This window comes from Comamonas sp. HJ-2, assembly GCF_053615495.1.
Genome location: NZ_JBSIFD010000007.1, coordinates 1 through 57,671 on the forward strand (window position 1 = coordinate 1; position 57,671 = coordinate 57,671).

General features: G+C 61.6%; 49 protein-coding genes (1 of these 49 running past the window's edge). 39 read left to right on the plus strand and 10 right to left on the minus strand.

All coding sequences use genetic code 11. The features are described 5' to 3' along the window. Positions 1-111 precede the first annotated feature (111 nt). A complete protein-coding gene (rnr, locus tag ACWGXF_RS07645; protein ID WP_202789000.1) occupies positions 112-2,745 on the plus strand; it encodes a ribonuclease R in 2,634 nt (877 codons plus the stop codon). A gap of 65 nt (positions 2,746-2,810) precedes the next feature. Here rnr and ACWGXF_RS07650 read toward each other — a convergent pair whose 3' ends face one another. Together ACWGXF_RS07650 and ACWGXF_RS07655 are read right to left on the minus strand one after the other, a co-directional pair. Beyond that, positions 2,811-4,406 (minus strand): NAD(P)H-hydrate dehydratase, encoded by a 1,596-nt coding sequence (locus ACWGXF_RS07650; RefSeq protein WP_256630932.1) that lies wholly within the window; start codon positions 4,404-4,406, stop codon positions 2,811-2,813. Between the two features lie 97 nt (positions 4,407-4,503). After that, a complete protein-coding gene (locus ACWGXF_RS07655; RefSeq protein ID WP_256630931.1) occupies positions 4,504-5,892 on the minus strand; it encodes an amidase in 1,389 nt (462 codons plus the stop codon). A gap of 227 nt (positions 5,893-6,119) precedes the next feature. On the opposite strand from ACWGXF_RS07655, the gene rpsB reads away from it, so the two are divergent. The 21 genes from rpsB (at position 6,120) to ACWGXF_RS07760 (ending at position 28,308) form a co-directional block, all read left to right on the plus strand. Beyond that, on the plus strand, positions 6,120-6,872 hold the full coding sequence (gene rpsB / locus ACWGXF_RS07660; RefSeq protein ID WP_003067383.1) for a 30S ribosomal protein S2: 753 nt from the start codon (positions 6,120-6,122) through the stop codon (positions 6,870-6,872). 108 nt (positions 6,873-6,980) lie between these two features. Beyond that, a complete protein-coding gene (tsf, locus tag ACWGXF_RS07665) occupies positions 6,981-7,874 on the plus strand; it encodes a translation elongation factor Ts (RefSeq protein ID WP_012839129.1) in 894 nt (297 codons plus the stop codon). Between the two features lie 93 nt (positions 7,875-7,967). Beyond that, positions 7,968-8,690, plus strand: a complete 723-nt coding sequence (pyrH, locus tag ACWGXF_RS07670; RefSeq protein WP_003053409.1) for a UMP kinase — start codon at positions 7,968-7,970, stop codon at positions 8,688-8,690. Between the two features lie 37 nt (positions 8,691-8,727). Then, positions 8,728-9,288, plus strand: a complete 561-nt coding sequence (gene frr / locus ACWGXF_RS07675; protein ID WP_003067379.1) for a ribosome recycling factor — start codon at positions 8,728-8,730, stop codon at positions 9,286-9,288. A 23-nt stretch (positions 9,289-9,311) separates the two neighbouring features. After that, positions 9,312-10,049 (plus strand): polyprenyl diphosphate synthase, encoded by a 738-nt coding sequence (gene uppS / locus ACWGXF_RS07680; protein ID WP_256630930.1) that lies wholly within the window; start codon positions 9,312-9,314, stop codon positions 10,047-10,049. Between the two features lie 14 nt (positions 10,050-10,063). Further along, positions 10,064-10,921 (plus strand): phosphatidate cytidylyltransferase, encoded by an 858-nt coding sequence (locus ACWGXF_RS07685; protein WP_452101824.1) that lies wholly within the window; start codon positions 10,064-10,066, stop codon positions 10,919-10,921. After that, the gene (ispC, locus tag ACWGXF_RS07690) at positions 10,918-12,096 is read left to right on the plus strand and encodes a 1-deoxy-D-xylulose-5-phosphate reductoisomerase (RefSeq protein ID WP_256630928.1); all 1,179 of its coding nucleotides are present in this window, start codon (positions 10,918-10,920) and stop codon (positions 12,094-12,096) included. The genes ACWGXF_RS07685 and ispC overlap by 4 nt, the downstream gene beginning before the upstream one ends. A gap of 91 nt (positions 12,097-12,187) precedes the next feature. Further along, complete coding sequence (gene rseP, locus ACWGXF_RS07695; RefSeq protein WP_256630927.1) at positions 12,188-13,558, plus strand: RIP metalloprotease RseP; 1,371 nt, start codon at positions 12,188-12,190, stop codon at positions 13,556-13,558. 43 nt (positions 13,559-13,601) lie between these two features. Then, positions 13,602-15,917, plus strand: a complete 2,316-nt coding sequence (bamA, locus tag ACWGXF_RS07700; protein WP_054075295.1) for an outer membrane protein assembly factor BamA — start codon at positions 13,602-13,604, stop codon at positions 15,915-15,917. Beyond that, complete coding sequence (locus tag ACWGXF_RS07705) at positions 15,917-16,423, plus strand: OmpH family outer membrane protein (RefSeq protein WP_034358744.1); 507 nt, start codon at positions 15,917-15,919, stop codon at positions 16,421-16,423. The genes bamA and ACWGXF_RS07705 overlap by 1 nt, the downstream gene beginning before the upstream one ends. A 16-nt stretch (positions 16,424-16,439) precedes the next feature. Next, complete coding sequence (gene lpxD / locus ACWGXF_RS07710) at positions 16,440-17,441, plus strand: UDP-3-O-(3-hydroxymyristoyl)glucosamine N-acyltransferase (protein WP_012839123.1); 1,002 nt, start codon at positions 16,440-16,442, stop codon at positions 17,439-17,441. Beyond that, positions 17,441-17,881 carry a 3-hydroxyacyl-ACP dehydratase FabZ gene (gene fabZ / locus ACWGXF_RS07715; protein WP_003053425.1) on the plus strand — a complete coding sequence of 147 codons (441 nt, stop codon included), beginning with the start codon at positions 17,441-17,443 and terminating at the stop codon, positions 17,879-17,881. The genes lpxD and fabZ overlap by 1 nt, the downstream gene beginning before the upstream one ends. A 15-nt stretch (positions 17,882-17,896) precedes the next feature. After that, positions 17,897-18,685 (plus strand): acyl-ACP--UDP-N-acetylglucosamine O-acyltransferase, encoded by a 789-nt coding sequence (lpxA, locus tag ACWGXF_RS07720; RefSeq protein WP_171832531.1) that lies wholly within the window; start codon positions 17,897-17,899, stop codon positions 18,683-18,685. A gap of 50 nt (positions 18,686-18,735) precedes the next feature. Then, complete coding sequence (gene lpxB, locus ACWGXF_RS07725; RefSeq protein ID WP_256630926.1) at positions 18,736-19,932, plus strand: lipid-A-disaccharide synthase; 1,197 nt, start codon at positions 18,736-18,738, stop codon at positions 19,930-19,932. Continuing rightward, complete coding sequence (gene rnhB / locus ACWGXF_RS07730; RefSeq protein ID WP_034362608.1) at positions 19,895-20,626, plus strand: ribonuclease HII; 732 nt, start codon at positions 19,895-19,897, stop codon at positions 20,624-20,626. The genes lpxB and rnhB overlap by 38 nt, the downstream gene beginning before the upstream one ends. Positions 20,627-20,754: 128 nt before the next feature. After that, positions 20,755-21,546 carry a TrmH family RNA methyltransferase gene (locus tag ACWGXF_RS07735; RefSeq protein WP_046462538.1) on the plus strand — a complete coding sequence of 264 codons (792 nt, stop codon included), beginning with the start codon at positions 20,755-20,757 and terminating at the stop codon, positions 21,544-21,546. Positions 21,547-21,718: 172 nt separating this feature from the next. Then, positions 21,719-22,891: a glutamine-hydrolyzing carbamoyl-phosphate synthase small subunit gene (gene carA / locus ACWGXF_RS07740; RefSeq protein WP_012839119.1), complete on the plus strand. Its 1,173-nt coding sequence runs from the start codon at positions 21,719-21,721 to the stop codon at positions 22,889-22,891. Then, positions 22,884-26,135 carry a carbamoyl-phosphate synthase large subunit gene (carB, locus tag ACWGXF_RS07745; RefSeq protein ID WP_003067353.1) on the plus strand — a complete coding sequence of 1,084 codons (3,252 nt, stop codon included), beginning with the start codon at positions 22,884-22,886 and terminating at the stop codon, positions 26,133-26,135. The genes carA and carB overlap by 8 nt, the downstream gene beginning before the upstream one ends. A 220-nt stretch (positions 26,136-26,355) precedes the next feature. Then, entirely contained in the window at positions 26,356-26,832 is a 477-nt protein-coding gene (greA, locus tag ACWGXF_RS07750; RefSeq protein ID WP_003067350.1) for a transcription elongation factor GreA, read from the plus strand. A 125-nt stretch (positions 26,833-26,957) separates the two neighbouring features. Next, a complete protein-coding gene (locus tag ACWGXF_RS07755; RefSeq protein WP_054075310.1) occupies positions 26,958-27,377 on the plus strand; it encodes a DUF4149 domain-containing protein in 420 nt (139 codons plus the stop codon). Positions 27,378-27,423: 46 nt separating this feature from the next. Beyond that, entirely contained in the window at positions 27,424-28,308 is an 885-nt protein-coding gene (locus ACWGXF_RS07760; RefSeq protein WP_012839117.1) for a Kdo hydroxylase family protein, read from the plus strand. An 84-nt stretch (positions 28,309-28,392) separates the two neighbouring features. On the opposite strand, the gene ACWGXF_RS07765 is transcribed toward ACWGXF_RS07760, so the two are convergent. Further along, positions 28,393-29,151 carry a glycosyltransferase family protein gene (locus ACWGXF_RS07765; RefSeq protein ID WP_012839116.1) on the minus strand — a complete coding sequence of 253 codons (759 nt, stop codon included), beginning with the start codon at positions 29,149-29,151 and terminating at the stop codon, positions 28,393-28,395. Positions 29,152-29,213: 62 nt separating this feature from the next. Further along, complete coding sequence (locus tag ACWGXF_RS07770; protein WP_003067342.1) at positions 29,214-29,684, minus strand: YhbY family RNA-binding protein; 471 nt, start codon at positions 29,682-29,684, stop codon at positions 29,214-29,216. A gap of 32 nt (positions 29,685-29,716) precedes the next feature. On the opposite strand from ACWGXF_RS07770, the gene ACWGXF_RS07775 reads away from it, so the two are divergent. The 5 genes from ACWGXF_RS07775 (at position 29,717) to ppk1 (ending at position 37,368) form a co-directional block, all read left to right on the plus strand. Then, on the plus strand, positions 29,717-30,379 hold the full coding sequence (locus ACWGXF_RS07775) for an RlmE family RNA methyltransferase (protein ID WP_003053442.1): 663 nt from the start codon (positions 29,717-29,719) through the stop codon (positions 30,377-30,379). A 246-nt stretch (positions 30,380-30,625) separates the two neighbouring features. Further along, positions 30,626-32,548: an ATP-dependent zinc metalloprotease FtsH gene (gene ftsH / locus ACWGXF_RS07780; protein WP_003067340.1), complete on the plus strand. Its 1,923-nt coding sequence runs from the start codon at positions 30,626-30,628 to the stop codon at positions 32,546-32,548. Positions 32,549-32,619: 71 nt separating this feature from the next. Beyond that, positions 32,620-33,468, plus strand: a complete 849-nt coding sequence (folP, locus tag ACWGXF_RS07785) for a dihydropteroate synthase (RefSeq protein WP_003067337.1) — start codon at positions 32,620-32,622, stop codon at positions 33,466-33,468. Between the two features lie 36 nt (positions 33,469-33,504). After that, the gene (gene glmM, locus ACWGXF_RS07790; protein WP_003067335.1) at positions 33,505-34,839 is read left to right on the plus strand and encodes a phosphoglucosamine mutase; all 1,335 of its coding nucleotides are present in this window, start codon (positions 33,505-33,507) and stop codon (positions 34,837-34,839) included. Positions 34,840-35,301: 462 nt separating this feature from the next. Further along, on the plus strand, positions 35,302-37,368 hold the full coding sequence (gene ppk1 / locus ACWGXF_RS07795; RefSeq protein ID WP_012839114.1) for a polyphosphate kinase 1: 2,067 nt from the start codon (positions 35,302-35,304) through the stop codon (positions 37,366-37,368). A 180-nt stretch (positions 37,369-37,548) separates the two neighbouring features. Here the strand turns inward: ppk1 and ACWGXF_RS07800 are convergent, their stop codons facing one another. After that, positions 37,549-39,030, minus strand: a complete 1,482-nt coding sequence (locus ACWGXF_RS07800; protein WP_034379324.1) for a Ppx/GppA phosphatase family protein — start codon at positions 39,028-39,030, stop codon at positions 37,549-37,551. Between the two features lie 430 nt (positions 39,031-39,460). On the opposite strand from ACWGXF_RS07800, the gene pstS reads away from it, so the two are divergent. From pstS to phoR, 7 genes are all read left to right on the plus strand, one after another. After that, the gene (gene pstS, locus ACWGXF_RS07805; protein WP_012839112.1) at positions 39,461-40,492 is read left to right on the plus strand and encodes a phosphate ABC transporter substrate-binding protein PstS; all 1,032 of its coding nucleotides are present in this window, start codon (positions 39,461-39,463) and stop codon (positions 40,490-40,492) included. 173 nt (positions 40,493-40,665) lie between these two features. Further along, positions 40,666-41,604: a phosphate ABC transporter permease PstC gene (pstC, locus tag ACWGXF_RS07810; RefSeq protein WP_034358718.1), complete on the plus strand. Its 939-nt coding sequence runs from the start codon at positions 40,666-40,668 to the stop codon at positions 41,602-41,604. Continuing rightward, complete coding sequence (gene pstA, locus ACWGXF_RS07815) at positions 41,601-42,491, plus strand: phosphate ABC transporter permease PstA (RefSeq protein WP_003067325.1); 891 nt, start codon at positions 41,601-41,603, stop codon at positions 42,489-42,491. The genes pstC and pstA overlap by 4 nt, the downstream gene beginning before the upstream one ends. Before the next feature lie 17 nt (positions 42,492-42,508). Then, the gene (pstB, locus tag ACWGXF_RS07820; RefSeq protein WP_003067324.1) at positions 42,509-43,285 is read left to right on the plus strand and encodes a phosphate ABC transporter ATP-binding protein PstB; all 777 of its coding nucleotides are present in this window, start codon (positions 42,509-42,511) and stop codon (positions 43,283-43,285) included. 11 nt (positions 43,286-43,296) lie between these two features. After that, entirely contained in the window at positions 43,297-43,998 is a 702-nt protein-coding gene (phoU, locus tag ACWGXF_RS07825) for a phosphate signaling complex protein PhoU (RefSeq protein ID WP_003067322.1), read from the plus strand. An 18-nt stretch (positions 43,999-44,016) separates the two neighbouring features. Then, on the plus strand, positions 44,017-44,712 hold the full coding sequence (gene phoB / locus ACWGXF_RS07830) for a phosphate regulon transcriptional regulator PhoB (RefSeq protein WP_003053455.1): 696 nt from the start codon (positions 44,017-44,019) through the stop codon (positions 44,710-44,712). An 87-nt stretch (positions 44,713-44,799) separates the two neighbouring features. Continuing rightward, positions 44,800-46,176, plus strand: a complete 1,377-nt coding sequence (gene phoR, locus ACWGXF_RS07835) for a phosphate regulon sensor histidine kinase PhoR (protein WP_039048821.1) — start codon at positions 44,800-44,802, stop codon at positions 46,174-46,176. Here phoR and ACWGXF_RS07840 read toward each other — a convergent pair. The 3 genes from ACWGXF_RS07840 to ACWGXF_RS07850 form a co-directional block, all read right to left on the minus strand. After that, positions 46,173-47,546: an MATE family efflux transporter gene (locus tag ACWGXF_RS07840; RefSeq protein WP_256630924.1), complete on the minus strand. Its 1,374-nt coding sequence runs from the start codon at positions 47,544-47,546 to the stop codon at positions 46,173-46,175. The two genes, phoR and ACWGXF_RS07840, sit on opposite strands and share 4 nt — an antisense overlap. Beyond that, entirely contained in the window at positions 47,543-49,267 is a 1,725-nt protein-coding gene (locus tag ACWGXF_RS07845) for a hypothetical protein (protein WP_202789007.1), read from the minus strand. Before ACWGXF_RS07845 ends, ACWGXF_RS07840 begins: the two co-directional genes overlap by 4 nt. Positions 49,268-49,442: 175 nt before the next feature. Further along, positions 49,443-49,688: a type B 50S ribosomal protein L31 gene (locus tag ACWGXF_RS07850; protein WP_003053459.1), complete on the minus strand. Its 246-nt coding sequence runs from the start codon at positions 49,686-49,688 to the stop codon at positions 49,443-49,445. 356 nt (positions 49,689-50,044) lie between these two features. Here ACWGXF_RS07850 and ACWGXF_RS07855 point away from each other — a divergent pair, with 356 nt between their 5' ends. The 5 genes from ACWGXF_RS07855 to ACWGXF_RS07875 all read left to right on the plus strand — a co-directional run bounded on the left by ACWGXF_RS07855 (position 50,045) and on the right by ACWGXF_RS07875 (position 57,197). Beyond that, a complete protein-coding gene (locus tag ACWGXF_RS07855; RefSeq protein ID WP_452101825.1) occupies positions 50,045-51,748 on the plus strand; it encodes a PHA/PHB synthase family protein in 1,704 nt (567 codons plus the stop codon). Positions 51,749-51,835: 87 nt separating this feature from the next. Continuing rightward, entirely contained in the window at positions 51,836-52,309 is a 474-nt protein-coding gene (locus ACWGXF_RS07860; RefSeq protein ID WP_012839107.1) for a phasin family protein, read from the plus strand. A 183-nt stretch (positions 52,310-52,492) separates the two neighbouring features. Then, complete coding sequence (locus ACWGXF_RS07865) at positions 52,493-54,811, plus strand: DUF3141 domain-containing protein (RefSeq protein ID WP_452101826.1); 2,319 nt, start codon at positions 52,493-52,495, stop codon at positions 54,809-54,811. Beyond that, positions 54,808-55,929 (plus strand): bifunctional enoyl-CoA hydratase/phosphate acetyltransferase, encoded by a 1,122-nt coding sequence (locus ACWGXF_RS07870; RefSeq protein WP_256630922.1) that lies wholly within the window; start codon positions 54,808-54,810, stop codon positions 55,927-55,929. Before ACWGXF_RS07865 ends, ACWGXF_RS07870 begins: the two co-directional genes overlap by 4 nt. A gap of 71 nt (positions 55,930-56,000) precedes the next feature. Further along, positions 56,001-57,197 (plus strand): acetate/propionate family kinase, encoded by a 1,197-nt coding sequence (locus ACWGXF_RS07875; protein ID WP_039048846.1) that lies wholly within the window; start codon positions 56,001-56,003, stop codon positions 57,195-57,197. Between the two features lie 52 nt (positions 57,198-57,249). On the opposite strand, the gene ACWGXF_RS07880 is transcribed toward ACWGXF_RS07875, so the two are convergent. Next, on the minus strand, positions 57,250-57,540 hold the full coding sequence (locus tag ACWGXF_RS07880; RefSeq protein WP_052263545.1) for a Pathogenicity locus: 291 nt from the start codon (positions 57,538-57,540) through the stop codon (positions 57,250-57,252). A gap of 88 nt (positions 57,541-57,628) precedes the next feature. Beyond that, positions 57,629-57,671 carry the end of an ABC transporter permease gene (locus tag ACWGXF_RS07885; RefSeq protein ID WP_087865570.1) on the minus strand. 1,085 nt of this gene lie beyond the right edge of the window, so the window shows 43 of its 1,128 coding nt (coding positions 1,086-1,128); its start codon lies off the right edge, out of view; its stop codon occupies positions 57,629-57,631.

Here is a 57,671-nt window from a genome sequence, read left to right on the forward strand (position 1 = left end):
AGGAGAGGACTCGAACCTCCACGGAGTTACCCGCTAGTACCTGAAACTAGTGCGTCTACCAATTCCGCCACCTGGGCATCTCAGGAAAGACATAGATTGTATATCAAGAAAATGAACCCTCGCGCAAAAGTTGCCGATATGAACGAAGAAATTTTGGGCACTGTGCAGGGCCACCGCGACGGACACGGCTTTGTCGTCCGTGACGATGGTGAGCGTGACATCTACCTTCCCCCCAATGAAATGCGAGCGGTGCTGCACAAGGACAAGGTCCAGGTGCGTATCGCCCGTCATGACCATCGCGGTCGCCCCGAAGGCCGTGTGGTGGAAATCGTGGAGCGTCCAGACCAGCCCATCATTGGTCGCTTTCTGCAAGAAAGCGGTGTGTGGCTTGTGGCCCCTGAAGACAAGCGCTACGGCCAGGATGTTCTGATTCCTTCCAACGCCACAGGTGCGGCCAAGCCGGGGCAGGTGGTGGTGGTCGAATTGACCGAGGCGCCGGCGCTGTTCGGCCAGCCTGTGGGCCGCATCACCGAAGTGCTGGGTGAGGTGGATGACCCAGGCATGGAAATCGAGATTGCGGTGCGCAAGTATGGCGTGCCGCATATCTTCTCCGACGCCTGTCTCGAGCAAGCCAAGGCGCTGCCCGAAAAAGTCCGACCCGCAGACTACAAGCACCGTATTGATCTGACCGATATTCCTCTGGTCACCATTGACGGCGAAGATGCCCGCGACTTTGACGATGCCGTGTATTGCGAGCCCGCCAAGGTGGGGCGCAGCAAGGGTTGGCGCCTGCTTGTTGCGATTGCCGACGTGAGTCACTATGTGACCACAGGCAGTGCCATTGATGTGGATGCTTACGACCGCGCCACCAGCGTGTACTTCCCGCGCCGAGTGATTCCCATGCTGCCGGAAAAGCTCAGCAACGGGCTGTGCTCCTTGAACCCCGACGTCGATCGGCTGTGCATGGTCTGCGACATGCTGATCACGGCGCAAGGTGAGATTCACGCCTATCAGTTCTACCCGGCAGTAATGCATAGCCATGCGCGCTTCACCTATACCGAGGTGGCTGCAATCCTGGCCAATACGCGTGGCCCAGAAGCAGCCAAGCGCAAGGAGCGCGTGCAGGATTTGCTGAATCTGTATGGCGTCTTCCAGTCCCTGCTCAAGGCTCGTGAGGCGCGCGGTGCCGTGGACTTTGAGACGACCGAGACGCAAATCGTCTGCGACGACAACGGACGCATCGAAAAAATCGTGCCGCGCACTCGCAATGATGCGCACAAGTTGATTGAAGAAGCCATGCTGGCGGCGAATGTCTGCAGCGCAGATTTCATCGACCAAAGCGGGCAGCTTGGCCTGTTCCGCGTGCACGACAAGCCCTCGCTGGAAAAGCAGGAAATTCTGCGCAATTACCTCAAGGCCATGGGTGTGAGCATGAGCATCAGCGAAAACCCTTCGACCAAGGAGTTTCAGCAGATTGCCAATGCCACCAAGGACCGTCCAGACTCGCAGCAGATTCACACCATGCTGCTGCGCTCCATGATGCAGGCTTTCTATACGCCGGAAGGCTCGGGGCACTTCGGTCTGGCCTTTGAGGCCTATACCCACTTCACCAGCCCGATTCGTCGTTATCCAGACTTGCTGGTGCACCGCGTGATCAAGGCTGAGCTGAACGGCACACACTACAAGCTGCCCAGCCTGCCCACGCCGGGTGAAGCCGAAGCCAAGATGGCCAAGCGCCTCTCTTCGCGTGTGGTCGAGCCGGGGCAAAAGCCGCGCAAGCGCTCGGCGGCCAAGGAATTCCAGGCCTGGGAGGCTGCCGGCCTGCACTGCAGTGCCAACGAGCGCCGTGCCGACGAGGCCAGCCGCGATGTGGAGGCCTGGCTCAAATGCAAATACATGCGCGAGCATCTGGGCGAGGAGTTCGCGGGCACGGTTTCCTCGGTCACGACCTTCGGAGTCTTTGTGACGCTGGATGCCATGTATGTGGAAGGGCTGGTGCATATCACCGAGCTGGGCGGCGACTACTTCCGCTTCGACGAAGCCCGGCAGGAGCTGCGTGGCGAGCGCTCGGGCGTTCGCTATGGCATCGGCGCACGAGTGCGGGTGCAGGTCAGTCGCGTGGATCTGGACGGACGTCGCATCGACTTCCGCCTGGTTCGCGATGGCGAGGATGGCTTGGTACAAACACCACGCGGCGGTCGTGGCCAAGCCAAGGATGAGGGGCGTGGCCGTCGCGAGTCGCGTGACGAGCGCAGTGCGGGCGGCTATGCCGACAAGTGGAGTCGTCGCGATGCCAAGGCCAATCGTGCGCAGCGCAATGCTGCTGCGGGCCCTGCTTCTGCACCTGAGCCCGATCGCGCCAAGCAGGGGCGAAAGGCAGCCAAGAAAGCCATGCTGAAAAGCGTGAATCTGGCCGCACTGGAGGCGGAGTACGCACAAGAGCAAGCCGCGCCCAAGCCTGAGCCTGTGATGGAGTCCGTCATCGAGGTGCAGCAAGCCAAGCCTCGCAAGGCGGCAGGCAGGAAAAAGGTTGCAGCCCTGCTTGCGCCTGATGCTCCGGCCATCTCTGTTGTCAAGGCTGCGGTCAAGCCTGAATCAAGGTCGGTCGCAAAGCCCGCAACCAAGGTCTCAACGAAGTCTGTGGCGAAGTCGGCTCCCAAAGCCGTAAAGGCTGCTGCCAAGCCTGCGGCGGGTACCAAGGCTGCGCCGGCAAGCAAAACCAGCAAGCGCAAGACCGAGCGCTGATTGCTCTCCTATCAAGAGCTGAAAGGCCTTGCCCGATAACGGCAAGGCCTTTGTTTTTTTGCAGTTTATTGATTGCCCAGACGCAGAGCCAGTGCACTGGCGCTGAATGGGAGATCTGCTGGCCAGCAATCTGCAATGTGGCCATGGCGGAAGGCTGCCTGAGTCGCTGCCATATCGGCACTTTGACCCTGTGCCCATAGCGCCGCTATCAATCCGGCCAGCACATCGCCCGTGCCGCCCGTGGCCAGGCGGGCATTGCCGCTGGCATTGATCCAGACTTGCTGCTGTGGATTGGCAACGACCGTGCCCGAGCCCTTGAGCAGCACCGTGCACTGAAATTTGCTGGCAAGCTGCAGGCAGGATTGAAGGCGGTTGGCTTGTATTTGAGCAGTGCTGGTCTGCAGCAGGCGCGCGGCCTCCAGCGGGTGGGGGGTCAAGACCGTGGTCTGCTGGCGTGTGGCGCGCTGGCTCAGCTGCTGCGCCAGTGCCGGGCTGGCCGCAACGGCGTTGAGTGCGTCTGCATCCAGTACCAGTTGCGGAGCTTGTGCCAGTATGTGAGGCAACCAGGCCTGCACGGCTTCGCCGCCACCGCAGCCGCAGACCGCAGTGGCCTGGCTCCAGTCCTGCGCGGCGGGCCGGCGCAACATGATTTCCGGCCAGGGCGCAATGCCTTGCGGTGATTGCTCGTCCAGCAAGGCCAGCATGACGCGACCGGCTCCTGCGTGCAGTGCCGCCAGTGCCGCCAGCCAGGCTGCGCCCGTCATCGACAGGCCGCGCATGCCCAGGCCTTCGCCACCGAGCACGGCCACATCGCCAAAGCTGCCTTTGTGACTGGCGTGCGGGCGTGCTCTTGAGGAGGCAAGGCCTGGGTTGCTCAGATGTGCCGTGGGCTGTGCTGCAGCGGCTAGGGTGGGCGAGCTCGGTACGTCAGGAGCACTGGCAATGCCGCAGCCCAGGTCGTCCCACCAGATTTGTCCGCAGGCATCGCGGCCCTGACCGGTGAACAGGCCGGGCTGCAAGGTCAGCAAGGCAAGCGTGTGGCGCCGTTGGTCGGTGGCGATATGGCCGGGTGCGAATTCCCTCAGATATTGACCGGTATCGGCATCGAGGCCTGAGGCAACGTCTACACAGAGTACGTTGCAGGTGCAATGCTGAACCTGGGCCAGCAACTGCAGCAGGCGCTGATCGGCAGCCGAGGTCTTGCCGGAAGTGCGCGGGCTCAGTCCTATGCCCAGCAGTGCATCGACGCACAGGTCTTGTGGTCCCAGATCGAGGGGGGCGTCATCGAGCCACTGCACGCCAGCCTGCAAGGCCTTGTCCCGGGATGTCTGCGCGTCGGACGGAAGTTCGGCAGGTGCGCGCACTTCGCTGACCATGATTCGCGCATGGGGCAGCATGGCCCGGAGCTGAGCTGCCGCCTCAAAGCCGTCGCCGCCGTTGTTGCCCGGGCCGCAGGCAATCCAGATGCTTTGTGCGTGCGGGGCTATTGCCATTGCCAGCCTGGCGATGGCAAGGCCTGCGCGTTCCATCAGCCTGTGAGGCGGCAGGCGCTCGGCGCAAGCCTTCTCAATCTGACGCGTGGCAGTGGTGCTGAACAGCGGCCAGCCTTGACCAGCGGAAGTGGAGGCGGGCGGGGTGTCGGAGGGAGAAATGCGCAGCATGGCCCGAGGATAGCCTCCGGCTGTGCATTTGTGGGTTTTGATGATTTTTGCCTTGTGATTCAATAACCATAAGCGGTTATAGATACAAAAATGGAAGTCAGTCGCGATTGAGTATGGCTTCGATGCCTGCGCTGATATTCAGGATGGCATCGTCGTGCAGGGCGGCATGCCAGATCATCAGGCCCATGGGGAGCTCGTTCGGGTTGTGGCACGGCAGTGACAGGGCGCAGCCGTCCAGCATATTGACCACGCTGGTATTGCGCAGCAGCAGGCCGTTGACGCGGAAAAATTCTTCGTCACGCCTGAGGTCGGCTGCAGCATCGAAGCCGTTGGCCGGAGCGACGGATGCAATCGTGGGTGCCGTGATCGGCGTGGTGGGCGAGAGCAGGGCGTCATAGCCGGCAATGGCGCTCTCCATCTTGGCAATCCAGCGCTTGCGCGCGGCCAGCAGATCCAGATAGTCGGCAGCGCTCATGCTCGCGCCGCGCTCTATGCGCGAGCGCACCCGGGGATCGTAGAGCGCGGCCTTGGCGGGATCCTGCAGATGGCGCCGGTGCCAGGCATAGCTTTCGGTGGGCGAGAAGCCCCCGATGGTGTTGACGCCGTCCAGCTCCTCCAGCTCGGGCAGGTCAATCCACTCGATCTGCGCGCCGCCGGCCTGCAGCTTGGCGATGCTGCGTTCGAAGGCGCTGCGAACGGCGGGCTCGATCTGATCGAAGAAGAGGGGGCGCGGCACTGCCAGGCGCCACTGGCTCAGGCTGCGTTCATCCCTGGCGACTTTGCGCCCGGCCAGAATCTCGTGCAGCAGCACGGCATCGCGCACGCTGCGGGTGATGGCGCAGGCGGTATCCAGTGTGGGTGATAGAGGCACTGTTCCTTCGGTGGGAACCAGTCTGGCCGTGCTTTTGAAGCCAACCAGGCCATTGAGTGCAGCGGGAATGCGGATGGAGCCGCCGGTGTCCGAGCCCAGTGCCGCCCAGGCGGCGCCGCTGGCGACGGAAACAGCAGCGCCTGACGAGGATCCGCCGGGAATACGCGCCGGCCACGTGGGCGCCAGCTGAGGGTTGGCGGGGTGGCGCGCGTCCAGCGCGGCGGGGGTGCCGAAATGCGGGTTCACGCCAACGCCGGAAAAAGCGAACTCGACCATATGGGTGCGGCCGATGATGGCCGCGCCTGCAGCGCGCAGGCGGGCAACGGCCGTGGCGTCTGTGCGGGCGAGGGGCGCATCCTGCAGCACCAGGGAGCTGGCGGCGCTGCGCGTGCCTTGCGTGTCGAACAGGTCCTTGACCGAGATGGCCAGGCCGGCCAGGGGGGTAGTGGATGGCGTTTCTGCAGCCGCCCAGCGTGCCTCGTCAAAAAAAGTCTGGCTGAAAACGTTGGCGCACAAGGGGCTTTGCGCGGCAGCAATGCTCATTTGCATGAGGTTTGCAGCGCTTTGGCGGCCTTCGCGGATCTCAAGAGCGACGTGACTGAGGTCGAGTTGCATGGCAGTGTGCTAAAATTTTGCGGCTTTGCTAAGGGTTAGTCCGTGAGGATTGACTTGAAAAGCTCTGAAAGTGGTTGATGCGATGGCGTTTTTGTGTGTTGCAGCAATTGCTTTTAAGTCGGCAAGGCAAATAGCAAACCGGCCTATTCAAGGTGTTGCGCTCGCTTTTTTCAAGGCGGTTGCAATCGTTGGGCCGGATTTTAGACCCAACCTTTGAGGTAATTAACATGGCAGTAACAATGCGCGAGATGCTGGAAGCCGGCGTCCACTTCGGTCACCAAACTCGTTTCTGGAATCCCAAGATGGCTCCGTTCATCTTCGGTGCCCGCAACAAGATCCACATCATCAACCTGGAAAAGTCCCTGCCGATGTTCCAGGAAGCCCAGAAGTTCGCCAAGCAGCTGACTGCTAACGGCGGCACCATCCTGATGGTGGGTACAAAGCGTCAAGCCCGTGAGCTGGTGGCTGAAGAAGCCAAGCGCGCTGGCGTGCCCTTCGTTGACCAGCGCTGGCTGGGCGGCATGCTGACCAACTTCAAGACCGTCAAGACCTCCATCAAGCGTCTGAAGGACATGAAGGCTCAGCAAGAAGCCGGTCTGGAATCCATGTCCAAGAAGGAACAGCTGATGTTCGTTCGCGAACTGGAAAAGCTGGAAAAGGACATCGGCGGCATTCAGGACATGAACGGTCTGCCCGACGCCATTTTCGTGATCGACGTGGGCTTCCACAAGATCGCTATCGCTGAAGCCAAGAAGCTGGGCATTCCTCTGATCGGCGTGGTTGACACCAACCACAACCCCGATGGCATCGACTACGTGATCCCTGGTAACGACGACTCCGCCAAGGCTGTGCAACTGTACGCCCAAGGCATTGCCGACGCAATCCTGGAAGGCCGTGAAGCTCGTCTGAACGACGTGGTGAAGGCCGCTGCCGGTGAGAACGGCGACGAGTTCGTGGAAGTGGAAGAATCCGCCGCCTAAGCGAAGTCCGGCTGCGCGACCGCATCGCGAGAAAAAGCGGGGCTCTAGGTAGCCCCGTTTTTTTAGCCGGAATCCTGTAACGAATCGAACTGATACTGGAGAAATACGATGGCAATTACTGCAAGCATGGTCGCCGAACTGCGCGCCAAGACCGACGCCCCCATGATGGAATGCAAGAAGGCTCTGACCGAAGCTGATGGCGATATGGCCAAGGCTGAAGAGCTGCTGCGCGTCAAGCTGGGTACCAAGGCTGGCAAGGCCGCTTCCCGCGTGACTGCTGAAGGCGTTGTGGCTGCTTTCATCGACGGCGGCAAGGGCGGCCTGATCGAAGTGAACAGCGAAACCGACTTCGTGTCCAAGAACGACAGCTTCCTGGCCATGGCCAATGCCGCTGCCAAGCTGGTCGCCGAGCACAATCCCGCTGACCTGGACGCTCTGGGCGCTCTGGCCTACGAACAAGACGGCTACGGCCCCACTCTGGAAGACGTGCGCAAGGGTCTGATCGGCAAGATCGGCGAAAACATGTCCTTCCGTCGCTTCAAGGCTTTCAGCGGCGCTGGCCTGGCTGCCTACGTGCACGGCACCCGCATTGGCGTGGTGGTCGAGTTCGACGGCGACGCTTCTGCTGCCAAGGACGTGGCAATGCACGTGGCCGCCATGAAGCCCGTGGCTCTGACTTCCGCTGACGTGCCTGCTGACCTGATCGCCAAGGAACGCGCTGTGGCCGAAGGCAAGGCAGCCGAATCCGGCAAGCCCGCCGACATCGTTTCCAAGATGGTGGAAGGCTCCGTGCAGAAGTACCTGAAGGAAGTGTCCCTGGCTGACCAGGTCTTCGTGAAGGCTGCTGACGGCAAGCAAACCGTGGCTCAGATGCTCAAGGCTGCCAACACCAATGTGAAGGCGTTCACGATGTATGTCGTGGGTGAAGGCATTGAGAAGAAGACTGATGACTTCGCCGCTGAAGTGGCTGCCCAGGTGGCAGCAGCCAAGGCTGGTGCTTAAACCTAAGCCTTAGCAACAATCGCGGCCTAGAGCCGCGATTGATTTATTCCCCTCCCGTTTTCATACTCATTCAACTTCCATCGGAGAAACACCATGTCCAACGCCATTCCAGCCCACAAGCGCATCTTGCTCAAGCTGTCGGGGGAGGCGTTAATGGGAGATGACCAGTTCGGCATCAACCGTGCAACCATCGAGCGCATGGTGGCTGAGATCGTGGAAGTGACCAAGGTGGGTGTGCAGGTTGCCGTGGTGATCGGCGGCGGCAACATCTTCCGCGGCGTGGCAGGTGGCTCGGTCGGCATGGACCGTGCGACTGCCGACTATATGGGCATGCTGGCCACGGTGATGAATGCCCTGGCTCTGGCAGATGCCATGGACAAGCAGGGCCTGACGGCACGCGTGATGTCGGCCATCGGTATCGAGCAGGTGGTCGAGCCCTATGTGCGTCCCAAGGCGCTGCAGTACCTGGAAGAGGGCAAGGTCGTGGTGTTCGCTGCCGGTACGGGCAATCCCTTCTTCACCACCGACACGGCCGCTGCGCTGCGTGGTGCTGAAATCGGCGCCGAAGTCGTGCTCAAGGCCACCAAGGTGGATGGCGTCTACACGGCCGACCCGGTCAAGGATCCTTCGGCCACGCGTTACGACAAGCTGGCTTTCGATGAGGCCATCTCGCGCAATCTGGGCATCATGGATGCCACGGCTTTCGCGCTGTGCCGCGATCAGAAGCTGCCGATTCGCGTGTTCTCCATCGTCAAGCCCGGCGCACTCAAGCGCGTGGTCATGGGTGAAGACGAAGGCACTCTGGTGTACGCTTGAGCGTTTTGCCGCCACATGCCCGCAAAGGAACAAGAACATGACGATCGCTGAAATCAAAAAGAACACCGAAACCAAGATGGGTCAGTCCATCGAGGCTCTGAAGAACAATCTGGCTCGCGTGCGTACCGGCCGGGCGAATCCCGCGCTGCTGGATGCCATCCATGTCGAGTACTACGGCTCCATGGTGCCGCTGTCCCAGGTGGCCAATGTGTCTTTGCTGGATTCCCGCACCATCAGCGTGCAGCCCTGGGAAAAGAACATGGCTGCCAAGGTGGAAAAGGCCATTCGCGAAAGCGATCTGGGTCTGAATCCCGCTTCCATGGGCGACCTGATCCGCGTGCCCATGCCTCCCATGAGCGAAGAGCGCCGCAAGGAAATGACCAAGCTGGCGCGCAACGAAGGCGAGAACGCCAAGATTGCCGTTCGCAACCTGCGTCGCGATGCCAATGAAGGCGTGAAGAAGCTGGTCAAGGACAAGGAAGCCTCTGAAGACGATCAGAAGCGCTCCGAAGCCGAAATCCAGAAGATCACCGACAAGCATATTGCCGAGGTCGATACGCTGGTGGCGGCCAAGGAACAGGACATCATGGCGGTCTGAGTCTTTCCAAAGGACTTGCACTTTTGACATCCAAGAAAAACGGCGCGGTTCCGCGCCATATCGCCATCATCATGGACGGCAACGGACGGTGGGCCAAGCGCCGTCTGCTTCCACGTCTTGCCGGCCACAAGCAGGGAGTGGAGTCCCTGCGCCGCTGCGCTCGCGCCTGCGTCGAGCGTGGTGTGCAGGTGCTCACGGTGTTTGCGTTTTCCTCCGAGAACTGGAACCGGCCTCAGGAAGAGGTCTCGGGCCTCATGAGCCTGCTGGCCAATGCCCTGGCCAAGGAAGTCGCTCAACTCAGCCGCGACGGCGTGCGCCTGTACTTTGTCGGCGACCGCCAGGGGCTGAGCGACAAGGTTCGGGAGGGTCTGGCAGAGGCCGAGCGCATCACCGCTCACAACACGCGTCTGGTTCTCAACGTCTGCTTCAACTACGGTGGCCGCTGGGATATAGCCCAGGCTGCACAGAAGCTGGTGGCACAGGGGCTGGAGCTGACTCCCGAGAATCTGGACAGGGCCATGGCCTTGGCCCATGTGCCGGATCCTGATCTCATGATCCGCACCGGCGGTGAAACTCGCATCAGCAATTTCCTGCTCTGGCAGGCTGCTTATACAGAGCTTTTTTTCAGCAATGCCCTGTGGCCTGATTTCGACGAGGCGGCTCTTGACGAGGCCATTGCCGTGTTTGGCGGTCGTGAGCGCCGCTTCGGCCAGACTTCCGAGCAGATTCAACCATCATCCACCGTCACCTTGACGGTTTAACCATAAGAGGTGCCATGCTCAAGCAGCGCGTCATTACCGCCTTGATTTTGCTGGCCATTTTGTTGCCGGCACTGTTTTATACGGCCAGCACCGTGCCCTTTGCCGCACTGATGCTGTTGTTCATGGCGGCTGGTGCCTGGGAGTGGGGGCGACTCAATGGTTTTGGACAGGCAGGCTCACTGGGCCTGGGGGCTGTTTGTACGGCGCTGTGCGCCGGCTCCTGGTGGGCCGGCTGGGTGGATCAGCCTCTGCCCACGGTGTGGCTGACTGCAGGTTCCCTCTGGGTGCTGGGGGGCGTTTTGCTGCTGCGCGCTGGCGTGGCGGGCTGGCCGCATATTCCGGCAGCAGTGCGTCTGGTCGGCGGCGTGCTGGCATTGTGGCTGGCTTGGCTGGCCGTGGTGCAGGCGCGTAATATCGGCATCAACTTCCTGCTGTCGGTGCTGGTGCTGGTCTGGGTGGCTGATGTCTTTGCCTATTTTGCAGGCCGCACTTTCGGCCTGAAGTTCACCAGGAACAAGCTGGCTCCTTCCATCAGTCCCGGCAAGAGCTGGGAAGGTGTCTGGGGCGGCATGCTGGGGGTGGTTGTGCTGGCTCTGGTCTGGAGCTGGGCAGATCGTCACTACGGCGCCGGTGTTCTCAGTTTCTATTCGGTGCTGCAGTCGCGCGGACTTTGGTTCCTGCTGCTGGCTTCGGTGTTTATGGCTGCGATGAGTGTGGTGGGCGACCTGGTCGAATCCCTCATCAAGCGCAGCGTCGGTGTCAAGGACAGCAGCGGCTTGCTGCCCGGCCATGGTGGTGTCCTGGATCGCATTGATGCCCTCCTGCCCACACTGCCGTTGGCGATGATGCTCTCATCCTTTGTGCATCCATGAAGCAGAAAATCACGGTTCTGGGTTCTACCGGTTCGATCGGAACCAATACCCTGGATGTGGTGGCGCGCCACCCTGAACAATACGAAATCTTCGCGCTGAGCGCAGCCACGCAGGTGGATCTGATGCTCAGGCAATGCGCGCAGTTCAAGCCGCAGTTCGCTGTGATGGCCAGTGCGCCCCATGCTCGTCAACTGGCTGAGGCAATCAAGCAAGACGGGCTTCAAACACAGGTGCTTCAGGAGCGGGATGCGCTTGAAGTGATCGCGTCGCACCCGGATGTGGATGCTGTCATGGGGGCGATTGTCGGTGCGGCCGGACTGGCACCCTGTCTGGCGGCCGCCAGGGCCGGCAAGCGTCTGCTGCTGGCCAACAAGGAGGCCCTGGTGGTGGGCGGCGCGCTGTTCATGGACACCGTCAAGCGCCATGGAGCCACTTTGCTGCCCATCGACAGCGAGCACTCGGCCATCTTCCAGTGCTTGCCCGAAGACAGCAGCACCTGGGCTGATCGCGTTGACTCCTTGCTGTTGACGGCATCGGGCGGACCATTTCGCCAGAGTGATCCGGCGACACTGTCCGAAATCACGCCCGAGCAGGCTTGCTCGCATCCCAATTTTTCCATGGGGCGCAAGATCTCGGTGGACTCGGCCACCATGATGAACAAGGCGCTGGAGGTGATCGAGGCGCGCTGGCTGTTCGATATGGCGCCCGAGAAGATCAAGGTGGTGATCCATCCGCAGCAGATCGTGCACTCCATGGTGCAGTTCAAGGACGCGTCCGTGCTCGCTCAGCTGGGCACGCCCGATATGCGTGTGCCGATTGCCTGCGGTCTGGCCTGGCCCGAGCGCATCGAGAGCGGCGCACCTGTGCTGGATTTCGCCAAGCTGGCGGCGCTGACCTTCGAGGAGGCGGATGCGCGTCGCTTTCCGGGCCTGCATCTGTCCTGGCAGGCGCTGCGCGCGCCCGAGGGTACGACCACGGTGCTCAACGCAGCGAACGAAGTGGCTGTCGCCGCATTCCTGGAGCGTCGCCTGTCGTTTGACCGCATTCATGCCGTCAATCTGCAGACGCTGGAATCCGTGCAACCCGGTGTCGTGGGCAGTCTGGAAGAGTTGATGGCGCTCGATGAGCGAGCGCGCGAGCGTGCGGCTGACATAGTCAGGCTGTGGGCGCGCTGATCTGGCACCGAGTTTGGTGGCTTGAGGGCTTGCGGTTGAACTTGCGGCCTGCTGCACGCTCCAAGCATTGATTGGCATTAAGGGGTTTCAGGTGTTGCTGACGGTTGTGGCTTTCATCGTGGCGCTCGGCGTTCTGATTGCGGTGCATGAGTGGGGCCACTATCGCGTTGCCGTGGCCTGTGGCGTCAAGGTGCTGCGCTACTCCGTGGGCTTTGGCAAGCCGCTGTTGCGCTGGGTCGGCAAGAAGTCGGGTACCGAATATGTGATCGCGGCGCTGCCTCTGGGCGGCTATGTGCGCATGCTTGACGAGCGCGAGGGCGAGGTCAGACCCGAGGAAAAACACCTGGCCTTCAACAATCAGCCCCTGCGCTCACGTGCAGCGATTGTTGCCGCGGGGCCGGCGGCCAATCTGGTGCTGGCAGTGGCGCTGCTGGCAGTGGTCAACTGGGTGGGTACCAACGAGCCGGCGGCCCGGCTTGCGGCTCCTCCAGAAGGCACGTTGCTGCATCAGGCCGGTATTCAAAGCGGCGACTGGGTGCAGCGTGCCTCTGTGGGTGGCAAGGAATGGCAGCCTGTGCGTGCCCTGGGTGATTTGCGCTGGCTGGTGACGACAGCTGCCATTGAAGGTGAAACCTTGCAGCTGGAGGTGGCGGCACAAGAACATGGCGCGGCGCGTGTCGTGCCGCTCGATCTCGCTTCCTTGCAACAAAAGGAACCGGATGCAGCTTTCTTTGACAAGGTCGGGCTGCAGGGTGCCTGGAGTCGTCCGGTCATAGAAGAGGTTGTTGCAGGTGGTCCGGCGGAAAAGGCGGGTCTGCAAAAAGGCGATGTGCTGCTCAGCATCGATGGCCAGGCAGCTCAGGATGGCGCTCAGGCGCGTGCCGCGATTCGTGTCTCGGGTGCATCCGGTCGAGTCGAGCCGCAGGCCTGGGCTGTGGAGCGTGCGGGCCGGCGTCTGAACCTGCGGGTGCAGCCGGAAATAGTACCTGGCAAGGATGGACAAGCTGCAACTGCACGTGTGAACGCCTTTATTGGCAGTCAGCCCGAAATGGTGCTGGTGCGCCATGGCTTTTGGGATGGCTTGAGCGCCGGTGTGCACAAGACCTGGGAGCTGTCCTCCATGACGCTGCGCATGATGGGGCGCATGCTGATCGGTCAGGCCTCGCTCAAGAATATCAGCGGTCCTTTGACGATCGCAGACTATGCAGGCAAGTCCGCCAGCATGGGGCTGGTGCAATACCTGTCGTTCCTCGCGCTGATCAGCATCAGCCTGGGCGTTCTCAACCTGCTACCATTGCCCGTTCTGGATGGTGGGCACCTGATGTATTATCTTTGGGAAGGTTTGACGGGGCGCAGTGTCTCTGATGTCTGGGCTGAAAGACTGCAGCGTGCAGGCGTCGCAGTCATATTGCTGATGATGTCAGTCGCCTTTTTCAACGATATCAACCGGCTCTGGGGCTAATTTTTACCGCTACGGTAGGCCGCATTCGCGGCGATTTCCACTCATGAAAAAACATTTCAATCGCTTGGGCGTGCGCTCTGCAACTGCCCTGGCTGCTATGGTTTTAGCTGCGCAAGCGGCATGGGCATTGGAGCCCTTCAAAGTTCAAGATATCCGCGTCGAGGGTTTGCAGCGAGTGGAGCCCGGTACGGTGTTCGCTTCCATGCCTTTGCGCGTGGGCGATGACTACAACGACGAAAAGGGCGCGGCTGCCATTCGTTCGTTGTTTGCTCTGGGTCTGTTCAAGGACGTGCGTCTCGAAGCCAATGGCAATGTGCTGGTGGTGGTTGTGGAAGAGCGCCCCACCATTGCCGAGGTGAACTTTGCCGGCACCAAGGAGTTCGACAAGGACACTCTGCTCAAGGCCATGCGTGACGTGGGCCTGGCCGATGGCCGCCCTTTCGACAAGGCGCTGGCTGATCGCGCCGAGCAAGAACTCAAGCGCCAGTACATCAACCGCAGTCTGTATGGCGCTGAAGTGGTGACCACGGTGACGCCTATCGAGCGCAACCGAGTGAACCTGACCTTCACCGTCTCCGAAGGTGAGCCGGCCAAGATCAACGAAATCCACATTGTGGGCAACAAGGCCTTCAAGGAATCGACGCTCAAGGACCTGTTCGACCAGGACACAGGCAACTGGATGAGCTGGTACACCAAGTCTGACCGCTACGCTCGCAACAAGCTCAATGCCGATCTGGAGTCGCTGCGCTCCTACTATCTGCAGCGCGGCTATCTGGAGTTCCGTGTGGAGTCCACCCAGGTCGCCATCTCTCCGGACAAGCAAAATATCGGCCTGACCGTGAATATTCACGAAGGCAATCAGTATGTGGTCTCCGGCGTGAAGCTCGAAGGTAACTACCTGGATCGTGACGACGAGTTCAAATCGCTGGTCAAGATCAAGCCAGGTGAGCCCTATAACGCCGACCAGGTTTCCGAGACCATCAAGGCTTTTACCGACTATTACAGCAATTTCGGTTTTGCCTTCGCCAAGGTGGAGGCAGTGCCCGAAGTCGATCGCGCCAACAATCGCGTGGCCATCGTGTTGCAAGCACAGCCTTCGCGTCGCGCCTACATCCGTCGCATCAGCGTCAGCGGCAACAACAAGACCCGCGACGAAGTGATTCGCCGCGAGTTCCGCCAGTTCGAGGCCTCCTGGTATGACGGCCAGAAGATCAAGCTGTCGCGCGACCGTGTGGACCGTCTGGGCTTCTTCACCCAGGTCGATATTGAAACCCAGGAAGTGCCCGGATCCCCCGATCAGGTCGATCTGATGATCAATGTGGTTGAGAAGCCCACAGGCTCGATCCAGCTGGGCGCAGGTTTTTCCAGCGCTGAAAAGGTCTCGCTGTCCTTCGGTATCAAGCAGGAAAACGTGTTCGGCTCGGGCAACTACCTGGGTCTGGATGTCAACACCAGCAAGTACAACCGCACCATGGTGGTGTCGACAACCAATCCGTACTTCACGGATACCGGTATCTCGCGCACCTATGACCTGTACTACCGCACCATCCGTCCCTACTATGACGATGGCGCCTACAAGATCATCACCAAGGGTGCCAGCGTGCGCTTCGGTGTGCCCTTCAGCGAAGTGGACACCATCTTCTTCGGTGCCGGTGTTGAAGGCAATGAGATCAAGCCTGGCACCTATATGCCGGCGGTCTATAACGAGTACTGCGGTGGTCTGCCTGGCCAGAACATAGGCTGCTCCAAGACCGGTATCCCTCTGACTCTGGGATGGTCTCGTGATAACCGCGACAGTGCCCTGGCGCCCAATGCCGGTCGCTATCAGCGTGTGAATCTGGAGGCCTCGTTCATGAGCGATATGCGCTATGCGAAGGCCAACTACCAGATTCAGCAATATATTCCGCTGAACAAGAAGTACACGATTGCCCTGAACGGCGAGCTGGGCTGGGGCAAGGGCCTGGGCGGCAATCCCTATCCCATCTTCAAGAATTTCTACTCGGGTGGTCTGGGTTCGGTGCGTGGCTTCGAGCAAGGCTCTCTGGGGCGTCGTGACTCAGTGAATACCAATCTGGCCTTGGGTGGTACGCGCAAGCTGACCTTGAATGGTGAATTCATGGTCCCGTTCCCAGGTGCCGGTAATGACAGAACACTGCGTCTGTTCGGCTTTGTGGACGTGGGTAATGTGTGGGCGGAAGGTGAAAGCATGGATCTGGGAACCTTGCGTGCTTCCACCGGTATCGGTATTAGTTGGATTTCGCCGCTGGGCCCTCTGCGTTTGGCGTATGCTCAGCCAATCCGTAAGGAAACCGGCGATAGAATCCAGAAACTGCAATTCCAAATCGGAACATCTTTCTAATGAAATCTCTCTCTAGCCATCTTTCTTTGGCTGTGCTGCTTGGCGCCATGGCCGTCTCTGCGCATGCACAGGAATTCAAGGCCGGTTTTGTGAACACGGATCGTATCTTCCGTGAGGCATCCGCCGCCAAGGCTGCCCAAGCCAAGCTTGAGCAGGAGTTTTCTAAGCGTGAAAAGGATTTGGTCGATCAGGGCAATTCCTTGAAGAGCGCCTCGGACAAGTTCGAGCGTGAAGCTACCACCATGTCCGAGAGCCAGCGTGCTTCGCGCCAGCGTCAGCTGGTGGATCAGGACCGTGAATTCCAGCGCAAGCGCCGTGAATTTCAGGAAGACCTGAACGCTCGCAAGAATGAAGAGCTGGCCACCGTGCTGGATCGTGCTAACAAGGTTGTCAAACAAGTGGCCGAGACTGAAAAGTACGACGTCATCCTGCAAGAGGCCGTGTATATCAACCCCAAGTTTGATATCACCGACAAGGTCATCAAGGCCCTGAACGGCACAAAGTAATCCCAAGGATACTTTTGTGAGCGTTCTATTGGGACAGATTCTCGATGCGCTCGGTGGAGAACTGGTAGGTGGCGAGCGCGAGATGCCTATCTCGCGCATCGCTCCACTGGACTCTGCGGGCCACGGTGATCTGAGCTTTTTAAGCAATCCCCGCTATCGCCAGCAACTGGCCGCCTCACAGGCGGCCTGTGTCATTGTGGCGCCGACGATGCGTGATGAAGCAGCGCAGCGTGGCGCCTGCATTGTCACGGCTGATCCTTATGCCTATTTCGCGCGAGCCACCCAGTGGTGGAAGGCGCATCAGCAGGGCGGCAGGCCGCGCGGCATCCATGCGAGTGCGGTGGTGGATGCCACGGCCCAGGTGCATGAAAGTGCCTATGTGGGGCCGCAATGCGTGGTGGAGGCAGGCGCGGTCATCGGTGCCGATACGGTGCTGAAATCGCGCGTCACCATCAGCCAGGGCTGTGTGCTGGGCGAGCGCTGCATTCTGCATCCCGGTGTGGTCATCGGTGCCGACGGCTTCGGCTTCGCGCCCTCGGCGGGCCAATGGGAAAAGATAGAGCAGTTGGGGGCCGTGCGCATCGGCAACGATGTGGAAATCGGTGCCAACACCTGCGTGGATCGTGGGGCACTTGATGACACCGTCATTGAAGATGGCGTCAAGATCGATAATCTGGTGCAGATTGCCCACAATGTGCACATTGGTGCGCATACGGTGATTGCCGGCAATACCGGTATTGCCGGCAGTGCGCGCATCGGCAAGCGCTGCCAGATTGGTGGAGCCGCCAATATTCTGGGGCATTTGACGATTGCGGATGGCACGGTGATTTCGCCGACCTCCATGGTCACTCGCTCCTTGCCCAAGGCAGGTTTTTATACAGGCATCTTTCCGTTGCAAGAGAACGAGCAATGGGAAAAGAACGCTGCAACCTTCAGGCAGTTGTACACGCTCCGGGAGCGGGTCAAGAAGCTTGAACAAGCGCTGGCTGAGGGCCGGCAAAGCAACAACGGAAATTGATGATGGATATTCAAGAAATTCTCAAGCAACTGCCTCACCGCTATCCCTTTCTTCTGGTGGATCGGGTGCTGGAGCTTGAGCGCAACACGCGCATCAAGGCGATCAAGAACGTCACCTTCAACGAGCCGTTCTTCACCGGGCATTTCCCCGGTCGTCCGGTCATGCCCGGCGTGCTGATTCTTGAAGCCCTGGCCCAGGCTGCCGGCCTGCTGGCCTTCGACGCCATGGGCCAGGTGCCCGATGAAAACAATATCTACTACTTCGTGGGTATCGACTCGGCACGCTTCAAGCGCCCCGTGGTGCCGGGAGACCAGCTGGCCCTGGAGATCACCATCGACCGCGTGCGTGGCGGCATCTGGAAGTTCAACGCCGTCGCCAGCGTGGATGGCGAAGTGGCCGCTGAAGCTCAGCTGATGTGCACCATGCGTCACGTGGGATAAGCGTTGATGGCGGCTGTGAGCTTGATTCATCCCACCGCCGTGGTGGACCCGGCGGCCCAGCTTGACACCTCGGTGTCGGTGGGGCCGTATGCCGTCATCGGCCCCAGGGTGCGCATTGGCGCCGGCAGCAAGGTGGGCGCGCATTGCGTGATCGAAGGCGACACCACCATTGGTGAAGGCAACCACATCTTCCAGTTCGCATCGCTGGGTGCGCAGCCCCAGGACAAGAAGTACGCGGGCGAGCCTACACGTCTGGTGATCGGCGACCGCAACACGGTGCGCGAGTTCTGTACCTTCAATACGGGGACCACGCAGGATCGCGGCGAGACGACCATCGGCAATGACAACTGGATCATGGCCTATGTGCATATCGCGCATGACTGCATCATTGGCAACCAGACCACACTGGCGAACAACACCACGCTGGCAGGCCATGTGCATGTCGGCGACTGGGTGACGATTGGTGGCCTGACCGGTGTGCTGCAGCGCATGCGCATAGGTGCACATGCCATGGTGGGCTTTCAGGCCCATGTGAACAAGGATGTGCCGCCCTTCATGACGGTGGATGGCAATCCGCTGGCCGCTCGCAGCGTGAATCTGATCGGTCTCAAGCGTCGTGGCTTCTCGGATGCACGCATTGCCGCCGTGCGTGAAATGCACAAGCTGCTGTACCGCCAGGGGCTGACGCTGGAACATGCCATTGCGGCCATGGATGCGATCAAGTCGGCAACGCCTGAAGCCGTGCAGGACGTGGACTTCATGCAGTCCTTTCTGGCATCGGCAAGCAACGGCATTACACGTTGATAGCGGCTCGCGTTGTCCCTATCTGAGTTTGAGACGTGAATAGCTCTGAAATGACTAATAAGCAGGCGCAAGCTGCTCCAGATTTCATAGCGCCCAGCATTGCCATGGTGGCAGGCGAGGCCTCGGGCGATCTGCTGGCTTCGCTGTTGCTCGACGGTCTGCGTCAGCGCTGGCCCGATGCGAGCTCCATGGGCATAGGCGGCGACAGGATGCAGGAGCGCGGCTTTGACGCCTGGTGGCAGTCAGAACGCCTGGCCGTGCACGGTTACAGCTGGGAAGTGCTGGCGCGAGTGGCCGAGTTGCTCGGTATTCGCAAAAAGCTGCGTCAGCGCCTGATTGCGCATCCGCCCTCGGTCTTCGTCGGTGTGGATGCCCCCGACTTCAACCTGGGGCTGGAGACCGGCTTGCGTGAAGCCGGCATCAAGACCGTGCACTTTGTCTGTCCGTCGATCTGGGCCTGGCGTGCCGATCGCGTGGAGAAAATCCGTCGCGCCGCCGACCATGTGCTGTGCATCTTCCCGTTCGAGCCCGAACTGCTGGCCCAGCATGGCATCGAAGCCACCTACGTCGGTCATCCGCTGGCGCAGGTGATTCCGCTGCACCCCGATAGAGCGGCCGCGCGTGCGCGCCTGGGCCTGGCCGAAGAGGGGCTGGTGCTGGCCTTGCTGCCCGGCAGCCGCCGCTCCGAGGTGCGCTACATTGCCTCAGGCTTTTTCAAGGCGGCGGCGCTGGTCCAGAAGGCGTTGCCTCAGACCCGGATCGTGGTGCCGGCCGTGCCTTCGCTGTACGAAGAGGTGCAGCGCATTGCGGCCGAGGCCGGCATGCAGGGCAAATGCCTCATCGTCAAGGGCCAGTCCCACGATGTGCTGGCAGCCTGCGACTGCACGCTGATTGCCAGCGGCACCGCCACGCTGGAGGCTGCGCTCTACAAGCGCCCCATGGTCATCAGCTACAGCATGCATCCCTGGAGCTGGCGCCTGATGAAGCGCAAACAGCTGCAGCCCTGGGTGGGGCTGCCCAATATTCTGTGCGGCGATTTTGTCGTGCCCGAGCTGCTGCAGGATGCGGCAACACCCGAGGCGCTGGCCCAGGCCGCACTGGGCTGGCTCAGAGCCAGCCAGGATTCTCCTGCCACCATTGAAGCGCTGGTTGAGCGCTTCACCGCGCTACATCACGAACTGCGCCGCGATACCGCCGAACTGGCTGCCCATGCGATCCAAAAAATCATTGCCACCCCCGCTGCTTGAGCAAGGCTGCCTGCCCTGGCATCCGCCCGGGCTGGTTGCCGGGGTGGATGAGGCAGGGCGCGGCCCGCTGGCCGGTCCGGTGGTGGCTGCCGCCGTCATCCTGGACGATCTGAAGCCCATTGCCGGGCTTAATGACTCCAAGAAGCTCACGGCCAACCGCCGCGAGGTGCTCTACGACGAGATCCGTGCCAAGGCGCTGTGCTTTTGCATAGCTCAGGCTTCGGTGCAGGAGATCGACGAGATCAACATTCTCAAGGCCACGCTGCTGGCCATGCGTCGCGCGGTGATGGGCCTGCGTCTCAAGCCCGTGCTGGTGCTGGTGGACGGCAACCAGCTGCCGCAGATCGATGTGCAGGCCGAGGCCATCGTCAAGGGGGACTCGCTGGTGCAGGCCATTTCCGCAGCTTCGATCCTGGCCAAGGTCACGCGTGACCGCTGGTGCGAACGCCTGGATGCCCAGTACCCGCAGTACGGCTTTGCCGGACACAAGGGCTATGGCACGGCCGCGCATCTGCAGGCCTTGCGCGCCCATGGTGCGACGGCAGAGCACAGGCGCTCCTTTGCGCCCGTGGCCCAGGTGCTGCAAGCCGGCCAGGTGTGTGCAGGCGGCATGGCGCAGCCTGTGCTGTGCGAGACCGGGCTATCGGGTGTGACGTCCAGCCTGCTGATGTCGCAGGCATCGCTCTACGTCTGATGCGCGCCTGATCGACATTGTCTGCATTCCCGAGTGCGGCGCAGGGCCGCCTCGGGCGTTCTATCTTCTTGTTTCAAGCCCGGCCAGGCGCTTGCATGCCGGGTTTTTGTTTTTTCTCAGAGGTCGACATGGCAGCACGCCCCCAGGTCACGGACATTCATTCGCGCGACAACGCTTTCGTCAAAGAACTGCGCCGTCTGTCCCAGGACAGCACGGCCTATCGCAAACAGGGGCAGGTCTGGCTTGAAGGCGATCATCTTTGCCGTGCGGCCCTGGTGCGGGGTCTGAAACCAAAGCTTGCCGTTTTTGCGCAGTCTTTCTGGCCTCAGGCGCCCGAGGAGTGGGTGCAGGCTGCCGGCAAGGTCGTGGTGCTGGCAGATGCCTTGTTCGACGAGATCAGCGCTCTGGAATCTCCTGCCCGCATGGGCTATGTGATGGACTGGGATGCGGGTGTGCAGGTGCAGCCGGGCGTTGCCACCGTGGTGCTGGACCGCGTCCAGGATGCCGGCAATGTGGGCAGCATCCTGCGCAGCGCGTCGGCCTTCGGCTTCACCCAGATCCTGGCGCTCAAGGGCACGGCCGCACTGTGGAGTCAGAAGGTGCTGCGTGCCGGCATGGGTGCTCACTTCGGCCTGCATCTGGTCGAGGCGGCCTCGGTCGATGAGGTGCAAGGCCTGCAAGTGCCCCTGGTAGTGACCAGCTCCCATCAGGGGACATTGATCCATGAGGCCGACCTGCCATGGCCCTGTGCCTGGGCCATGGGTCATGAAGGGCAGGGTGTGGGCGATGCGCTGATGGAGATGGCGCGGCACCGCATCAGCATTGCGCAGCCTGGAGGTGAGGAGTCACTCAATGTGGCTGCTGCGGCCGCGATCTGCCTGCATGCGAGCAGCGTAAGCATGCTACGCCGTAGAGGGTAATCCCGGGGCGCTTCAAAGGGGTGAAGCGGACAGAGCCTATAATGGGCGGCTTTCAAGCATTCCTTCATACGCCTAGCGACGCTTCCTCGCCATTCCCTGCAGACACAAATGTCCCAGCGCACACGCCGGGGCTTCGTTGGGCGTAACCGTAATTAAAAAACCGGAGAACCCAGTGCTTTTGTCTCTCAAGGGAAATTTCCCATCCGCCATTCTGGCGCTCGCAGACGGCACGGTCTTTATTGGCAACTCGATTGGTGCGCAAGGCACCACTGTTGGCGAAGTCGTTTTCAACACCTCGCTGACCGGCTACCAGGAAATCCTCACCGACCCCAGCTATTGCCAGCAGATCGTGACGCTCACGTATCCGCACATCGGCAACTACGGTGTCAATCCTGAAGACGTCGAAGCTGACAAGATCCATGCCGCAGGTCTCATCATCAAGAACCTGCCCCTGCTGGCCAGCAACTTCCGAAGCACCCAGACGCTGTCCGAGTACCTGACCGAAGGTAAGACCGTCGCCATCGCCAACATCGACACCCGCAAGCTCACGCGACTGCTGCGTGACCAAGGCGCGCAGAACGGCGCAATCGTGGGTCTGGCCGCTGGTGAAGAAGTCACCCAGGCCAGGATCGACGAGGCCATCGCCGCCGCCAAGGCCGCCCCCAGCATGAAGGGGCTGGATCTGGCCAAGGTCGTGTCTACCGACAAGTCCTACCCATGGACCGAGGCCGAGTGGACGTTGGGCGAAGGCTACGGCAAGCTCGAATCGCCCAAGTTCAAGGTTGTGGCCTATGACTTCGGCGTGAAGAAGAACATTCTGCGCATGCTGGCCGAGCGCGGCTGCGACGTGACCGTCGTGCCCGCCCAGACTCCAGCCAAGGATGTGTTGGCCCTGAACCCCGACGGCGTGTTCCTGTCCAACGGCCCTGGCGACCCCGCGCCTTGCGACTACGCCATTGCCGCTGTGCAAGAGATCATGGCAGCCAAGATGCCGGTGTTCGGTATCTGCCTGGGCCACCAGATCATGGCTCTGGCCTCCGGTGCCAAGACCTTCAAGATGCAGAACAGCCATCACGGTGCCAACCACCCCGTCAAGGACCTGGACACCGGCCACGTCAGCATCACCAGCCAGAACCACGGTTTCGCGGTGGAGCTGGAGTCGCTGCCCGCCAATGCCCGCGCCACGCACATCAGCCTGTTTGACGGCACGCTGCAAGGTCTGGAGCGCACCGATGTGCCTGCCTTCTGCTTCCAGGGTCACCCCGAAGCATCGCCCGGCCCCAACGATATCGGCTATCTGTTTGACCGCTTCACAGCGCTGATGGAGAAACACAAAAATGCCTAAGCGCAACGACCTAAAAAGCATTCTGATCATTGGCGCCGGTCCCATCGTGATCGGTCAGGCCTGCGAGTTTGACTATTCCGGCGTGCAGGCCTGCAAGGCCCTGCGCGAAGAGGGTTACAAGGTCATCCTGATCAACAGCAACCCTGCCACGATCATGACCGACCCGGCCACCGCCGACGTCACCTACATCGAGCCCATCACCTGGCAGACGGTCGAGAAGATCATCGCCAAGGAACGCCCCGATGCCATCCTGCCTACCATGGGCGGCCAGACCGCGCTGAACTGCGCGCTGGACCTGTGGAAGAACGGCGTGCTGGACAAGTACAAGGTCGAGCTGATCGGCGCCAAGCCCGAAGCCATCGACAAGGCCGAAGACCGTCTGAAGTTCAAGGACGCCATGACCAAGATCGGTCTGGGCTCCGCGCGCTCCGGCATCGCCCACTCCATGGACGAAGCCTGGGCGGTGCAAAAACAGATGGGCTTCCCCACCGTCATCCGCCCCAGCTTCACGCTGGGCGGCACCGGCGGCGGCATTGCCTACAACCCCGAGGAATTCGAAACCATCTGCAAGCGCGGTCTGGAGGCTTCGCCCACCAACGAGCTGCTGATCGAGGAATCCCTGCTGGGCTGGAAAGAGTACGAGATGGAAGTGGTGCGCGACACCGCCGACAACTGCATCATCGTCTGCTCCATCGAAAACCTGGACCCCATGGGCGTGCACACCGGTGACTCCATCACCGTGGCGCCGGCCCAGACACTGACCGACAAGGAATACCAGATCATGCGTAATGCATCTCTGGCCGTTCTGCGCGAAATCGGTGTGGACACGGGCGGCTCCAACGTGCAGTTCTCGGTGAATCCCAAGGACGGTCGCATGATCGTCATCGAGATGAACCCCCGCGTCTCGCGTTCCTCGGCACTGGCTTCCAAGGCCACGGGCTTCCCCATCGCCAAGATCGCGGCCAAGCTGGCCGTGGGCTTCACGCTGGACGAGCTCAAGAACGAAATCACCGGTGGCAAGACCCCCGCTTCGTTCGAGCCCTCGATCGACTACGTAGTCACCAAGATCCCGCGTTTCGCCTTCGAGAAGTTCCCTGCTGCCGACAACCGCCTGACCACGCAGATGAAGTCCGTGGGCGAAGTGATGGCCATCGGCCGTACCTTCCAGGAATCCTTCCAGAAGGCCTTGCGCGGCCTGGAAGTGGGCGTGGACGGCATGAACGAAAAGACCCAGGACCGCGAAATCCTGGAAAAGGAGCTGGGCGAGCCCGGTCCCGACCGCATCTGGTATGTGGGTGACGCTTTTGCTGCCGGCTGGTCGCTGGACGAGGTGCACAACATCACCAAGATCGACAAGTGGTTCCTGGTGCAGATCGAGGAGATCGTCAAGATCGAACTCGACCTGGACAAGCTCTACGAAGCCAAGGGCGAAGGCGCTCTGGCGGCTCTGGATGCCCAGACTCTGCGCACCCTCAAGCAAAAGGGCTTTTCCGACCGCCGTCTGGCCAAGCTGCTGCACACCAGCGACAAGGCCGTGCGCGAAGCGCGCAAGGCGCTGAAGGTGCGTCCCGTGTTCAAGCGCGTGGACACCTGCGCGGCCGAGTTCGCTTCCAACACCGCATACATGTACTCCACGTATGACGAAGAGTGCGAAGCAGCTCCCACGGACAAGAAGAAGATCATGGTGCTGGGCGGTGGCCCGAACCGTATCGGCCAGGGCATCGAGTTCGACTATTGCTGCGTGCACGCCGCCATGGCCATGCGCGAAGATGGTTACGAAACCATCATGGTCAACTGCAACCCCGAGACCGTGTCCACCGACTACGACACTTCCGATCGCCTGTACTTCGAGCCTCTGACGCTGGAAGACGTGCTGGAAATCGTGGACGTGGAGCAGCCCGAAGGCGTGATCGTGCAGTACGGCGGCCAGACGCCTCTGAAGCTGGCCCTGGGCCTGGAGCGCGAAGGCGTGAAGATCATCGGCACCACGCCCGACATGATCGACGCCGCCGAGGACCGCGAGCGCTTCCAGAAGCTGCTCAACGAACTGGGTCTGCGCCAGCCTCCCAACGCCACTGCGCGTACCGAAGCCGAAGCCCTGGAAAAGGCTGCCGGCCTGGGTTACCCCCTGGTGGTGCGTCCTTCCTATGTGCTGGGCGGCCGCGCCATGGAAATCGTGCACGAGCAGCGTGACCTCGAGCGCTACATGCGCGAAGCCGTGAAGGTCTCCAACGACTCTCCCGTGTTGCTGGACCACTTCCTGTCCAACGCCATCGAGTGCGACGTGGACTGCGTGCGCGACAAGACCGGTGCCGTGTACATCGGCGGCGTGATGGAGCACATCGAGCAAGCCGGCGTTCACTCCGGTGACTCCGCCTGCTCGCTGCCCCCTTACTACCTGAAGGCCGAAACCGTCGCTGAGATCAAGCGCCAGACCGCAGCCATGGCCGAAGGCCTGCATGTGGTGGGCCTGATGAACGTGCAGTTCGCCATCAAGGAAGCGGACGGCCAGGACGTGATCTACGTGCTGGAAGTGAACCCCCGTGCCTCGCGCACCGTGCCCTTCGTCTCCAAGGCCACCGGCGTGCAACTGGCCAAGGTGGCTGCACGCTGCATGGCCGGCGACACGCTGGCCGAGCAGGGCATCACCAAGGAAGTCACACCGCCTTACTTCAGCGTCAAGGAAGCCGTGTTCCCGTTCGTGAAGTTCCCTGGTGTGGACACCATTCTCGGCCCCGAGATGAAGTCCACCGGTGAAGTCATGGGCGTGGGCAAGACCTTTGGCGAAGCCTTTGTGAAGAGCCAGATGGGTGCCGGCGTGCACCTGCCTGCCGAAGGCAAGGTCTTCCTGTCGGTGAAGAACAACGACAAGACCCGTGCCGTGGCCGTGGCCAAGGAACTGGTTGCCATGGGTTACAGCCTGTGCGCTACACGCGGTACAGCTGCAGCGATTGCTGAAGCTGGCCTGGAAGTGCAGGCGGTCAACAAGGTGACTGAAGGCCGTCCGCACATCGTGGACATGATCAAGAACGGCGAAATTGCCCTGGTCATCAACACCGTGGAAGAGCGTCGCAACGCCATCGCCGACTCGCGCCAGATCCGTACCAGCGCGCTGCTGGCACGTGTGACTACCTTCACCACCATCTTCGGCGCGGAAGCGGCCGTGGAAGGCATGAAGGCCATGCGCGGCAATCTGGACGTGCACTCGGTGCAAGAGCTGCATGCCATGCTGACCAAGGCCTGAAAAGCCTGACGCCCGAAGCAGCCCGCAAGGGCTGCCGGGTTTTTACCGCACTTGTGCCGCGGCAAACACGGCATAATCTGCGGTAATGTATTTGAACCGCCGCGCGGCAACGTGCGGCGGTTTGCTTTTGGGGCACAGGCCCCTGTTTGACGTTGTCACTCAGGACTGTGCGAGAGGTGCCGCGCTTGGCGCGGCGTTTGCTGAATTTGGAGACTCGATCATGGCCACCATCCCAATCACCAAGCGCGGAGCAGAAAAGCTCAAAGTGGAACTGCAACGCCTGAAGACTGTGGATCGTCCCGCGGTCATTCAAGCCATTGCAGAGGCCCGTGCTCAGGGTGACCTGAGCGAAAACGCCGAATATGAATCCGCGAAGGAGCAGCAGGGCTTCATCGAAGGCCGCATCCTCGAGGTCGAGGGCAAGCTTTCTGCCGCGCAGGTCATCGACCCGACCGAGCTGGATGCCGGCGGTCGCGTGGTGTTCGGCGCGACCGTGGATCTGGAAGATGAAGACAGCGGCTCGCCCGTGACCTACCAGATCGTGGGCGAGGACGAGGCCGATCTCAAGCACGGCCTGATCAATGTGTCCAGCCCCATTGCCCGTGCCCTGATCGGCAAGGAAGAGGGCGATACCGCCGTGGTGCAGGCACCGGGCGGCGAGCGTCGCTATGAAATCGTGGGCGTAAAGTACGTGTAAGCCCCCCCTGAGGCGCTGCACGCCTTCCCCCTCTCTGCCTCAGGGGGACAACATCTTCGCTGCGGGGCTGCCCTTGCTTGATGTTTCTGGCCTGGGCGCTGCGCCGCGTTCAAGGATTCGTGACTATGTACGAGCGTTTGCCTGTTTTCCTGGCCGCTTTATGGTGGGGCAGCCTGAGCGCCATCGGCTTTGTGGCCGTACCCATGCTGTTTGCCCATCTGCCTACGCCGGCTCTGGCGGGCTTTATGGCTGCCAAGCTGTTCGCCGCGCAGACCTGGATTTCCATAGCATGTTGCGCTCTTCTGCTGGTGTTTTCAAAGCGAAAACATGCTGAAAAGATTGAGCAATGGGCGCAAGCAGCTATCGGTTTTGTTATCGCCGGCATGTTGCTGGCGCTGCTGGTGCAGTACGGCGTGTCGCCCAAGATCGTGGCGCGCGAGAATCTCAGGCTCTGGCACAGCGTAGGCACCGGCATGTATGCGCTGCAGTGGCTGTGCGCCGCCATCGTGCTGTGGCGTGTGGCGGGCGCGCGCAAGCCGGCTTGATCCAGTGCAAGCCCGCGCCAGCTGCGGGGAGTACACTGCCGAAGCCATGGAATCTCAAATCGTAAAAATCGACGCGACCGACTGGAGCCAGGTCCAGGGGCGCGATGAATGGACTGCTGCCGTCGAAGCCGGCAAGGTGCTGTATTTTCCGCAGCTGAGCTTTCAGCTGACCGAGCAGGAAAAAGCGCTGCTGCGCCCCGATGTGCGCGATCCCAAGACGCGCAATATCAGCCTCAATGTGGATGGCTCGATCAAGGGTGTGGCAGGCGACGAGGCCACGCAGGCCCAGGTGGCGGGCATGGTCGGACGCTTTCGCGAGCAGGCCACGGCGCTGATCGCCGGCCTGTTTCCCGCCTATATGCCGGTGGTGCGCATGGCACCCACCAGCTACCGACCTTCGCAGGTGGAAACGCGGGCGCAGTCCTGGCGTGCCGACGACAAGCGCATGCATGTGGATGCCTTTCCTTCGCGGCCCAACTATGGCGAGCGCATTCTGCGCGTCTTCACCAATGTCAATCCGGATGGCCAGCCCCGGGTCTGGCGCGTGGGCGAGCCTTTCACCGATGTGGCCAAGCGTTTTGTGCCGCGTGCCAAGCCCTACAGCGCCTGGCAGGCCAAGGCGCTGGAGCTGCTGCATGTGACCAAGTCCTATCGCAGCGAATACGACCATTTGATGCTACAGCTGCATGACGGCATGAAGGGCGATCCCGACTATCAGAAAAATGCTCCCCAGGAAACCGTGCCTTTCGCGGCAGGTTCCACCTGGGTGTGTTTCTCCGATCAGGCAGTGCATGCCGTCATGTCGGGGCAGTACATGCTGGAGCAGACCTTGTTCCTGCCGCCAGGCAGCGAATACAACCCGGCGGCCAGCCCGCTGTCGATTCTCTCGCGCATGAAGGGGCATCCGCTGGTCGATGCCAAATATCGCTGATCCATCGGTCAGGCGAGCACAAAAAAGGCGTTGAACCTCGCGGTCAACGCCTTTTGTTTTTGAGGCTGCAACTGCAGCCGTCTTTCAGCCCCAGGCCTTCTCGATCCACCTGGCGGGCTCGATATGGCGAAAGCGCTTGTTGCGGCGGCCTTCCAGCGCGTCGGGCGGGTTCACTTCGCCGTGGAAGATCACGATGCGCGCATCGGCCGGCGGCACCGGCTCCTTCCAGTAGTTGCTGGGCCAGGTCGGAATGCAGTAGTACTTGAAGCTGGGGCACCAGGCGGCAGGCCAGTAGTCCAGCTTGCCCTGCTTGTGCAGAAAGTGCGACAGATACTCCTGCTCGTTGCGGTACTTGCCGCGCATTTCTTCGGTGTGCGCGCGGAAATGCTCCAGCACATCGGCATGGGCACCCAGCTCGAAGCGGTAGACCGAGGAGTTGCCGACAATGCGTTCGCCAAAGCGCCAGAAACGCGGATAGTCGTGAATGATGCGGAAGTCGCCGGGCAGCGTGAAGAACTCGTCGAGGCTGCCCACAATCACCACGTCCAGGTCCAGGAACAGCGCCTGACCCTTGAGGCCATGCAGGTCGCGCTCGAAGGTGGTGAGCTTCTTCCAGGCGCCGTCACGCTGGCCGGGCGCCAGATGGATGTTCAGGTCGGGGATGGGAAAGCACTCCACTTCGGAGCGAATCCCCTCTGTGCTGTCGGTCAGGCAGACAAAGCGAAAATCTCCGCTGAGATGGCGGCGCACCATGGCATAGAGTCGGTTGACGTACTCCGGGCCGTATTTGGTGCCCCATTTCATGCAAAGAATGTGGCGTTGCTGCTGTGTGGTCTGAACCATGGGTTGGCGGTCTCGGCGAGGAAATAAGGCAATGGGGCGGGCAGACAGGGCGGATCGGCAGATCAGTCCTGACGGCCTTTCTTGACCGACTTCTGCTTGGGCTTGGCGCGCTTGATGGTGCCGCCGGCGGTCAGGCGCTGGTTGCCGAGCACGCGCAGCTGCTTGACTTCGGGCTTCTGGCCGGCGCGGCCGAACTTGAGCACCTTGACGTCGCGAGGACCGGGCATGCGGTCTTCGTCAAAGGCCTTTTCCTTTTCGGGAATAGGGCGCCACAGCACCAGCAGCTTGCCGATGTGCTGGATGGGAGCCGCGTTCAGCTCGTCGCAGAGTTGTTGATAGATCTGCTCGCGGGCTGCACGGTCGTCGCCGAAAACGCGGACCTTGATCAGACCATGGGCATTGAGTGCTGCGTCCACTTCCTTTTGAACGGCAGTGGTCAGACCATCGCCACCGATGAGGACGACGGGGTCCAGATGGTGGGCTTCGGCGCGGTGTTCCCGGCGCTGCGCGGGAGTTAATTCAATTTGGGGCATACCCGTATTATCAAGGCTGCGAGAATTCAGGCATGAAAACCAAAACCAAAAGCAAGAAGGTCAATAAGAATTGGCTGCACGATCACATCAATGACCCCTATGTGAAAGCTGCCCAAAAGGACGGCTATCGTGCGCGCGCGGCCTACAAGCTCAAGGAAATTGACGAGTCGCTCAAGCTGATTCAGCCCGGCCACACCGTGGTGGACCTGGGTTGCGCGCCCGGCGCCTGGAGCCAGTATGTGCGCCGTCGTCTCTCGCCCAGCGGTGCGGCCGTGGGCGAGCTCAACGGCCGCATCATCTCGCTGGACCTGCTGCCCATGGAGCCCATCGAGGGCGTGCACTACATCCAGGGCGACTTTCGTGAAGAGGCGGTGCTGGCGCAGCTTGAAGAGGCCATGGGTGGCGGCAAGGCCGACGTGGTGGTCTCGGATATGGCGCCCAATCTGTCGGGCCATGGCGCCACGGACGGGGCGCGGGTCGCGGTGCTCATCGAGATGGCCGTTGATTTTGCGATCAACAACATGAAGCCCGAGGGCGCGCTGGTGGTCAAGCTTTTCCACGGCAGCGGCTACAACGAGCTGGTGGATCTGTTCAAGCAGACCTTCAAGGTGGTCAAGCCCATCAAGCCCAAGGCTTCGCGTGACCGGTCTGCCGAGATTTTTCTCGTGGGAATGGGACTCAAGCAGGGCTCTTGACGGAGTTGCCGGCTTGCATAGGGGCATTTGACCTCATGGTTTGCTGCAGCAAACCAGTGAAACTGATAGCGCAAAGCCTTGATAAAACACAGGCTTAGGGTCGATTGCCTGCTGGGCCGTACCTTGCCTATGGCCGCTATAGGGGGAAATAGGCGTCTTTGGCGCTTGAAACACCTAAAATGAACCTCAACTAGGTCTGGAGTCCCCTCCGGGCCTTTACGTCTGAATATTCCATTGGAGCCCCGCTTGAACAATCAGTGGTTTTCAAAAGTCGCCGTCTGGCTGGTCATCGCCATGGTGCTGTTTACGGTGTTCAAACAGTTTGACACCCGAGGTGCTGGCGGTGCCTCTCATGTTGGCTACTCGGAATTCCTGGAGCAAGTGCGCAACAACCGTATCAAGAGCGCCACCATTCAGGAAGGTGCCGGCGGTACCGAGGTCGTAGCCACCACCACCGATGACCGCAAGATCCGCACTACGGCCACCTACCTCGATCGCGGTCTGGTGGGCGACCTGATCAACAACAACGTCAAGTTCGACGTCAAGCCACGTGAAGAAGGCTCGCTGCTCATGACGCTGCTCGTGAGCTGGGGCCCCATGCTGCTGTTGATCGGCGTATGGGTGTACTTCATGCGCCAGATGCAAGGTGGCGGCAAGGGCGGCGCCTTCAGCTTCGGCAAGTCCAAGGCGCGCATGCTCGACGAGAACAGCAATACCGTCACCTTTGCCGACGTGGCTGGAGCCGATGAGGCCAAGGAAGAAGTCAAGGAAGTCGTGGACTTCCTCAAGGACCCCAACAAGTTCCAGAAGCTCGGCGGCCGCATTCCCCGCGGTCTGCTGCTGGTCGGCCCTCCCGGTACCGGCAAGACGCTGCTGGCCAAGTCCATCGCGGGCGAAGCCAAGGTGCCTTTCTTCTCGATCTCGGGTTCCGATTTCGTTGAAATGTTCGTCGGCGTGGGCGCGGCCCGCGTGCGCGACATGTTCGAGAACGCCAAGAAGAATGCGCCTTGCATCATCTTCATCGACGAAATCGACGCCGTCGGTCGCCAGCGCGGTGCCGGCATGGGCGGCGGCAACGACGAGCGCGAGCAGACACTGAACCAGATGCTGGTCGAGATGGACGGTTTCGAGACCAACCTCGGTGTGATCGTGGTGGCTGCAACCAACCGCCCCGACATTCTGGATGCGGCCTTGCTGCGCCCCGGTCGTTTCGACCGTCAGGTCTATGTGACGCTGCCCGATATCCGCGGCCGCGAGCAGATCCTGAACGTGCACATGCGCAAGATTCCCGTGGGCCAGGACGTGAACCCCGCCATCATCGCGCGCGGCACGCCCGGCATGTCGGGCGCCGATCTGGCCAACCTCTGCAACGAAGCTGCGCTGATGGCGGCACGCCGCAATGCGCGCACCGTGGAGATGCAGGACTTCGAGAAGGCCAAGGACAAGATCATCATGGGCCCCGAGCGCAAGACCATGGTCATGCCCGAGGAAGAGCGCCGCAACACGGCCTACCATGAAGCCGGCCATGCCCTTATCGGCAAGCTGCTGCCCAAGTGCGATCCCGTGCACAAGGTCACCATCATCCCGCGCGGCCGTGCGCTGGGCGTGACCATGAGCCTGCCCGAGAAGGACCGCTACTCCTATGACAAGGAGTACATGCTCAACCAGATCGCCATGCTGTTTGGTGGCCGTATCGCCGAAGAAGTGTTCATGAACCAGATGACGACTGGTGCGTCCAACGACTTCGAGCGCGCGACCCAGATCGCCCGCGACATGGTGACGCGCTACGGCATGAGCGATGCCCTGGGCACCATGGTCTATTCCGAGCAGGAAGGCGAACCTTTCCTGGGCCGTACCTTCAGCCGAGGCTCCAATCTGTCCGAGTCCACCATGCAGAAGGTGGACGACGAAGTGCGTCGCATCATCGACGAGCAATATGCTCTGGCGCGCAAGCTGATCGAAGACAACAGCGACAAGATGCATGCCATGGCCAAGGCCATGCTGGACTGGGAGACGATCGACGCCGAGCAGCTCAACGACATCATGGCAGGCAAGGAGCCTCGTCCTCCCAAGGACTGGACGCCTCGCAACCCACCCTCGTCGGATGGTGGCAATTCCTCGGGAGGCAATCCCGCATCGAATGCCGAGCCCTCGCCGACTACGGCTTGAGCGCCAAGCCTCACACACAAAAGGTCCCTCAGGGGCCTTTTGTTTTTGCACTCTCAGATATCGGAAGATTTATGTCGCAACAGTGGCAAACCTCGCGTTTTCTCTTGCAGCTCGACAAGCCTCAGGTCATGGGCATCGTGAATGTGACCCCGGACTCCTTTTCGGACGGAGGCAGGCATGCCGGTGTATCCCAGGCCATGGCCCATGCGGAGCTGCTTCTGGAGCAAGGGGCGCATATTCTGGATATAGGTGGCGAGTCCACCAGGCCGGGGTCGCCCGCTGTGAGTCTCGAAGACGAGCTGGCTCGCGTTCTGCCCGTGCTGCGTGAAGCCGTCAAGCTCAACGTGCCCATCTCCATCGATACCTACAAGCCCGAAGTCATGGCCGCGTCTCTGGATCTGGGGGCGGACATCATCAACGACATCTGGGCGCTGCGCCAGCCCGGTGCCTTCGAGGTGGTGAGCAGGCACGCCAGCTGTGGCGTGTGCCTGATGCATATGCACAAGACCCCGCAAGACATGCACCTGGAGCATATGCAGGGCGATGCCGTGGCTCAAGTTCGGGACTTTCTGCTGCAGGTGACTCAGCCTTTGCTCGATGCGGGTGTTGCTCGCTCCCGCATCGCCTGGGATTACGGTATTGGTTTCGGCAAGAGCGTGGTACAAAATTTTGCCTTGCTTGCACATCAGCGTGAGCTGCTGGGCCTAGACTTCCCCTTGCTGGCGGGTTGGTCGCGCAAGGGCTCGCTGGGGCAGGTGACCGGCCTGCCTGTGGATCAGCGCATGGTGCCCAGCGTCGCGGCGGCATTGCTGGCGGTCGAGCGTGGGGCCAAAATTGTGCGTGTCCACGATGTGAAGGATACGGTGGCTGCGCTGGCAGTCTGGCAGGCCATGCATGATGCGCAAGCGCTGCAGGCCTGATGACTGAGTATTGAATCTAAAAAGGACAACGAGAATATGGCACGACAGTATTTCGGCACCGACGGGATTCGCGGCACGGTGGGCAAGTCGCCCATCACGCCTGACTTTGCCCTGCGCCTGGCACATGCCGTGGGGCGCGTGTTGCGTCGCACGCAAGAGCGCCCTCTGGTGCTGATCGGCAAGGACACCCGCATCTCTGGCTACATGCTGGAGAGCGCGCTCGAGTCGGGCTTCAACTCTGCCGGTGTCGATGTCATGTTGCTTGGCCCCTTGCCGACACCGGGCGTGGCCTATCTGACGCGTGCCCAGCGCGCCAGCCTGGGGGTGGTGATCAGCGCCAGCCACAACCCGTTTTATGACAACGGCATCAAGTTCTTCAGTGCCGAGGGCACCAAGCTGCCTGATTCCTGGGAAGAGGATGTGGAGGCCGCTCTCAAGGAAGACCCCGTCTGGGTGGATTCAGCCTCTTTGGGCAAGGCGCGACGTCTGGCCGATGCCGCCGGCCGTTATATCGAGTTCTGCAAAAGCACTTTCGATCACAGCCTGTCGTTGCGGGGCCTGAAGATCGTAGTGGATGCGGCCCATGGCGCGGCCTATCAGATTGCTCCCAAGGTCTTTCACGAGCTGGGTGCCAATGTGGTGGAAATCGGCTGCTCCCCGGACGGCCTGAACATCAACGAGGGAGTTGGCGCGACCCATCCCGAAGCGCTGGTGAGGGCGGTGCGTGCCAACAATGCCGACTATGGCGTGGCGCTGGACGGCGATGCCGACCGTCTGCAACTGGTCGATGCGCAAGGCCGTCTCTACAACGGCGACGAGCTGCTCTATCTCATGGCGGCCGATCGTCTGGCTCGCGGCGACGTAGTCAGCGGCGTGGCGGGAACCCTGATGACCAATATGGCGGTGGAGCAGGCGCTCAAGGAGCAGGGCGTGGGTTTTGTCCGTGCCAAGGTGGGAGACCGCTATGTTCTGGAGGCGCTCAATGCCAAGGGCTGGCAGCTGGGCGGCGAAAGCTCGGGCCACCTGCTGGCGCTGGACAAGCACACGACCGGTGACGGCCTGGTCAGTGCACTGCAGGTGCTGCAAGCCTGCGTGCGCTCGAAGAAGACCATTGCCCAGTGGCTGGAGTCCGTGAAGCTGTTCCCCCAGGTCATGATCAATGTGCGCCTGCAGCCTGGCCAGGACTGGAAGAGCAACGCCAAGCTGCCAGGTGAGCAGGCAGCGGTTGAAAAGCTGCTGGGCAGCGACGGCCGTGTGCTGATCCGTCCCAGCGGTACCGAGCCCCTGGTGCGAGTCATGGTCGAGGCCAGGAGTGCGGACATGGCCAGCAACTGTGCCGAGCGTCTGGCCGAGGTGGTCAGGGCCAGCTGAAGCTGCGCAAACCCTGATGACTGTCATGAACAACGATGACAGTCATCTTTTGGTCATCTAATTGTCATAAACCATGGGCAGACTGCGGACATGCCCTCAGGGGCGCTTCAAGCTTTCGCAGGCTGCTGCCACATGTCCCAATCCGTATCTGGTTCCGACTCTTTTTTTTCCACTTCCATCACTTCATCTTCAGGGCAGGATCCGGTTGCAGTTTCCCCAGTGACCTCGCAGACCGATAGTCAGGCGCATGAGGCGGGACCTGCATCCCTGGGTCTGGCGCATATCTCGCTTGTGCCTCCCGTCACGACGGCGGTCGTCAACTCCGCGAGCGAGCCGGCTGCAGTTGCGCAAGCCGGGGCGGCCGGGCACCATGGTGTGCCCGGTGCCGTTTCTGACGCTGCGACACCGGCCCCTGCAAAAGCGCCGCGCCGACGCCGAGCGGCGTCCAAGAACGAGGTAGCCATGCCGCCTGTGATCGAGCCGACTCTGGAGCTGCTGGACCGCGATCAAAGCATTCTGGTCTTCAATGAGCGCGTGCTGAACTGGGCCGAGCGCGAGGATGTGCCGCTGCTCGAGCGCCTGCGCTATCTGTGCATCGTGTCTTCCAATCTCGACGAGTGGTTCGAGGTGCGCTGTGCACCTCATGTCTCTGCCGCCAAGGTCGGGGATGAACAGGGGCCGTACTCGCGCGCCAGCTTCGAGCGACTGATGACCACGGCCCACGGCCTGGTGGCCAAGCAGTACCAGCTCTATAACCAGTCCATCATTCCCGCGTTCGACAAGCATGCGATTCGCCTGGTTTCTCACGGCGAGCGCAGCGTGGCGCAGCGCAAATGGGTGCGCGAGTACTTCATGCGCGAGGTGCAGCCCCTGCTGATGCCGGTGGGGCTGGATCCGTCGCATCCCTTCCCGCAGGTCGCCAACAAGGCCTTGAATTTCATCGTGCGCCTCAATGGCGTGGATGCCTTCGGGAGGGCCAATGAAGTGGCCATCGTCAAGGTGCCGCGTGCCTTGCCGCGCCTGATCCGTCTGCCCGAGAAGATCTCGGGCAAGCAAAAGCTGTTTGTCAGCATCTCCAGCGTGGTGCGTGCCCATCTGGCCGAGCTGTTCCCGGGGCGCGAAGTGTCGGAGTTCTCGCAGTTCCGTGTCACCCGCCACTCCGATCTGGCCGTGGACGAGGACGATGTGGTGGATCTGCGCATGGCCCTGCGCCAGGGCCTGCACCACCGTCACTACGGTCAGGCCGTGCGTCTGGAGGTGTCCTCGTCCTGCTCTGTGGTGCTCTCTGACCTGCTGCTGGAGCAATACGGCCTGCCGGCCGAGGCGCTGTTCCGCGTCAAGGGGCCGGTGAATCTGGTGCGCCAGATGCAGCTGATCGATCTGGTCGACGACCCGGCCCTGCTGTTTCCCAAGTGGAAGCCGGCCTGGCCCACGCAGCTCGTGCCAGGCCGATCCATCCTGGCGCAGATGCGCAAGAGCGACATCATCATCCATCAGCCATTCGAGAGCTTTGACGGCGTGCTGGAGTTGCTGCGCGAGGCCGTGAACGATCCGCAGGTGCTGGCCATCAAGCAGACCATCTACCGTACGGGCACCGACTCCGAGATCATGAGCCTGCTGGCCGAGGCCGTGAGCCGCGGCAAGGAGGTGCTGGCCGTGCTGGAGCTCAAGGCGCGCTTTGACGAAGAGGCCAATATCAATTGGGCGGAAAAGCTGGAGTCGCTGGGCGTGCAGGTGGTGTACGGCGTGGTCGGTCTCAAGACCCATGCCAAGATGCTGCTCATCACGCGCCGTGAAAAGCGCAACAACCAGCTCAAGCGCTATGCCCATCTGTCCACGGGCAACTACAACGCCCGCAGCGCGCGCCTTTACACCGACATCAGCCAGCTGACCTGCGATGACGAGATCACGGCCGATATGGATGCGGTATTTCGCCACCTGTCCAGCCATAACACCATGCCCAAGCTGCAAAAGCTGGTCATGGCGCCGTTCCATCTGCAAAACCGCATGCTGGAGCTGATCGGCCTGGTGGCCGCCGCAGCGGCGCGGGGCGAGAAGGCACGCATGGTGCTCAAGATGAATGCGCTGACCGACGAGCCCCTGATTCGCGCCCTGGTCGAGGCCGGCCGCAAGGGCGCACAGATCGATCTCATCGTGCGCGGCTCATGCATGCTGCCGGCGCAGCGCCCGGGCGTGACGGACAATATCCGCGTGCGCTCCATCATCGGCCGTTTTCTGGAGCATTCACGCGTCTTCTACTTTGCCTGGGGCCAGGAAGAAGAGTTGCTGCTGTCCAGTGCCGACTGGATGAATCGCAATATGCTCAGCCGCGTGGAGCTGGCCTGGCCGGTGCTTGACAAGAAGCTGCGCCAGCGTGTGATCGACGAGTGCCTGGTGGCCTATCTGGGCGACGACCGCGATGCCTGGACGCTGGATGCCTCGGGCGTTTACCAAAAGCCCGCGCGTCCGCTGGAGGGCAAGGGCGCCCAACAGGCCCTGATGGTGCGCTATGGTGGCAAGAGCGTTTGAATACTCTGAAAAGAGGAGCGCCTTGCGCCTGATATGCAATGTTTTCAGATATTTTTAGTATTGAAATCAATGTTTGAAAGGTGCTTGCAGCTATCTTTTTGAAAGGCTCTGCAGAGCAAAAAAGGGACTGCCTCGCAGTCCCTTTGCCTTTTGCAGGCCGCGGCGGCCTGGCAGGTGATATCAGCGCAGCTGCAGCTTGAGGCTCCAGGGCGTCTTGCTCCAAGCCATGGCTTCCTCCTCGAGCAGGCGGGCGGATTGCGGGTAGGTCAGCATCCAGCCCGAGGGTGTGGAGAGCTTGCATTCCGAGCCCGAACGCTTGATCTGCATGCCCTGCATGTCAGGGTCGCGGCGGGTATGGCTCAACTGCACGGCAATGCGCAGTGCCATCAGCGGCAGGGCCAGCTGCGGCTCTTCGATGGCGTCCTCCAGCTTGCGCAGCTTGCCCTGGTGACCCAGCACCAGCTGGCAGATGCGCTGGCGCAGCTCGGGCTCCCAGGTGGCCAGGCCGCAATGCTCGACAATGTAGGCGCCGTGGCGGTGATAGTCGCTCAGAGCCACGCGCATGCCCACCTCGTGCAGTTGCGCGGCAATGGCCAGGGCCTGAGTGCTCAGCGGCGCGGTTTCTGCGGGCAGGATTTGCTGGCACAGCTGGGTGGCAATGCGCTGAACGCGCTGGGCATGGGGTACGTCCACGCCGAAGTCCAGTTGTAGTGCGCCGACTTCCGCGGCCTCCTTGTCGGCAGGGGGCTCATGGTCGAGCAGGTCGTGCAAAGCTCCCTGGCGCAGTGCGCCCTGTGCAACTTCCAGCTCGGTAATGCCCAGCAGGTCGACCACGGCCATCATCACGCTGATGCCGCCGGCGACCACCGGGCGGCGATCTTCCTTGAGGCCCGGCATGCGCAGGCGCTCCACATGACCGATGTCCAGCAGCAGCTCGTAGAGGTAGCGCAGCTTGGCGGGCGTGATCACCTGCCCGTCCAGGCCCTGGGCCGTGAGAGCGTCGGCCACGGCGTTGGCCGTGCCGGAGGAGGCATAGGCGCAGTCCCAGGCCGTGCCCGGGTAGGCGAACTGGGCCTGGGTCAGGCATTGCTTGGCGGCGGCAACGGCGGCCTGGAAGTTGGCCTTGTTCAGTGCGCCGTCGCTGAAGAAGCGGCTGCTCCAGGAGACGCTGCCCAGTGCGAACGATGCCACTTGCAGAGGCTGGCTGTGCTGGCCGATGATGATTTCGGTGGAGCGTCCGCCAATGTCGATGACCAGGCGTTTTTGCTGGCTGGGCGGCAGCGAACTGGCCACGCCGCGATAGATCAGCCGGGCTTCCTCCTCGCCGGCAATGACTTCGATGGGAAAGCCCAGCAACTGGCTTCCACGCGTCACGAATTCTTCGGCATTCAGTGCCTCGCGCAGGGTCTGGGTGGCTACAGCGCGGACATGCGAGGCATCAAAGCCCCTGAGGCGCTCGCCAAAGCGAGCCAGGCACTCCCAGCCGCGCTCCATGGCTTCGCGGGAGAGTTCCTGGCGCGAGTTCAGGCCATTGCCCTGGCGCACGGTTTCCTTGAGGTATTCCACACGCTCGATGCGTTGATGCGAGCCGATGCGGCCTATTTCAAGGCGAAAGCTATTGGAACCAAGGTCTACGGCGGCAAGCAGCGATTCAGGAGCCATTTCTGAGCCAATCAATGCGTTGTTGTTATGCGGGTTGGGGCACGGGCAGAGCATGAGCGTGATGGAACAGGCGACACATGCACCGGGCAGTGGAATATGCAATACGGGCCGTCATCGAGCTTGCGGGGCGTGGGGTTCAACCTCTGTCAAGTCAGGTATTTGCCGGGTTAGGCCGCCGGAGTGCGCTCACGCTGTGTGACAGACTATGTCATACATTGCCGGCGATCAGACTCCAGCCTTGCGACAAGCTGTTACCCGGGCCGGGTCTGCGGGTCAAGGCTCAGCAGTTTGCGAATGAAATATGACACTCGCATGACCGCTTTGGAGCTCTTTCACTCGGTTGCGCCTTGAAATTTTCATGTCACAACCTTGTCATAAAAGGTTTTTAAAGTTCACTCCATCGAATCTTTCAACCCTAAGAGGTCGTTTCATGAAGTTGTCCTTGATTCACGTTCTGGTGGCTGGTGCTCTGTCTGCAGCGGGTATTGCCAACGCCAGCCAGGAAGCCACAGGTGCCGGTGCGAGCTTCCCGGCTCCTCTGTATTCCAAGTGGGCTGCTGACTATCATAAGGCCACCGGCGTCAAGATTAACTATCAGTCCGTGGGTTCCAGCGCCGGTGTCAAGCAGATCGAAGCCAAGACCGTGGACTTCGGTGCTTCCGATGAACCCCTGAAGGATGACGAACTGGCCAAGAAGGGTCTGGTTCAGTTCCCCACCGTGATCGGCGGCATTGTTCCTGTGGTCAACATCAAGGGCGTGGCTCCCGGCCAGCTGAAGCTGTCGGGCCAGGTGCTGGGCGATATCTACCTGGGCAAGATCTCCAAGTGGAATGACCCCGCCATCACGGCACTGAACCCCGGTGTGGCGCTGCCTGACGCCGCTATCGCTCCCGTGCGCCGCGCTGACGGCTCCGGCACCACCTTCGGCTTCACCAACTACCTCTCCAAGGTCAATGCCGAGTGGAAGGAAAAAGTGGGCGAGGGCAAGGCCGTGAACTGGCCCACCGGTGCCGGCGGCAAGGGTAACGAAGGCGTTGCCGCCTTCGTGGGTCGCCTGCCCAACTCCATCGGCTATGTCGAGTACGCCTATGTGAAGCAGAACAAGCTGACCTACACACAGCTGCAGAACAAGGAAGGCACTTTTGTCTCTCCTGACGACGAGACCTTCAAGGCGGCTGCTGCTGGCGCTGACTGGGCCAAGAGCTTCTACCAGATCCTGACCAACCAGCCCGGCAAGAACGCCTGGCCCATCACCTCGGCAACCTTCATCCTGATGCACAAGACTCAGGAAAAGCCTGCTCAGGCCGCCACCTCGCTGAAGTTCTTCGACTGGGCTTACAAGCAAGGTGACAAGACTGCCGCAGACCTGGACTATGTGCCCATGCCCGACGCTGTCAAGAACGTGATCTACAAGTCCTGGAACGACATCAAGGACGCTTCGGGCAAGGTTGTTTCCAAGTAATTTCGTGTCATCAGTGAGCAGCGGGCTGCCGTGCCGGACGGTATGTTCGCTGCTTGTTTCAACCCTTTGCGAATAAAGGCGCTCACGTGTCCACTACGTCGCCCTCCAGTTCGCTGGCTGCAGCCCCCACCGATGCCGCCAAGCGACGCTCTCCTTCTCCGCCACGTGCTCCGATGATCTCGGGACGTATGGCGGATCGTTTGTTTGGTGGCCTGGCACGCAGCGCAGCAATTTTGACGCTGGTGCTGCTGTTGGCCATCATGGTTTCGCTGATCTTCGGCGCCTGGCCCGCCATCTCCGAATATGGTCTGAGCTTTCTGACCAGCAGTGTCTGGGACCCCGTGCAGGATCAATACGGCGGTCTGGTCATGATTTACGGCACGCTGGCCACTTCGGCCATCGCGCTCATCATTGCAGTGCCCGTGAGCTTCGGCATTGCCCTGTTTCTGACGGAACTCTCGCCCGCCTGGCTCAAGCGCCCTCTGGGCACTGCCATCGAGTTGCTGGCCGCAGTTCCCTCCATTGTTTACGGCATGTGGGGCCTGATGGTGTTCGGCCCCGTGCTGGCCACCTATGTGCAGCAGCCCCTGCAGAACCTGCTGACCGGTGTGCCCTATCTGGGCGCTTTTGTTTCCGGCCCTCCCGTGGGTATCGGTATTTTGTCGGCCGGCATCATTCTGGCCATCATGATCATCCCCTTCATCGCCTCCGTGATGCGCGATGTGTTCGAAGTCACGCCGGCGCTGCTCAAAGAGTCGGCCTACGGTCTGGGCTCCACGACCTGGGAAGTGGTCTGGAAAGTGGTGCTGCCCTATACCAAGACCGGCGTGCTGGGCGGTGTCATGCTGGGCCTGGGCCGCGCACTGGGCGAGACCATGGCCGTGACCTTTGTGATCGGCAACATGAACCAGCTCAATTCCCTGTCCGTGTTCGAGGCTGCGAACAGCATCACCTCGGCGCTGGCCAATGAGTTTGCCGAAGCGGGCGAGGGCCTGCATCAGGCGTCGCTGATCTATCTGGGTCTGGTGCTGTTCTTCATCACCTTCGTGGTGCTGGCCTGCTCCAAGCTGCTGCTCAACCGTCTGCAGAAGAACGAAGGAGCCCGCTCATGAGCCCGACCTCCACCTCCACCAAAATGCTCGACGCAGCCGATCTGGCTGCGGTGCGTCAGGCCAAGTACAACAAGCGCAAGCGCCTGAATCAGGTCGCGCTGACCCTGTCCATGGCCGCCATGCTGTTTGGCGTGTTCTGGCTGGTCTGGATTCTCTGGGAAACCATTCGCCAGGGCCTGGGCGGTCTGAACTTCGCACTGTTCTCGCAGATGACGCCTCCTCCCAACGAGGAGGGCGGTATTGCCAATGCCATCTGGGGCTCGCTGATGATGGTGGCGCTGGCCACTTTCGTGGGCACGCCTATCGGCGTGATGGCCGGGGTCTATCTGGCCGAGTACGACAAAAAAGGCTGGCTGGCTTCCACCACCCGCTTCGTCAACGACATTCTGCTGTCGGCACCCTCCATCGTCATCGGTCTGTTTGTCTATACCGTGGTGGTGGTGCGCTTCAAGAGCTTCTCCGGCATGGCCGGCGTGATCGCGCTGGCGCTGATCGTGATTCCCGTGGTCATCCGCACCACGGAAAACATGCTGGTGCTGGTTCCCGCCAGCCTGCGTGAAGCAGCTTATGCGCTGGGTACGCCCAAGTGGAAGGTCATCATCATGGTGACCTTGCGCGCAGCCCGCGCCGGCGTGATTACCGGTGTGCTGCTGGCAGTGGCCCGTATTGCAGGCGAGACCGCTCCGCTGCTGTTCACGGCGCTGAACAACCAGTTCTGGAATGCCGACATGAGCAAGCCCATGGCCAGCCTGCCGGTCACCATCTTCAAATTTGCCATGAGCCCGTATGAGAACTGGCAGCAGCTGGCCTGGGCCGGTGTCTTTCTCATCACTGTGGCTGTGCTGGGTCTGAATATCCTGGCGCGTTTCATCACCCGCCAGAAATAATTCGAAAGTTCAAGATCATGACTGCAATCACTGCTCCCGCCAACATCAAGCTGGCCGTGCGCGACCTGAACTTCTACTACGGCAAGTTTCACGCGCTGAAGAACATCAATCTCGATATTCCCGAGAAGAAGGTCACGGCCTTCATCGGCCCCTCGGGCTGCGGCAAGTCCACGCTGCTGCGCACCTTCAACCGCATGTTCGAGCTCTATCCCGAGCAGCGCGCCGAAGGTCAGATCATGCTGGACGGCGACAATCTGCTGACCAGCAAGCAGGATGTGGCACTGATTCGTGCCAAGGTCGGCATGGTGTTCCAGAAGCCCACGCCGTTCCCCATGTCCATTTATGACAACATCGCTTTCGGCGTGAAGCTGTTCGAGAATCTCAACGCCTCGGACATGGACGACCGCGTGGAGTGGGCGCTGCGCAAGGCAGCACTGTGGAACGAAGTCAAGGACAAGCTGCAGCAAAGCGGCTCGGGTCTGTCGGGCGGTCAGCAGCAGCGTCTGTGCATCGCTCGCGGCATTGCCATCAAGCCCGAAGTGCTGTTGCTGGACGAGCCCTGCTCGGCGCTGGACCCCATCTCCACGGCCAAGATCGAGGAGCTGATTGCGGAGCTGAAGAACGACTACACCGTGGTCATCGTGACACACAACATGCAGCAGGCCGCCCGTTGCAGCGACTACACGGCCTATATGTATCTGGGGGATCTGGTGGAGTTTGGCGACACCGAAAAAATGTTCTTCAAGCCCCAGCGCAAGGAAACGGAAGACTACATCACAGGCCGCTTCGGCTAAGGACTTAAAAAATGACAGAAAAACATTTGTCCACGCAGTTCGACTCCGAACTCAATCGTGTCTCGGCACGCGTCATGGAGCTTGGCGGTCTGGTCGAGTCGCAGATCAGCAATGCCGTCTACGCACTGACCAGCTTCAGCACCGAAGCGGTTGAGCAGGTCATCAGCACCGAGCAGCGCGTCAATGCCATGGAGGTCGAGATCGACCATGAGCTGTCGTCCATCATTGCGCGCCGCCAACCCACGGCCCGCGACCTGCGCCTGCTGATCGCCTTCTCCAAGGCCACGGCCAACCTGGAGCGCATGGGCGACGAAGCCTGCAAGATGGCCCGTATGGTCAAGTCCATCATCGAAAGCGGCGCTGCCCGTTCGCTGCCCAGCGGCGAGTTGCGCATGGCTGCACAGATGGCTTCCGAGCTGCTGCGCAAGACCCTGGATGCCTTCGCCCGACTGGACACCAAGGCGGCGGTTGCCATCTTGCGTGAAGACGACCTGATCGACGAAGAGTTCGACGGCTTTGTGCGCAAGCTCATCACCTACATGATGGAAGATCCGCGCACCATCTCCGCCAGCCTGGACCTGCTGTTCCTGGCCAAGGCCATCGAGCGTATCGGCGACCACTCCAAGAACGTGGCCGAGCTGATCATCTACCTGGTCGAGGGCAAGGATGTGCGCCATCAGACCATGGCTGAAATCGAATCTGCGGTGTTGTAAGACGGAGGCTACTCAGGGATGAAGAAGATGCCCATGGTCCTCATCGTGGAGGACGAACCTGCGATTGCAGAGTTGATCGCGGTCAATTTGAGGCATAACGGCTTCCAGCCCGTCTGGGCGGAAGACGGTGTTTCGGCGCAGCGCGAGCTTGATGCCGTGCTGCCCGACGTGATTTTGCTCGACTGGATGCTGCCCGGGGCCAGCGGTCTGTCTCTGGCCCGCAAATGGCGTGCCGACAGCCGCACCAAGGCCGTGCCCATTCTCATGCTGACGGCGCGTGGCGACGAGCCCGACAAGGTGGCGGGCCTGGATGCCGGTGCGGATGACTACATCACCAAGCCTTTCTCCACCCAGGAGCTGCTGGCCCGCATTCGTGCCGTGCTGCGCCGCCGTGCGCCTGAGCAGGTGCAGGACAAGGTCAGCATTGGCGAGCTGGTGCTGGATGCTGCGGCCCACCGCGTGAGCTGGCAGGGCGATCTGCTCAAGATCGGTCCCACCGAGTTCAAGCTGCTCAACTATCTGATGAAGCACCCCGAGCGTGTGCACAGCCGTGCGCAGTTGCTCGACAAGGTCTGGGGCGATCATGTCTTCATTGAGGAGCGCACCGTGGACGTGCACGTCAAGCGCTTGCGAGAATCGCTGGGTGTGGCGGGTGTTCTGATTGAGACCGTGCGCGGCGCGGGCTACCGTTTCAGCGCCCAGGCCATGGCCTGACAGCACTTCCCCCCGAACCTCGGCCCGGCCTGGCTGGGTCGTCAAAAATCACAACTGAAAGCAAATATGGGGTGGCGTGGTTTTCGATTGTTGGCTTCTCAGGTCGCGGCAGCCATGGTGGTATGGCTGCTGTGGGCCTATCTCGTTGCACCCGGTGCGACGGTGCTGCAGCAATGCGTGGCGGCCATGACGGGCGCCTTGATCGGCGGCTGGATATGGTGGCTGGTGGACAGCTGGAATGGCGCGCGGCTGCTGCGCTGGCTGCGCCAGTCGGAGCTGGGCGCGGTGCCCAATCTGGCAGGGATCTGGGGCGAGGCCAGCGTGCGCATGCGCCGCTGGATTCGCCAGAGCGTGCAGCAGGTGCAGCAGGGCGACCAGCGGCTCAATGACATTCTGTCTGCCTTGCAGGCCAGTCCCAATGGTGTGGTCCTGCTCGATGCACAGGGCCGCATCGAATGGTGCAATCAGATTTCCGCCAAGCAGTTCGGCTTTGATGCCGAGCGCGATGTGCTGCAAAGCATCGGTAATCTGGTGCGAGATCCTCAGTTCAGTGCCTATTTTGCGGCGCAGGACTTCAGTCATGATCTGGTCATGCAGGGGCGCGAAAGCACACCTTCGCGGCCGGTCAAGCTGTCGGTGCAGCTCTACGGCTACGGTGAAGGGCGCAAGCTGCTGCTGGCGCGCGATGTGACGGCGCTGGAGCAAGCCGAGGCCATGCGCCGCGACTTCGTGGCCAATGTCTCGCACGAAATCCGCACGCCTCTGACCGTGCTGGCCGGTTTTGTCGAGACCCTGCAGAACCTGCCGCTCGAGGAAGACGAGCGCAGGCGCTATCTGGAGCTGATGGCCCAGCAGGCCGAGCGCATGCAGCATCTGGTGGAAGACTTGCTGACCCTGTCGCGCCTGGAGGGAAGCCCGCTGCCCAGCAACAATGACTGGGTGTCGGTGGCGCAACTGCTCAATCGCTGTGAGAACGAGGCTCGTGGCCTGTCCAATGCCTTGACGCGCAAGCAGGCCAAACCCCATGTGCTGAACTTTCCTGATGAGCAGGCGCTGCGGCAGGCCGGAGATCTGGCAGGCGCGAGTGCAGAGCTGCACAGTGCGTTTTCCAATCTGCTGGCCAATGCCATGCGCTACACGCCGGCTGGCGGGCAGATCGATGTGCGCTGGCAACTGCTGCCCGATGGATCGGCCCGCTTTGCCGTCAAGGACTCCGGCCCTGGCATCGACGAGAAGCATGTGTCGCGCCTGACGGAGCGCTTTTATCGCGTGGATCGCAGCCGCTCACGTGACACGGGCGGCACCGGCCTGGGGCTGGCCATCGTCAAGCATGTGCTGCAGCGGCATGGCGCAAGGCTCAGTATTGAGAGTGAGCTGGGCAAGGGTTCGGAATTCGCCGTCACCTTCCCGCCCAGCCGTGTGCGGGCAGTTGCAGAAGCGCCCGCCAAGGCACTTTCTCACTAGGAGGCTCCAGGCTGGGTCTGCGGCTTTGGAGGTCGTATGGCTCTGTGCAAAATGCTGCTGAAGGCCATGGCCGTGACAAACAGGGCCGCCGCGCTGCAAACCCAGAAGGGCATGGGCGTGGCCTGCCAGTCCAGCCAGCCTTCGGCTGCTTGCCATCGGTAGGTCAGCCAGTGGCCAAGGCCCAGGCCGCCGCCCCACAGCAGCAGGCAATAGATCATCAGAGGCGCCACGGTCACGCGATAGCAGCGCAGCACGAAAATGCAATAGGTCTGCACGCAGTCCGCCACATGGTATGCAGCCACGCAGATCAGCAGCCAGGACGTCATTGCCAGCACCCGCGGGGAGTCGGTGTAGATGTCTGCAATCCAGGTGCGAGCGATCAAGAGCGTAGCAGCTGTCGCAATACCGATGAGCAGAGCAAGCTTGAAACACTGTTGAATCAGTGTCCTGGCCTGGGCTTCGTCACCGGCGCCGCGCCAGTAGCTGACGCGGGCGCTGGTCGCAATGGCCAGAGACAGCGGCACCATATAGCAGATGGCGGCCAGATTGGCGGCGATCTGGTGGCTGGCGGACGAGAGCGAGCCCTGCCTTGCCACATACAGGGCCATGAGGGTGAAGGAGGTGACTTCCACCAGAATGGCCAGGCCTGCAGGAATGCCGAGGCGGCAGAAATGGCCCAGTTGCCGCCAGTCAGGGCGCTCCAGCTTCTGCCAAAGCGCTAGCGGAGCATAGAAATCCTGAGTGCGCATCAGCCACAGGGCCACGGCAAACATGGTGTAGTTGACCAGCAGCGTGGCCAGTGCGCAGCCCACTGCTCCCAGGGGCGCAAGCCCCAGCCCGCCAAAGGTGAACCAGATGGACAAGGGGATCTTGATCAGCAGCGAGATGAGTTGCAGCCAGGTGACCAGCTTGGGGTGGCCTAGCGCCTGGTTGAGCGCGCTGTAGATGCGAAACAGCAGCGCCGGTGGCAAGCCCCAGGCCAGTACGGCGAGATAGCGCTTGACCTCCAGTTGCAGTGCATCGGGCACATCAGTCCAGCGCAGCAGTGCGCCGGGCATGAGCAGCACCGCCATGCCGAGCACGCAGGCCAGCGCACACAGATACATGGACTGGCGCAGCGAATGACCTATGGCCAGGGGCTGACCGGCGCCGCGCTGCTCGGACCACAAGGGCAGAAGAGCCTGAAAAATGCCCATCAGCGAGGCATAGACGCTGATGAAAATGGCCGACCCTACGGAGAGGGCGGCCACGGCATCGTTGGAATAGCGGCTGGCCACGATGGTGTCGGTGGTGCCAAAGGCCATGACGGCCAGCTGCCCGGCCAGCACGGTGCCCGCATGCCGTCCTATGTACTGCAATTCGCCCTTCATGGGGCTTTGGGGCCGGTGTACTTGAGCAGTACCAGGACTTCCTTTTGGCCTGCCAGACGGGTGATGCGGCTGACTTCGCTCCAGCCCTGGCGCAGCTTGCGATTGTGATCGCCCGCCCAGCGGTCTGCGTCGACCAGCGCCCAGCCGCAGTCGCCGGGATTGCTGCGGCGCAATAGCGCCGTATCCACATGGGTGTAGTAGCGCACGGCCGCAATCTGCGAACGGCCCAGGCCGTAGGTCAGCACGCAGCTTGTGGCGCCGTTCTGCCTGAGTTCGCCGCCCAGCTGTGTCATCTGGAATTCATAGCTGCGAGCATGATCCAGCGGCTCCATCCAGAGTGTGGACAGCAGCACCCAGCTCAGTGTGGCGCCGCCGGCCGGAAGCACCAGGCTCTTCCAGATGGCTGCACGATTGCGCGAGGTGCGCCAGATCACCAGCACAAACCAGCCGGCAGTGGCGATCAACGCCACGATGACCGTGGGCCAGGAGATGCTGGCCTCGAATTGCGGAGCCAGACGCGCAATATTGGCGGCGATCTTGGGCGGGAATCCGGTCTGAAACGCCAGCCAGACCACCCAGATGGCAATCGCGGATGCCGTAAAGAACAGCAGCGTGAACCAGTCGATCAGCGCGCTGATGCTGCGGCGGAAAGTGGGCAGGGCGAAGGCGGCCAGGGTGGCGATGGCGGGAAGTCCCAGCAGCAGTGCCCGATCGGCCGGGGTGCTGCTCAGGCAGGCAGCCACCGGGACTGTGGCAAACAGCAGGGCGATGGACAGATGCGGGTTGTGGCCGGGGTAGGCAATCTGGCGGCGCCAGACCCACAGCGTCCACAAAGCCAGGGGCCAGGCAGGCCAGCAGAACCACAGCAGCAGTTGCAGCAGGGCATCCCAGTCCTTGAACGAGTCCACCAGATGCCAGACCCATTGATCCAGAGCCGTGGTCAGGCTTGCTGCGAGCACCGTGGCGGCCAGCCAGGCTGCGGCCCAGGCGCGGGCTTGACGGTGGGCGCGGCCGGGATTGTCGCCCCAACTGCGCTGTGTGAAGGCGATCACGCTGCCACCCAGTCCGAACAGTACGGAAAGAGTGGGGGCGCCGCTCAGGGCCAATCCCAGCAGGCCGAATAGCAGTGCCGCGGCTGACTTCCTGGGGTGATAGGCCATGGCCGCCGCTGCAAAAAACAGCAGTGCCGTGCAGCCCAGCTGCGTGACATAGCTGGTGGTTTCATGCGAGAGCTGCGCCAGGCCCAGGCAGGCAACCAGGGCCAGCAAAGCCGCATCGGCCATGGCGCGGGCATAGTCGATCAGCTGGGCTTCCCCGCCAAAGGCAAAGGCCACGGGCTGCGCCCCGGGGGTGCGTGCAAGGTAATAGGCTCCCCACCAGGTGGCGCCCAGGGTCACGATCAGCAAGGCGATGAAGGGCAGGCGCGCCGCCATCTCGGCGCCAAGCAGCCACTCGAAACCCTGCAAGGACAAGGCACCCAGCCAGTAGGGCAGCAGGCCGTCCATGCTGGGAGCCAGGCCCGAGAGCTTGGGGGCCAGCCAGTCGGTCTTGCCCAGCGCCAGCTCGCGCATATAGCCAAAGGCCTCCATATCGTTGGAGCGCCAGGGGCCACGCATGACAAAGCCGGGAATCACATAGGCCAGGCACAGCAAAAGCAGGGCCCAGCGCGGCAGGCGGCGTACAGCGCTTTGGGCAACGATGGCAGGTGTGGGCTGGTTCACGCAGTCAATCCGGTAGCGGCTGTGCGAATTTGCACGGCCAGATCAGGCGAAAGCGCTTGAGGTCAAAGCGCTTGGTGCTCCGATGATAGGAGCATTGGGATTCCGTGGGGCGGCACCCAAAAAAGAAAAAGGCAGCACGGTTGCCCGGGCTGCCTTTTCAGCAAAAAAGTAAGAATTACTTCTTGCCGAAGCGGTTGCGGAACTTCTCCACGCGGCCACCCATGTTGTCCACCGACTTTTGTGTGCCAGTGTAGAAGGGGTGCGATTCAGAAGTGGTATCCAGCTTGAACAGAGGGTACTCTTTACCTTCGAAGTTTTCGGTTTCCTTGGTGGAAACGCAAGAACGTGTCACGAACTTGAAGCCGTTGGACATGTCAACGAACAGAACTTCGCGGTAATTGGGGTGAATGCCTTCTTTCATGATCTTTCCTTTGGTCAAGTGCGGGAGCCGCACCAGCCTGTCCGGTGTACTTTCCGCATAAAAGCTCTCCATTATTGCACACAATGGGAAAACAGTACCGCATGCGTCAGCAGGCGGCGGTGTGCGTTCAGCTTGCAAACCATGGCCGATAGCTTCGGCGGAAGGCCCGATCCAGGCAAGGCTGCGGAGTTCTTCTAGCTGCGGCAGCCCGGTGTTTGGAGCCGGCTTGCGCATGCCGGAGCGCTTCCGGCTGCGAGAGCTTGATGTGGCTCAACTCCCGGCAGGGCGTGACTAGGCAACAACTTCTGCAGCGCATAAGATGTTGCGTTATTGCCATGCAGCAAAAAGGGGCCGCTATGGTTGACCGCGAGGCCGAAGCTCAGTTCAGTTCCAGCCAGCAGCTTGATCAAGCTGTGCGTGCGATGTGGGCGCAGCAGTGGCTGTCGGTTTCCCCCGAGTCCCAATGGCAGGCCTGGATGGATTGGGCCGGCAATCTTGCCATCAGCCCGGGCAAGCGTCTGGATCTGGCAAGGCTGGCGCTGGAGGAATGGGTCAGGCTTTGTTATGGCGGGCCACAGACGCAGGAGGCGGAGCGTCTCTTTCAGGCTCCTGAATGGGGGCAATGGCCGTTCAATGTCATCAGTGCGGGCTTTGCTGCTCAGCAGCGCTGGTGGCAGGCCGCCACCCAAGGTGTTCCGGGTGTTGAAAGACATCACGAGCGTCTGGTCGGGTTCTGGAGCAGGCAGTGGCTGGATATGCTTTCGCCCGCGAATTTTTTTGCCACCAATCCGATAGTTCTGGAACGTACCGTCAAAGAGGGCGGGGCGAATCTGGTGCGTGGCTTCCAGTACCTGATGGAAGATGTGCATGCGCAGCTGGCAAACAAGCCGCCTGCAGGCTGCGAGGGGTATCAGGTGGGGCGCGATGTGGCCGTCACCGCTGGCAAGGTGGTGCTGCGCAACCAGCTGATGGAGCTGATCCAGTACGCGCCGACAACCGACAAGGTCCATCCCGAGCCGGTATTGATCATGCCGGCCTGGATCATGAAGTACTACATCCTGGATCTTTCGCCACACAATTCGCTGATCAAGTATCTGGTCGATCAGGGGCATACGGTGTTCTGCGTCTCCTGGAAGAACCCTGATGCCGGCGATCGAGATCTGGGCATGGACGACTATATCCAGCTGGGCTGGCGCGCTGCGCTGGATGTCGTCACGGCCATCGTGCCGGGGCAGAAGGTGCATGCCGCAGGCTATTGTCTGGGCGGAACCTTGCTGGCCATTGCGGCAGCCGCGATGGCGCGCGATGGAGACGAGCGTCTGGCATCGATGACCTTGCTGGCCGCGCAGACCGATTTCACCGAACCCGGCGAGCTGGCGCTGTTCATCGACGAAGCGCAGGTCAGCCTGCTTGAGGCCCAGATGGCCCAGCAAGGCTATCTGCGCGCCGATCAGATGGCGGGCGCATTCCTGATGCTGCGCTCCCATGATCTGCTGTGGTCACGCATGGTCAATCAATACCTGCTGGGCGAGCGGGCACCGATGAGCGATCTCATGGCCTGGAATGCCGACGCCACGCGCATGCCTGCCAGGATGCACTCGCAATACCTGCGCCGTCTGTTTCTGAATAACGATCTCAGTGAAAGCCGCTATCCGGTCGATGGCAAGCCGGTCTCGCTTCTCAATCTGCAAGTGTCCATCTTCTGCGTGGGAACGCTCACCGATCATGTAGCGCCTTGGCAATCGGTATTCAAACTGCACCACCACACTGCGGCTGAAGTCACCTTTGTGCTGACGAGTGGCGGCCACAACGCCGGCATTGTCAGCGAGCCCGGTCATCCGCGACGCCGCTATCAGTTGCTCACTCGGCCTGTCGGCGCTCAGGACATTGTCGCCCAGCAGTGGCAGCAAGAGGCCGAGCAGAGCCAAGGCTCCTGGTGGCCGGCATGGGACGAGTGGCTCAAAAACAGATCCGGCACACCGACAGCCCCGCCGCGCATGGGCGGCACGAGCGGCGGGCCCTTGTATGACGCTCCGGGCCAGTACGTGCTCGGGCATTGAGTTTTCAACAGCCGTTTGGTCACGGTGATATGCCGGACGGTCCGCCAGCCTCTCGATAGGCACCACCATCACCATAGGGAGAACGATATGAGCATTCAAGCGACCCCCCTGAATCTGTTCAAGGCCAATGCCGAGCTGCAACTGCGCATCGCTCAGCTTATGCGTGAAAGTGGCCATCGCTGGCTGGCAGCCGCGCAGCAGACCAGTGCTGCAGGCATCAGTGAAACCACGGCGGAACTGCAAAGCCTGCTGCGTGCCGAAGACTGGCAATCACTGGCCAGCCTGCCCGCCGAGGCTTTCATGCGCAGGCTCGAAGACCGCATGAGCGATGCCAAGAGCGCCAGCGATATCGCGATCAAGAACCAGCAGGCTTTTGCCAGCGGTCTGCAGCAGGCCCTGGAGGCCTGGCAAAAATCTGTGGCCGAGGCCCTGCGTGCCGACGGCGCGTCCAATCTGCCCGCTTTGCCGCTGCAGGACATCTTCAAGCAATGGCTGTCGGCCTGGACGCCGGCAACTCAGGACCCCGCTCAGGCCAAGAGCGGCAAAGCGGCGCAGAAGTAGGCAACAGGCTGGCGCAGCTTCAGCTAAAGACGGCGGCGCTGCCGCCTGCGGGCCGGCTGGTCAGCTGGCCCTCCATTGCAAAAAATCCGATGTTTTCGGCGTTTTGTGGTGAACCATAAAGCGCTGGGAGCTATTGTTTTTGAATCTTCTTGAGCGAGAAGATTGTGACTTCGGGAGCACGACATGAGCAAACCCAGCGGGGCCGGTCCGTCGACCAACGGGTCTGTTGATCCTTTTGCGTGGTGGAGGGCTGCCGGGGCCTATGCGTTGGACGCCGCTCAACGTGCCGTGCTGTATGCCGACATCGAGCGGCAGGTGGGCGACCAGTACCGGACCCAGCGTGAGGCCAGGATGCCGAACGTGCTGCATTTCCCCGCGGAACTCGTGATGTCGGGGCTGGACCTTCCGAGACCTGTCAACTATGGCCTGGTGCGCATTCAGGCGTCCGAAGACCGGCCTGCCGACCCCGCCAAGCGTCCGTTCGTCGTGATAGATCCACGCGCCGGGCATGGCCCGGGCATAGGTGGCTTCAAGCCCCATAGCGAGATCGGCGCTGCGCTGGAGGCTGGTCACCCTTGCTACTTCGTCGGTTTTCTGCCTGATCCCGTACCTGGTCAGACGGTGGAAGATGTGATGCGCGCCGAGGCCGCGTTCATGCGTCGCGTGGCCGAGCTTCACCCCGAGAGTGAGGGCAAGCCGGCGGTCATCGGCAACTGCCAGGCGGGCTGGCAGATCCTGATGACTGCCGCTGTCTGGCCCGAGCTGTTCGGGCCCATCATTGTTGCCGGAGCGCCCCTGTCGTACTGGGCTGGCGACAATCCCATGCGTTATTCGGGCGGGCTCCTCGGGGGCAGCTGGATGACGGCTCTTGCCAGCGATCTGGGTAACGGCCGCTTCGACGGCGCCCATCTGGTGCAGAACTTCGAGCAGCTCGATCCGGCCAACACGCTGTGGAGCAAGCAGTACAAGGTCTATGCGAATGCCGACACCGAAGCCGAGCGCTATATAGACTTCGAGAAATACTGGGGTGGCTATGTCTTCCTCAACGATGTGGAGATGCAGTACATCGTCGACAATCTGTTCATAGGCAACAGGCTGTCGACGGCCCAGTTGCTGACATCGGACGGGGTGCGCATCGATCTGCGCAATATCCGCTCGCCTATCCTGGTGTTCTGCTCCTATGGCGACAACATCACGCCGCCGGCCCAGGCTCTGGGCTGGATCACCGATTTGTACGCCAGCGACGACGACGTGCGCGCTCATGACCAGACCATCATCTTCAGCACGCACGACAGCATCGGTCATCTGGGCATCTTTGTTTCGGGTGCGGTCGGCAGCAAACAGCACCGCAAGTTCGCCAGTGCCATCGAGCAGATCAATCTGCTGCCGGCAGGCATCTACCGCGCCAGCGTGGACGATGCCACGAAGCAGGAGCAAAAGCTGCTCCATGATCCTTATCTGCTGAGCATCCGTGCCAGCGGCATCGATGAGGTGCGCGATATCGTCAAGCCCGATCCCGAGTCCGATCGCCGTTTTGACGCAGCGGCCCGGGTATCCGACATCAACCTGGCTCTGTATCGCAGCATATGGCAACCCTGGGTGCGTGCGCTGAGCACTTCCCAATCGGCGCACTGGTTGCAGACCTTGCATCCCATGCGCCTGCAATTCGAGGCCTGGAGCAGCCAGCACCCGCTGGCTTGCCTGATACGCAGCAGCGCCGAATTCATACGCGGACATCGGCAGCCTGTGGATGAGGCCAATCCCTGGCTGCACATGCAGCAGCGGTGCTCGGCCGCACTGGATCGCGCTCTCGATGATTTCCGCGACCGGCGCGACCACATCTACGCCCTGTGGTTCGACATGCTCTATGGCTCGCCGCTCATGCAGGCGCTGGCTGGACATGCTTATGGCGAGAGCGCGGCAGTGCGCCAGCATCCTGGCTCCACCCCCGAGCATCTGGTGCTGATGGCGGGCAGGCAGCGACAGATCGAGAGCAGTGTGGATCAAGGGGGCGTGCTCGAAGCCACGCTGCGAGGCTTGCTGAGCGTGCTGTCCCGGCGTCCCGCGGTGGACGAGCGCTACTACCACCTGGCTGCGCAATTGCTGGAGCAGCAAGCGCCTGGGCGCTGGAGTCTGACCGAGCTGCGAGCCGCCATCCGCGAGCAGACCCTGGTGATGAGGCAATGCGGCAGCGCCGCCATCGAAGCCATTCCAGGCCTGCTGAAGAACACGCCTGCCGACACCATCCGCAAGGCCGGCGAAGCCATCACCCAGATGGCAGCCATCGATAAGGAGCCCGGCGCGGAGGATGATGCCGTGAGACATGCCTTGCAGCAGGTGCAGGCCTTGTTCGAGCAGGCCGCACTGGCGCAGCAGCCCCGGATCCAGGAGCCTCTGGAGCTGGCGCCGGCTCCAGTGCAGACTCCTGCAGCTCCCCAGCGGGCTGCGGCTGCTGCGCGACGTAAACCGGCCGCACCACGCGGCAAGAAAGGAGTGCGATGAGTCAACCGAGCCCAGACATGACGCTGCAGCCGTTTGAGGGCATAAACGTCGGCGACAGCCTGCGCGTCACCGTTGCCTCCCGTGACGCGGGCACGCTGACGCTGCTCTGCGCCCACGATGCGCAGCCCCGGCAGCCAGCCTCGCAGCAAGCGGTTTCCATGCCATCAGGCGGCGCAGCACAGCCGCTTGACGTTACCTCACATCACGGCCTGACCCGGCTGCTGGCGGCTGTCAAGGAACTGCCGCCGGTTCGCGTGGGGGTCGTCCATCCCTGCGATGCCACCAGCCTGTCCGCCGCGCTTGATGCGCATCGGCTGGGGCTGATCGAGCCGGTCCTGATCGCTCCGCGCGCCAGGCTCGAAGCGATTGCGCTGGCGCAGGGGTTCGAGCTGCAGGGCCTGCGCATCGAGGACGTGCCGCACAGTCATGCAGCAGCCGAGCGTGGTGCCAGACTTGCCGCCAGCGGCGAAGTCGAGGCACTGATGAAAGGCAGCCTGCACACCGACGAGCTGATGGCGGCTGTTGTTGCCGGCAGTGCCGGGTTGCGCACCAAGAGGCGTGTCAGCCATTGCTTTGTGTTGCAGACGGCCAGCTACCCACGCCCCTTCATCGTCACCGACGCTGCCATCAACCTGGCCCCCGATCTGTTGCAGAAGGCCGATATCGCGCGCAATGCCATCGAGCTGGCACAGGTTCTGGGTGTGGCAAGGCCCAGGCTCGCCATCCTTGCCGCCGTCGAGACGGTCAACCCCAACATGCCCGCGACACTGGATGCTGCTGCACTGTGCAAGATGGCCGACCGGGGCCAGATCACAGGGGGCGTGCTGGACGGACCGCTGGCTTTCGACAATGCAGTCTCCATCGAGGCCGCGCGTACCAAGGGCATCACTTCGCCAGTGGCCGGTCAGGCCGACATCCTGCTGGTGCCCGATCTGGAAAGCGGCAATATGCTGGCCAAGCAGCTCATGTACCTGGGCGGTGCTGCCAGCGCAGGCATCGTGCTTGGCGCCAAGGTGCCCATCGTGCTGACCAGCCGCGCGGATTCGCGCGAATCCCGCATTGCATCCTGTGCGATTGCGCTGCTGCTCGCACATCACTACCGGCAGACGCCGCCCTGAAATACATGGCCGATGGCACCGGACTGGCAAACGCTGCAGTCTCTGTCCCGTCGGCAGACAAAGGCCCTGGCATGAGCAATTCCGTCATCATCGTCCTGAACTGCGGCTCCTCGAGCATCAAGTTCGCCGTATTCGAGGCCGCTCACCCGCTGCCGCGCAAGCCTCTGTGGAATGGCAAGGTGCAGGGGATTGGCGGGCCCGGTCCCGACTTCGGAGAAACCGGCGTCCAGCCCTTTGCCATTGAACTGGACACAGAGCATCCGTATCGCGATGCGCTGCGCATCATCCGCGAGCGCATCACGGCTCGGCTCGAGGACCGGCCCGTGGCGGCGATCGCCCATCGGGTGGTGCATGGCGGCAGCAAGTATTTCGAGTCCATCCGCATCGATGCAGGCGTGCTGCGAGACTTGCGCAGCTATGTGCCGCTGGCACCGCTGCATCAGCCGTTTGCGCTGGAGGCCATCGAGATCCTGTTGCGCGAGCGGCCCGACATCGTGCAGATTGCCTGCTTTGATACCGGCTTTCATCACAGCCTGCCCAAGGTGGAGCAGATCCTGCCACTGCCCTACGAATGGTGGCAGCGCGGCGTGCGCCGCTATGGCTTTCACGGACTTTCGTATGCCTATATGGCGACCGCGCTGGCCGAGCGTCATGGCGACAGGGCCAGGGGGCGCACCATCGTCGCCCATCTCGGCAGCGGCGCCAGTCTGTGCGGCATGCAGCAGCTGCAAAGCGTGGCGACCACCATGGGCTTCTCGGCCCTGGACGGATTGATGATGGGCACCCGCACCGGGGCGTTGGACCCGGGGGCCGTGCTCTATCTGATGGAGATCGAAAAGCTGACGCTTCAAGAGGTAGGGCGTCTGCTCTATCACGACTCGGGGCTGCTGGGCGTGTCGGGCATCTCGTCCGAGCCGCGCGTGATCCTGCGCCATGTCCGGGATTCAGGTGAGGCTGGCGAGCGGGCGCGCATCGCGCTGGACCTCTTTGTACGCCGCATCGTGCGCGAGATCGGTTCTCTGGTCGCTGCGCTGGGCGGGCTGGACATGCTGGTGTTCACGGCGGGCATTGGCGAGCACAGCGAGGAGATTCGCGCCCGCGTCTGCGCCGATCTGGCATGGCTGGGCCTGGGGCTGGATGACCAGGCCAATGCAGCCCATGCACCAGTCATCTCATCCGCAGACAGCCGGGTACTGGTGGGGGTTGAACCCACGAATGAGGAGTGGGTGGCCGCTCGCGATACGGTGCGAATTCTCGCGGATTCATAGTCATCTTGATGCGCATCGAGTGGCGGCCGGGCTTGAAACGCCATGCAGATATTCATGGCGGCACAGAGCTGAGGTTGGACGGTTGTGTGCCGGCTTCGCTCTCTTGCGCCGGACACTGCCTGGCCGCATCGATGCTTGCCTGGATGGCCGAGCGTGCCTGAGGGCTGTTCTTCCAGCAGCTGGAGCCGGTGAGGGCCGAGGCCTTGGCGACGATGTCCAGGGCGTTGGCCTGACGCAACTGCGCAAATGAGCCGTAGCCAAGGGATTCCAGCCGGCTCAGTACCGTTGGGCCCACGCCTTTGAGGGCAAGCAGTGATTGGCGTTCTTCAGTGGTGAATGGCATGGGCCGAGGCTTTGGGGTTGGAAGGAAAAAACTTTCAGCCGAAACCGGCGATACGCCCTCCATGGATGCTGCGGCGCCCGGCCAGAACTCAGGCCATGCTCGACAAGGTTTTTCTGAACCGCATCAACGAC

Coding starts and splice junctions, on each gene's coding strand:
- rnr (WP_202789000.1), top strand. CDS start 112: ATGAACCCTCGCGCAAAAGTTGCCGATATGAACGAAGAAATTTTGGGC.
- ACWGXF_RS07650 (WP_256630932.1), bottom strand. CDS start 4,406: ATGCTGCGCATTTCTCCCTCCGACACCCCGCCCGCCTCCACTTCCGCT.
- ACWGXF_RS07655 (WP_256630931.1), bottom strand. CDS start 5,892: ATGCAACTCGACCTCAGTCACGTCGCTCTTGAGATCCGCGAAGGCCGC.
- rpsB (WP_003067383.1), top strand. CDS start 6,120: ATGGCAGTAACAATGCGCGAGATGCTGGAAGCCGGCGTCCACTTCGGT.
- tsf (WP_012839129.1), top strand. CDS start 6,981: ATGGCAATTACTGCAAGCATGGTCGCCGAACTGCGCGCCAAGACCGAC.
- pyrH (WP_003053409.1), top strand. CDS start 7,968: ATGTCCAACGCCATTCCAGCCCACAAGCGCATCTTGCTCAAGCTGTCG.
- frr (WP_003067379.1), top strand. CDS start 8,728: ATGACGATCGCTGAAATCAAAAAGAACACCGAAACCAAGATGGGTCAG.
- ACWGXF_RS07685 (WP_452101824.1), top strand. CDS start 10,064: ATGCTCAAGCAGCGCGTCATTACCGCCTTGATTTTGCTGGCCATTTTG.
- ispC (WP_256630928.1), top strand. CDS start 10,918: ATGAAGCAGAAAATCACGGTTCTGGGTTCTACCGGTTCGATCGGAACC.
- bamA (WP_054075295.1), top strand. CDS start 13,602: ATGAAAAAACATTTCAATCGCTTGGGCGTGCGCTCTGCAACTGCCCTG.
- ACWGXF_RS07705 (WP_034358744.1), top strand. CDS start 15,917: ATGAAATCTCTCTCTAGCCATCTTTCTTTGGCTGTGCTGCTTGGCGCC.
- fabZ (WP_003053425.1), top strand. CDS start 17,441: ATGATGGATATTCAAGAAATTCTCAAGCAACTGCCTCACCGCTATCCC.
- lpxB (WP_256630926.1), top strand. CDS start 18,736: ATGACTAATAAGCAGGCGCAAGCTGCTCCAGATTTCATAGCGCCCAGC.
- rnhB (WP_034362608.1), top strand. CDS start 19,895: ATGCGATCCAAAAAATCATTGCCACCCCCGCTGCTTGAGCAAGGCTGC.
- ACWGXF_RS07735 (WP_046462538.1), top strand. CDS start 20,755: ATGGCAGCACGCCCCCAGGTCACGGACATTCATTCGCGCGACAACGCT.
- carB (WP_003067353.1), top strand. CDS start 22,884: ATGCCTAAGCGCAACGACCTAAAAAGCATTCTGATCATTGGCGCCGGT.
- greA (WP_003067350.1), top strand. CDS start 26,356: ATGGCCACCATCCCAATCACCAAGCGCGGAGCAGAAAAGCTCAAAGTG.
- ACWGXF_RS07755 (WP_054075310.1), top strand. CDS start 26,958: ATGTACGAGCGTTTGCCTGTTTTCCTGGCCGCTTTATGGTGGGGCAGC.
- ACWGXF_RS07760 (WP_012839117.1), top strand. CDS start 27,424: ATGGAATCTCAAATCGTAAAAATCGACGCGACCGACTGGAGCCAGGTC.
- ACWGXF_RS07765 (WP_012839116.1), bottom strand. CDS start 29,151: ATGGTTCAGACCACACAGCAGCAACGCCACATTCTTTGCATGAAATGG.
- ACWGXF_RS07770 (WP_003067342.1), bottom strand. CDS start 29,684: ATGCCCCAAATTGAATTAACTCCCGCGCAGCGCCGGGAACACCGCGCC.
- ACWGXF_RS07775 (WP_003053442.1), top strand. CDS start 29,717: ATGAAAACCAAAACCAAAAGCAAGAAGGTCAATAAGAATTGGCTGCAC.
- folP (WP_003067337.1), top strand. CDS start 32,620: ATGTCGCAACAGTGGCAAACCTCGCGTTTTCTCTTGCAGCTCGACAAG.
- glmM (WP_003067335.1), top strand. CDS start 33,505: ATGGCACGACAGTATTTCGGCACCGACGGGATTCGCGGCACGGTGGGC.
- ppk1 (WP_012839114.1), top strand. CDS start 35,302: ATGCCGCCTGTGATCGAGCCGACTCTGGAGCTGCTGGACCGCGATCAA.
- ACWGXF_RS07800 (WP_034379324.1), bottom strand. CDS start 39,030: ATGGCTCCTGAATCGCTGCTTGCCGCCGTAGACCTTGGTTCCAATAGC.
- pstS (WP_012839112.1), top strand. CDS start 39,461: ATGAAGTTGTCCTTGATTCACGTTCTGGTGGCTGGTGCTCTGTCTGCA.
- pstC (WP_034358718.1), top strand. CDS start 40,666: ATGATCTCGGGACGTATGGCGGATCGTTTGTTTGGTGGCCTGGCACGC.
- pstA (WP_003067325.1), top strand. CDS start 41,601: ATGAGCCCGACCTCCACCTCCACCAAAATGCTCGACGCAGCCGATCTG.
- pstB (WP_003067324.1), top strand. CDS start 42,509: ATGACTGCAATCACTGCTCCCGCCAACATCAAGCTGGCCGTGCGCGAC.
- phoU (WP_003067322.1), top strand. CDS start 43,297: ATGACAGAAAAACATTTGTCCACGCAGTTCGACTCCGAACTCAATCGT.
- phoB (WP_003053455.1), top strand. CDS start 44,017: ATGAAGAAGATGCCCATGGTCCTCATCGTGGAGGACGAACCTGCGATT.
- ACWGXF_RS07840 (WP_256630924.1), bottom strand. CDS start 47,546: ATGAAGGGCGAATTGCAGTACATAGGACGGCATGCGGGCACCGTGCTG.
- ACWGXF_RS07850 (WP_003053459.1), bottom strand. CDS start 49,688: ATGAAAGAAGGCATTCACCCCAATTACCGCGAAGTTCTGTTCGTTGAC.
- ACWGXF_RS07855 (WP_452101825.1), top strand. CDS start 50,045: ATGGTTGACCGCGAGGCCGAAGCTCAGTTCAGTTCCAGCCAGCAGCTT.
- ACWGXF_RS07860 (WP_012839107.1), top strand. CDS start 51,836: ATGAGCATTCAAGCGACCCCCCTGAATCTGTTCAAGGCCAATGCCGAG.
- ACWGXF_RS07865 (WP_452101826.1), top strand. CDS start 52,493: ATGAGCAAACCCAGCGGGGCCGGTCCGTCGACCAACGGGTCTGTTGAT.
- ACWGXF_RS07870 (WP_256630922.1), top strand. CDS start 54,808: ATGAGTCAACCGAGCCCAGACATGACGCTGCAGCCGTTTGAGGGCATA.
- ACWGXF_RS07875 (WP_039048846.1), top strand. CDS start 56,001: ATGAGCAATTCCGTCATCATCGTCCTGAACTGCGGCTCCTCGAGCATC.
- ACWGXF_RS07880 (WP_052263545.1), bottom strand. CDS start 57,540: ATGCCATTCACCACTGAAGAACGCCAATCACTGCTTGCCCTCAAAGGC.